This window comes from Marinobacter sp. R17, from assembly GCF_003789045.1.
GTDB lineage: Bacteria > Pseudomonadota > Gammaproteobacteria > Pseudomonadales > Oleiphilaceae > Marinobacter_A > Marinobacter_A mangrovi.
In genome coordinates, this window is sequence record NZ_RHGZ01000016.1 from 1 (window position 1) to 56556 (window position 56556).

A 56556-nucleotide genomic window follows, 5' to 3' on the forward strand; every position below is an offset into this window, starting at 1 on the left:
CCACTTCGACCGGTTAGGCGTGCCGCGTCTCTCGTAAACCTCAACTTCTCGAACCGCCCGGTGCGGACCCGCTTGCCGGGTGGTGTGGGAGGGGCGGAGCCAGAAGGCTCCCCCCTATCCCGATGTGCCCGAGTGTTCGCTTCCCGCAGCTCGTCTTCGGAAAATACCCATCCCGGCCCGGTTGACGGATGCCGCTCCAATCACTGTGATAGGACAGGACGTCAAGGAGGCAGTTATGCACATTGTGGTTATCGGGGCAGGGGTTGTTGGAGTCACGACGGCCTGGGCCCTGCAGCAGCGGGGACATCAGGTTACGGTGATCGAGCGTCTTGAGGGCGCCGGCCAGGAAACCAGTAAGGGCAATGCCGGCCAGCGCTCCTATGGCGTGGTGTATCCCTGGGCGTCGGCGGCCATGGTGCGCAAGGCACTGCCGTGGCTGCTGGATCGCCAGGGCCCGCTGAAAATGAGCATGCCGCCTTCCCTGAAGACCCTCCGCTTCCTGCTGGATACGCTGCGATTTGCCTATGCACCGGGCGTCTTCGGCCTGAACAAGCGGGCCATGCTGCGCCTCGGCATTCACAGCCGAACCTGCTTCCAGACCCTGGAAGAGGCGGTGGACCTGTCGTTCGATGGGGATCATGCCGGCCTGTTGCATCTGGCCAGTTCGCCGGCGGCCATGACCGACTACGCGGATACCGCCGCCCTGCTGGCTGAACTGGGCATTGAGCACGCGTTGCTGACCCCCGACCAGGTCCGTGACGTCGAGCCCGGCATGCGCGGTCCCGGTCCTCTATTCGGCGCGCTGCAATACACCACCGACGGCACCGGCGACTGCCACCTGTTTTCACGGGCACTGGCCGAGGCCTGTGAGAAGCGCGGTGTGACTTTCCGATTCAACACCTCGGTGCGGCGCCTGGTGGCCGACGACCGTCGCGTCAATGCGGTGGAAGTGGCGGATGCCGGCGGCGCTGTGGAGCGTATCGAAGCGGACGCGGTCGTCATGTCGGCGGGCTGTGCCTCGCCGGAATTACTGAGGCCCCTGGGATTGCACCTGCCGGTCTACCCGGTGAAGGGTTACTCCCTGACGGCGCCGCTGATCGATCGCGAGCGGGCCCCGCGATCCACGGTTCATGACGACAACTACAAGGTGGTCTCCACGCGCCTGGGAGACCGGCTGCGCGCGACCGGCTTTGTCGAGCTGGCGGATTTTGACCGGCGAATTCACGAATCGCGGCTCGATACCATCAAGGCGTCGGTGGCGTCCCGCTTTCCGGGGGCGGCCGATATGGACCGGGCCAGCACCTGGACCGGCTTTCGGCCCATGACGCCGGACGGCCCGCCGGCCATCGGCCGCGGCACCCGCGACAACCTCTATCTCAACACCGGTCACGGCACCTTCGGCTGGACCTTGTCCGCCGGCAGCGCCGATCTGATCGCGCAGGTGATTGACGGGGAAACGCCGTCGCTGGATCTGGATGCCTTCCGGCCGGGCCGCTTCGCCGAATAGCGGGCAGCCCGGCGAGAGCTTAAAGTTTCATGCAGTTGGCGTAGTAGGTGACGGTAGCGGGCCAGTCCGAAAAGATAGCCATGACACCGACATCCCGCGCCAGCACGTCCAGCACGGTGTACATATCACCGTCGTTGTTGATGGCGTCATTCACCGACTGGTAATACCAGCCGCCGCCGTCGGCCAGCGGGCCACTGCGCTCCATGCTCCAGGCGATCATGTCCAGACCGGCGGCTTTTGCGTGGCGGGCGTAGTCCGAGGGCACAATCTCACCATACGGGTCCAGATCGATCATCTTCCAGATCGGCGGCGCCACAATGTTAACCCCCTGACTTTTGAGAGACTGCAGGTAGGCGAGGGACGTGACGTCCGGCTCGTTGGGACGCTGGTCGAGGAAGACGGCCTGTTGGCCGAACGCCGGCGTTTCCTGAATCCAGAACAGGATGTCCTCGAGCTGGAACGATTGCGGCCAGACATCGCGTGGATCGACGCCGGCATCGCGGTAATCCTGAATCATCTGCCGGGCGTAATCCTCCTGGGTGTAGTCGCCCTCGAACGGCATGTCCTCCACCGGGGCCTTGAGCTCCGGAGTAAATTTGACCCCCAGTGATTTGAACAGCGCGATACTCTCGCGATGGGTCATCAGCGTGCCTTCCGTGGCATAGAGATCGGTGCGCCAGCCGGGCGTGCCCTCGACGAATGCTTCGGGTGTGGTGGCTTGCGGGTTGTAACCGTCCATCTTGCCCTTGAGCTGTTTGAACTCGGCGAGCGTAATATCGCTGGTGCGGCATTCGGCCGAGGCCGGGGTACCGCTGGCGGGATCGGCCGGCACAAACGGCTGGGTGCATTTCGCATTCAGTTCGGGAAGGGTGACGATGTTGGTGGTGGTCGCCAGATCGTTCTGGGCGTGACGGCACACCAGTTGGCGATCCTTGGTGAAGGCCACATCGCACTCAACAATGCCGGCACCCATGCGGGCCGCGGCGATGTAGGATTCGCGGGTGTGCTCGGGAAACTGCAGCGGGGCGCCGCGGTGGCCGATGGAAAACGCCGTCCGCTTCACCGGCTTGTTTGAGCAGGCCTGAAGCCGACGTTTGAGAGGCCCGTCGTCCATGTCGTTGACCAGGAAATAGGGGCGAGGTCCTAACTGGATGTTGTCGTTGCCGTGGTGTGGATGATGTCCGGGGTGGCCCCGGCCGGAACGGTCGTCGCGATCATGATCCCGCCAGTTGCCCGCCTGCAGGTCGGCACTGCCCAGGACGTTGAAGAGAATGGCCAGTGACAGCAGCCACTGCCAATGTCGTACTGGTTTCATAGTAAGATCCTTTTACCATCAGAAGGGTGGGTTGCTGCTTCAGGCTGCCTGTGATCCGTGACAGGGCCGTGAAGGTAGGATGAAGCATGGCACCGTTTCAGCAGACCAAGGACCGTAGTCGATTCCATGAAAGCCCTGAAATCAGTCTGGATCATATTCTGGGGTATTGCCCTGACGCTGCTCCTGTTCCTGCCCATCGTCGTTGCGGCGTTGTTGGGCCGGCGCGGTGATATGGCGTTCCACGGTACCCAGGTCTACGCCTGGATCCTCCTGAAGATGACGGGCATGCGCCTGAAGGTGACCGGTCGCGAGCACATCGAAGCCGGTCGGCGCTACGTGATTCTCAGCAATCACGCGTCCTATCTGGACCCGCCGGCACTGGTGCTGGCCCTGGGCATCCAGTATCGCTGGGTCATCAAGAAGGAGCTGCGCAAGGTGCCGCTGTTCGGTCTGGCGCTGGAAGCCTCCCGCAACCTGTTTATCGACCGGGCCAAAGGCAGCGATGCCATGCAAAGCATTCGCGAGGCGGTGGCGCAGCTGCCGGACGGCACCGGCGTGCTGCTGTTTCCGGAAGGGACCCGCAGCTGGGATGGCCAGCTGCTGCCATTCAAGAAGGGCGGATTCGTGATTGCCAAGGACGGCCAGCTGCCGATCCTGCCGATCACCATCCGCGGCAGTCACGATCGGTTGCCCAAAGGCACCGGGGCGTTCACGCCGGGTGAGATCGAAGTGGTGATTCATCCGCCCATTCCCACTGAAGATCTTTCTCTGGAAGAGCTGATGGACGAGACCCGGGACCGGATTGAAAGCCGTCTGCCGCTGCCTGAGAAGAAAGCCGAGCAGGTGCGTTACACTTGAACCCTGGCACCCTGCCAACATTCACTGGCCATCATATGGAACGACGTCATGAAATTGATCGGTTCGACCACCTCGCCCTACGTACGCCGCACGCGCCTGTTGCTCGGTGACACCGACTACGAATTCGTCAATCTGAATATTTATGGCGAAGGTCGGGACGAACTGCGACGCAACAACCCGGCGCTGAAAATTCCCGTGCTGATCGACGGTGATCAGGAAGTGTTCGATTCCCGCGTGATTTCCCGCTACATCGCCGGAAAACGGGGGGATACGCCGCTGAGTTGGGAGCAGGAAAACCAGCTGACCCTGATCGACGCGATCAACGATTCGGCGGTCACACTGGTGCTGTCCATGAAGTCCGGCATCGATGTGGAACAGGATCTGATGTTCTACAACCTGCAGCGCGAGCGCATCATGATGTCCATGCGGACCCTGGCGGCCATGATTGACGCTGGCGAGTTCGAAGCCTGGCAATATCCGGCCATGTGTCTGTACAGCCTGGTGGACTGGCTGGAGTTCCGGGATGTGGTGGATTTCACCGGGGTGGAGAGTCTGCTGTCGTTCCGTGACCGCAATCGGGAGCGGCCCATGGTGGCGGATACCGATCCCCGAAGCTGATAGCAATGGGCTCTGGTTAGCCGGAGCCCGCGCCGTTTGGCCGTTTAACCGAACAGCCGACGGTAGAAGGCAAGGGAGCCTTCCCAGGCATCCTGCGCCGCATCGGCGTCGTAGCCCACCGGGAAGCCGAACTTCTGCCCCTTGGCGGTGGCCCCCGGATTGGTGAAGCCGTGTTGGGCGCCTGGGTAATTGATCAGGTCGAAGCGCACGCCCGCTTCCTGCATTTCCTCGACGAACGCCGCCACCTGGGACGGTGGAATCATGGCATCGGCGCCGCCGGTATAGACCTGCAGATGGCCCTTGGTGTCGCCCGGCTTGATGGCGATTTCGGTGCCCAGGTTGCCGTGGAAGCTGACGACGCCTTTCAGGTCCAGTCCCAGGCGGGCCATGTTCAGCGATACCGCACCGCCGAAGCAGTAGCCCTGGGAGGCGATCCGTTCCGGATCCGCGCTGTCGTGGGCTTGCAGCACCTCCAGGGCGGCCCGGTAACGTTTCTCGAGTTCACCCGGGGTGTCCATGACCGCCAGCATCAGGCTCTTCGCCTCGTCCGGCGTTTCGGCCTGTCGGGCTTCTCCATACATATCAACGGCGAAGGCGGTATAGCCTTCCTGCGCGAGTCTTTCCGCCTGTTCGCGGACAAAGTCGTTCAGTCCCCACCATTCATGAACCAGGAGGATGCCCGGGCGCGGGCCGTTCTGACTCTCGTCATAGGCGATGTGGCCGATGTAGCGCTGGCCATCGATCGTGTATTCCAGTGCTTCGCTTTTCATAGGAACTCCTTGGTCGCGTGGCGATGAATGTCCGTCCACGGACACTAGACCGGTCGTCTATCGGCGTCAAAGGCCAGGATGAGGAAGGTCAGCCCGAATGCCCGATTGTATAATCATTAACCGGTTTTCCGGGTTTGATCTATGCTGTGTTCAGGGACACTGAAGACCGTTCCGGCTGCCGTCGAACAAGAACAAGGAGAGGGCTATGCTTCTCAAACATGCTTTCGGTCTGTTCACCCATCCCGACAGCGAATGGGCTGAAATCCGCCGGGAACACGAAACACCCTGGCATGTGCTCTGGGCTTACGTGCTGGTCCTGGCCGCGATCGGGCCGATCTGTGCTTACATCTCCACGGCCATGTTTGGCTGGACCGTGGGCAATGAGCGCCTGATCAAGCTCTCCAATATCAGTGCCGTCCAACTCAGCGTACTGACCTATGTCGCGATGCTGGTGGGGGTGTTTGCGCTGGGCTGGATGATTGACTGGATGGCCACCACTTACGGCGCCAAGAGTGAGGACGACAAGTCCAATGGCATGGCGCTGGCGGCTTACGCGGCGACACCGATGTTCCTGGCCGGGTTTGCGCTGCTCTATCCGGTGCCCTGGTTCAACGCCCTGGTGTTCCTGGCCGCGGCGGCCTATTCCGGTTACCTGTTATTCGACGGGTTACCGATCGTGATGGGGATCCCCAAGGAGCGGGCCATCGTCTACGCCGGCGCGGTGTTGACGGTTGCCCTCGTGATCCTGGTCACCACTCGCATCGGTTCGGTCCTGATCTGGAACTACGGCTTCGCGCCCCAGTTCATCGGTTGATCCAGCGCTGCTGCCCTGACCGGTCTGAGCCAGCCGTTCCCGGGTGGCCCTGGCGATGCGGATTTCCTGTTCGGTGTAGTGTCCGACCATCCGGGCCAGCCCGTCGGCCAGTTCGCCGAAGCTGATCGTCGGGTTGGGATCGGTCAGATGGCGGACCACTGCGAAGATGCCGCCGTGGATCATGATGTAGCTCATGGTCGGGATGTTGCGGATCTGCAGGGTCTCGGGGTGATGCATCAGGTACTGGGTGACCAGGTCCGACAGTGCTTTCTGCAACGGCTCCAGATACATCTCGAAGTCCAGCGTCATGGCGTGCTGTACGCAATTGAGATAGCGCCCGTCGTTGTGCTGCAGGAACTCGCGGAAGGCCTGCAGCAGGGCTTTGACTGCCTCGTCTATCGGCATCCGAACAAGTCGGGGCACCTGGGGCTGGATCATCGCGACCGTGTCGGCCACGAAACGCTGGGACATCTCGCTGAAAATCGCTTCCTTGTTGTCGAAGTATTCGTACAGTGAACCGACGCCAACCCCCGCAATGTCAGCGATCTGTCGCGTCGTGGTGGCCGCCGGGCCACTCTTGGCCATGGCGATGAAGCCGGCCTCGACTATGGCGTTGACGGTCGCCCTGGAACGTTCCTGTTGCGGTTTTCTCGCCATGTTTTTTCCGAATTGAATCCGAACAAGTCTTCGCTTTAATTTCTCGTCAGGCTGGGCCGATCGATGGCCCTCACACTCAACCAGTTTAGGTGGCCCATGTTCGGAAGTCGTTTGCCCCAGAAACCGGATCGCCCGGTTTCTGCAGTCGTAACCGGTGCCGGTAGCGGAATCGGTCGGTCCTTTGCCCTGGAAATTGCCCGTCGTGGCGGAGCCGTCCTGTGTTCGGACATCAACGAAACCAGCGCCCGGGCGACCGCTGAGGAGATTCGCGCTTTCGGGGGCGAGGCTCACGCGGTGGTCTGCGATGTCAGCAAGCTCAGCGCCGTACAGAAGTTGGCGAAGGACGCCGAAACGCTGCTGTCCGAACCCGTCAGCCTGGTGATCAACAACGCCGGGGTCGGCGTTGGCGGGACGCCGGTAGGGGAAACCACCATGGCGGACTGGAAGTGGACGCTGGGGATCAACCTGTGGGGCGTCATCCACGGCTGCCACGTGTTTGCGCCGAAGCTGCGGGAGCAGGGCTATGGCGGCATCATCAACGTCGCCTCTACGGCGAGCTATTCCGCAGCGCCGCTAATGGGGCCCTATAACGTGTCCAAAGCGGGCGCGCTGGCGCTGAGCGAGACGCTGTCGGCCGAGCTGGCCGGTACCGGCGTCAAGGTGACGGCGTTGTGCCCGACACTGGTCAAGACCAATATCGGTGACAATGGACGCATCATCGGCGACACCTCCAGACTGTTCCACCGGCTGATGGACCGTTTCGGCGTGTCACCGGACAAGGTGGTGCGGATGACGCTGGATGCCCACCAGCGCGGTGACCTCTACGTCATGCCTCAGTTTGATGCCCGCCTGATCTGGCGGACCAAGCGCTTCGTGCCGCGCAGCTACGCGATGGGTGTGGGGCTGGTCAATCGCTTTGGACTGAGTCGTATCCACTGACGGAGGTCGCGGCGAGCGGGGCCGGGCGGCCCCAGAAGTAACCCTGCCCACAGAGTCCGGGGTAGCGCTTGAGCCATTGGGCCACCGCCTCGGATTCGACCCCTTCCACCACTATCCGTAATCCCAGGGCTTCGCCCAGTTCCACCGCGGCGTGGAAAATCCGTTGGCGTACGGAATCCGTCGGTATGTCGGTGAGGAAGCTGCGGTCGATCTTGAGCTCGTCCAGGCTGAAGGTGGCCAGGGCGCTCAGTGAGGAGTAGCCGGTGCCGAAGTCGTCCAGGGCGATGCGGAAGCCGGCGTGACTCAGCTTCTCCAGCATCTGCCGGGCCTGGTCCACATCCCGCATGACGGCCGTCTCGGTAATTTCCAGCATCAATCGCTGGGGCGACACGCGATGGCGGGCCAGGATCGCCAGGGCCTCGCTGTGGAAGTCGGTTCGGGCGAGATCCCGGGCGGAAATATTGACCGACACGGTGACTGGCGCCCCGCTTTGCTGTTCCAGGGCGGCCAGGTCCTGTGCCGCGCGCTCGATGGTCCAGAGCGTCACACTGTGAATGGCGCCCACCTGCTCGGCAAAGGGAATCCACTGGCCGGGGCTGATGGCACCGTACTCCGGATGCTGCCAGCGAATCAGCGCTTCGTAGGCGAGCACCCGTTCATCGATGAGGCTGACCTTGGGCTGGTAGTGCAGCTGGATGCCCCCGGTACGCAGGGCGCGGTCCAGGTCGAGGATCAGGAAGTGCTGCAGGTTCTGTTTACGCTCGGTGTAAGGGTCGTAGACGTTGATGGTCACGTCAGTGGACAGGGCGGCAAAGCCGGCCCGGGAGATCAGCTCACTGCCGCTGCCGCCGTGTTCCGGGGCGTAGGCCAGGCCCAGTCGCGCCATCCAGCTGAAGGCGTAGTGATCTTCGCTGAAGGCCTTTTCCAGCCAGGTGCGAATCTCGTTCCAGGGGATGCTGTCCACGTCGGTACGCAGGGCGATGACGTGATTGAAGGTGTCCACGGTGCCCAGCGGGTGGCCGCGGAACAGCACCAACTGGCGGGGGAAAGCGGTCTCCAGGAACCGGCAGAGCCGGGTCAGGTATTTGCGCAGCAGGTTCTCGGCCTCCTGGTAGCCCAGCGCCCGTTCGATTTCACCGTAGCGTTCCAGACGCAGCAGGCCGACCACAAACGGTGCGTGTGACGCGGCGAGCTGGTCCAGGGTCTGCTCCACGACCGGCCGGTCCGGGCGACCGGTGACCCGGTGAGAGGCCATCAGTTGGTCGTAGTCCTGCTCCAGTCGGGCGCGCAGGCGCCGTTCTTCGACCACTTTGAAAGTCGCATCGAAACGCCGGCGTCGTTCTTCCACCAGGCGGTACCCGACGACCAGCGTGAGGAATACCGACGCGGCACCGGTCCCCAGGTAGAAACCGGAGCTGGTCAACGCATTGACCGGCATCCAGCTCACCGTCCGGGCCATGGCCGTCGCGGCGCCGGCCAGCAGCAGGAGCAGGGCGATCGCAAGGTGACGCGCCGATACGCTGGTGGGCCAGCGCAGCAGCGAGAGTCCCAGAACCAATACCAGGGTGGCGCTGCCGGCGATCAATACGGTTCCCTGGCCCAGCAGCGGCAGATGCAGCGGAGCCAGCAGGGCGAGCGTCAGCATGACCCCGGTGCCCGCCAGGCAGAGGCGTGCCGGGCGACCGGTCAGGTGCAGGAAATGTCGGGCAAAGCCCAGCAAGGCGGCGGCGCTGAGGGCCAGCATGGGCGTGAGCAGGTTGTTCAGGGCCGGCCACTCGGGCCAGACCAGCCAGAGACCGAATCCATCCACACACAATTGGCTGTAGAGAATGCTGGCCAACAGGCAGGTGAGCCAGGCGGCGGCCATGCTGCGCAGCGTGAGCAACAGGGCCAGGTCGAACACCAGGGCAAAGAGCAGGACGCCATAGAGGACCGCTTTCCAGGCGATCACGCTGCCGGCATGGCTCAATAGATGTTCGGGATGGGACAAGTGCAGGGGGAACAGGGTGGGGCCGGCGTTGATGACTTCGAAAAGGAGCGTGTTTTGACTGTGCGGGGCCAGGCGTAGGGGCCAGATCAGCGATGGCAGCTCTACCAGGCGCTCGCCGAAGGGGAAACTGTCGCCCAGTGTCGGCAGGGTATGCGGCGGTTCGTGACCGGCGATACGAACGGCTCGCACCTGATCCAGGGACGGCGCCTGCAGATCCAGGAGCAGGGGCATTGTCTCAGCGGTGGGATTGTCGAGTGTCACGCGGAAGGTGGCGGGCCCGGACAGATAACCCAGGCCGTTGTCGTTTGGTGCGAGCGTTTGCCAGCCGGCCTCGTTGTTCCAGGATTGCTCGGACAGGATTCGATCCAGGCTGGCCAGTCGGTAGCTCACGGGTGACTGGCCCGGCTCCAGGGCGGCGGTAGGCAGCAGCGGGGGGAGCAGGCGGCTGTCCGCACCCGAGTCGAAGACCGGCGTCAGGTTGAGCAGATAACCATAAATGCCAAGGGCCAGAAACAGCGCCAGCGGAAACCACATCCAGTATCGGCCACGAGGCGCGTGCGGATCAGCCATGGCGGCCTCGCATGATGTTGGGGTGCTTCCGTTCCGGCATGAGCCCTTCCTGGACAAGGCTGTCCAACCTATCGTCACCGGTTACATTTCACTTACACACGGTAAAGTTATGTAACATGCTGAATTTGCGAATATTTTATTCCATTTGAAGATTTTTTGCATTTCATCTTTTGGTGATTTGAGGTCCGCGCCACAGATCAGAGGGCAGCGCCTTATTTAACGGGGTGTTACCCTGAAGCGATGTCCCTGTGGAGCGACTCCGGATGAAGCCTGTTGCCGAACATTGCCTGCGAAATCAGGCGCCCATTGCAGAGGCCCTGCGGCCTTATCTGGAAGCGGGCGGCCGTTGGCTGGAACTGGGCAGCGGGACGGGACAGCACGGCGTGTTCATCGCCGGGCGGGAACCTCAGGTGACCTGGCAGTTGACCGACCTGGCGGAATCCCTGCCCGGTTTGCGGGCCTGGCAATCGGAAGCCGGTCTGGCCAATCTGCCGCCGCCGGTGGTGCTGGACGTGACCCGGACCGGACCGCCGGCGCATGATTATGCCGGCGTCTTTACCGCCAACACGGTGCACTTTATCGGCTGGACCGTCGTGGACGCGCTGTTACGCTGTGCTTCGGAGGCGCTGGCCGCTGACGGCTGGTTGGCGATTTACGGGCCCTTCAATCGGGAGGGACAGTACACTAGCGCGGGCAACGCCACGCTGGATGCCTGGTTGCGGGAGCGTGATCACGACAGCGGTATCAAGGACGAGGCGGATGTGATCGAGCAGGCCGCCCTCTATCACCTGGCGTTCGTCACGGCACAGGCTATGCCGGCGAACAATCGTCTGCTGATGTTCAAGAAGAACGGATAAGCGCCGCCCGGATCGAGCGGGTGCGGTGCAACGGGAGAGACTATGAGCGAAGACAAGCGACGCCGCTATTCGAGCCCCGTGGTCGACGGCCTCGGGAAATCCGCCAGCCGCGCCATGCTGCGTGCGGTAGGCTTCACCGATGAGGACTTCAAGCGCCCCCAGGTGGGCATTGCGTCCACCTGGAGTAACTTGACGCCCTGCAATATGCACATCGACGGGCTGGCCCGGGAAGCGGCCAGCGGTGCCGACGAGGCCGGTGGCAAGAGCCTGATCTTCAACACCATTACCGTGTCCGACGGGATCGCCAACGGCACCGAAGGCATGAAGTATTCGCTGGTGTCGCGGGAAGTGATCGCTGACTCCATCGAAACCGTGGCGGGCTGCGAAGGCTTTGACGGGCTGGTTGCCATCGGCGGGTGTGACAAGAACATGCCCGGTTGCATGATGGGGCTGGCCCGGCTCAATCGGCCGTCCGTTTTCGTCTACGGCGGTACCATCCAGCCCGGTGACAATCACACCGATATCATCTCGGTGTTCGAGGCCGTCGGTGCCCACGCCAAGGGCGACATGGACCTGATCGAGGTGAAACAGATCGAGGAGACGGCAATTCCCGGACCGGGCTCCTGCGGCGGCATGTACACCGCCAATACCATGGCCTCGGCCATTGAGGCGATGGGTATGAGCCTGCCGGGCAGCTCGGCGCAGAATGCGGTCTCCGAGACCAAGGAAGCGGATTGCCGGGCCGCCGGTGCGGCGGTGCTCAACCTGCTGGACAAGGACATCAAGCCCCGCGACATCATGACCCGCGAGGCGTTCGAGAATGCCATCACCGTCGTCATCGCCCTGGGCGGCTCCACCAACGCCGTGTTGCACCTGCTGGCCATGGCCAGCACCGCCGAAGTGGACCTGGAGATCGACGACTTCGTCCGCATTGGCAAACGGGTGCCCGTGCTGGCGGACCTGCGACCCAGCGGCCACTACATGATGTCGGAACTGGTGGCCATCGGCGGCATCCAGCCTCTGATGAAAATGCTGCTGGAGGCGGGCATGCTGCACGGCGACTGCCTGACCGTCACCGGCAAGACGCTGGCGGAAAACCTGGCGGACGTGGCGCCCTATCCGGACAGCCAGACGATCGTGCATGCCCTGGACAACCCCATCAAGAAAGACAGTCACCTGCGGATCCTGCGGGGAAATCTCGCGCCTACCGGCGCCGTGGCAAAGATCACCGGCAAGGAAGGCACCCACTTTTCCGGTCGGGCCCGGGTATTCCATTCCGAGGAAGAGGCCCAGGCCCGGATCATGGATGGCACCGTGGTGGCCGGCGACGTGCTGGTTATCCGTTACGAAGGCCCCAAAGGCGGGCCCGGCATGCGTGAAATGTTGACGCCAACCTCGGCCATCATGGGCAAGGGCCTGGGAAGCGATGTCGCGCTGATTACCGACGGTCGTTTCTCCGGTGGCAGTCACGGTTTCGTGGTGGGCCACATTACCCCGGAGGCGCAGGACGGCGGCCCGATTGCCCTGGTGGAGGATGGCGATACCATTACCATCGATGCTGAGGCCAACACCATCGAGCTGGCTATTTCCGACGATGACATGGAAGCCCGCCGGGCCCGCTGGCAGGCGCCGGCGCTGCGCTACCCGAGAGGGGTGCTGGCCAAGTACGCACGGACGGTCAACTCGGCCTCCAAGGGCGCTGTGACGGACGCCTCCTGAAGGCGTGAGGGGCCAGGGGAGGCGCTCGATCCTCTGGCCCCATGAGCCATTTGACGCTAACTAGACGACTGGTCTAATATAGGTTGATGATGACAACGCTTTCCAAATCCCAGGCCAGACCCGGCAACGAAACCCGGGCCGAGCTGATTCGTGTCGGCAGCGATATTATTGCCCGCCGCGGGTTCAACAACACCGGTATCAACGTGGTGTTGAAGGAGGCGGGAGTGCCCAAGGGCTCCTTCTACTATTATTTCGGTAGCAAGGAGGATTTCGGGCTGGCGGTGATCGATGATTTTGCCGCCGCGTCCGACGCCCGACTCGACAATACGCTGGGCGATCACACCCAGCCGCCGCTGGTGCGGATACGCCGTTACCTGGACACTTCCATCGCCGATATGGCGGCCTGTGACTTCTGTCGCGGGTGCCTGATTGGCAATCTGGGTCAGGAGCTCGCCGGTCAGAACGAAGCTTTCCGGGCGCGCCTGGACGGGATTTTCAGCGCCTGGCAGAAACGGTTTGCCGGCTGCCTGGATGAGGCCCGCGAGCGCGGTGATATCCAGAGCGAGATGGATCCCGATGCCCTCGCACAACTGCTGCAAATGGGCTGGCAGGGGGCGACATTGAGGGCCAAGGTGGCCAAGTCGGTGGTTCCGATGGAGCGCTTTGCGGCGATGTTTTTCGAGACCGTGCTCGGCGTGCCGATGCCAGGTGCTTGAGGACGCCAAGCTCGCAAATGATTGATCAGAAGTAGAGAGGCGGTCTGCCGTGACCGTCTTTTTTTGATACGGGATACTAGTAGACTGGTCTATAAAATGCCGGTGATGACAGATCATCGGTTCCAAGCAGAGGAGGACAAGCCATGACTCAACCCATTGCAGTAACCGTCGACACGTTCGAAAAAGACGTCCTGCAGGCGGATAAACCTGTACTGGTGGACTTCTGGGCGGCCTGGTGCGGCCCCTGTAAATCCATCGCCCCGCTGCTGGAGGATCTCGCCGACGAACGCGCCGATAGCCTGCGGGTCGCCAAGGTGGACGTGGACGCCCAGGGCGAACTGGCGGTGAAGTTCGGCATTCGTTCGATTCCCACGCTGATGCTGTTCAAGGACGGCGAACCGGTCGGTACCCAGGTGGGTGCGGTTGGCGCTGGCGCTCTCGACGCGTTTATCGCCGAACACGCCTGATTGGCGACGGACAACCCCGGTTACCCCCGGGTTGTCCGAAGCATCCGCCGACGCCCCTCTGGAAGCGGCTATCTGGTAGAGTGCGTTCATTCCGGACTGAGGAGTGATAACCATGGGATACCTGATAGCCCTGCATACCCTGGCGGCCGTGATCTGGGTCGGCGGGATGTTCTTTGCCTACATGGCGCTGCGGCCCGCCGCAGCCAGCGTGCTGGAACCCGCCCAGCGGGCACCGCTGTGGTGCCAGACGCTGACTCGCTTCTTCGCCTGGGTCTGGGCGGCCATTGCGGTCCTGCTGGTGACCGGGCTGACAACCCTGTTCCTTTATTTCAACGGTATGGCCGGAGCCGGCTGGCACATTCACGTCATGATCGCCCTGGGCGTTGTCATGATGCTGCTGTTCCTGCACGTCTGGTTTGCCCCATTCCGCCGCCTGAAACAGGCCGTTGCGGCCAACGATATCCCCGAAGCCGGTCGCCGGATCGGCCAGATCCGCCGCTTCGTCGGGATCAACCTCATCCTGGGGTTGATCGTGATTGTGGTCGCCTCCGGTGGGCGTTACGTGTTCTTTGGCTGAAAGCGGCCCGGACCGGGTGGATTGTTACAAACGTTCGGTCGGGGCTGAATTCTGTGGACCATCCGTGTATAAAACCTGAGAGCTTCTGATGGACGCCGGCGTAGCCTCCGCGCACGCCATGGTCGTGTTTTTCAGCGAATCAGAGGCTCGCCTGTTCAATAAAAACAGCCCGAACCCGGAGGTCAGGTCAGAATGAAATGGGGCGGATGCCGATCGCGATTTCTCTTTCTTATGCTGTGGCTGGGCCTGGCTGCCCGCGCCTGGGCCGCGCCGGATCCGGCCGGTCTGGAACTGGCCTCGGTCAATGCGGCCGTTGCCTACATGGATGACGGCGAACTGATCTACAGCAAGCATCCGGACCGTTCCGTGCCGATCGCCTCGGTCACCAAGCTGATGACCGCCGTGGTGGTGATGGATGCCGGCCAGCCATTGAATGAGTGGATCGAGGTTTACAAACGGCATCGGGCGGCGCCGAACAATGGCTACTCCCGCATCCGCATCGGCTCGACCCTGAAGCGTGGCGACATGCTGCGGATCGCGCTGATGTCTTCGGAGAACCTGGCGGCCTACACCCTGGCACGTCATTATCCGGGAGGTTTTGATGCGTTCGTGCGGGCGATGAACGACAAAGCCCGGGAGCTGGGCATGAGCCACAGTCACTTTGTGGAGCCCACTGGCCTGTCGCCCAAGAATCATTCCTCTGCCGGTGACCTGGTGAAACTGGTGCGGGCCGCCTTCAAGCATCCTGAACTGCGCCGATACACCACCACTGAATATTACACCGCCCATTTTCGCCAGCCGCGTTATTCGCTGGCGTTCGGCAACACCAACATTCTGGTTCACCGTAAAAGCTGGCAGGTGGAACTGAGCAAGACGGGATACCTTACCGAAGCCGGGCGCTGCCTGCTCATGGTGACCCGGATCGACGGTCGCGAAGTCATTTCCGTGCTGCTGGATTCGTTCGGAACGCGTACGCCCATCGGCGATGCCGGGCGCGTCAAGCGTTGGTTGACCACCGGTCATGGCGGGTCGATTGCCAAGGCGGCCCGGAACTATGAGAATCGTCGCAATGCCTACTACGCTGAAAAGAACGCCGGATCGACCGATACGCAGACGGCGAAACTCGATCCGTAGAGCGATGTGAACAGGAGAGTCGGGACGATGAGCGACGATGGACTGCTGGTGCTGACCACAGGCGGTACGATCGACAAGATCTATTTTGATGCCAAGAGTGAATACAGCACCGGAGACAGCGAGTTTCCGGAGATCGCCCAATTGGCGCAGGTACAGATGCCCTACCGGCTGCAGTCCGTGTTTCGCAAGGACAGCCTCGACATGACGGACGAGGACCGGGAGGTCATCCGGGAGGCGGTGGCCGCGGCGTCCGAGAAACGGGTGTTGATCACCCATGGCACCGACACCCTGGTGGAGACCGCCCGCCGGTTACTGGATATTCCCGGCAAAACGATCGTCCTCACCGGTGCCATGCAGCCTTCCCGCATGCGCCTGACCGATGCCCCTTTCAATGTCGGCTTTGCACTCGGTGCGCTGCAGAGCCTGCCCGAAGGGGTCTATGTGGCGATGAGTGGCCAGATCCTGGATCCACGCAAGGCCCGCAAGAACCGCGAAGCCGGTCGTTTCGAGACCGATTGAGCGGCAGTGTGGCCTGTCAGCCCAGGCTGTCGATTTCGTCCGGAGTCAGTGCGCGGAACTCGCCCGGCGCCAACGCGGGATCCAGATGCACCGCTCCAATGGCTTCCCGGTGAAGGTTGTTCACGTGATTGCCCACGGCGGCCAGCATCCGCTTCACCTGATGATAGCGGCCCTCACGGATCACCAATCGTAATTGCCTCTCCCCCAATACCTCGACCTGCGCCGGCGCCGTCGGCTTGTTTTCGCCCTTGAGCAGGACGCCGGCGCGGAGTTGGGCCAGCATGGCATCCGTGCAGGGCTCCGCCAGCTCCATACGGTAGGTCTTGTCGCATTGTGAACGCGGCGACGTGACCCGGTGTGACCACTGGCCGTCGCTGGTGAGCAGGAGCAGGCCAGTGGTATCTCGGTCCAGGCGACCGGCAATATGCAGGTCGCGGCGCAGCTCTCGCGGCACCAGGTCGAGCACCGTCGAGTGCTCGTCATCGCGGGTGGCGCTAACGACATCGAGCGGTTTATTCAGCATCAGATAACGTTCGCCGGGCAAGGACACCGGTTCGCCGTCGAGGCAGACGACTTCTCCACCGGTAAGTTGCGTGGCGGCTTTTTTGCAGGTCTGTCCATCCACGCTGACGCGCTCGGCCAGAATGAACCGGCGAGTCTCTTTACGTGAGAGATTCTTGCCTTTGGAAATCAGGTAATCGAGGCGCAAGGTGACAGGGGGCTCTTCAGAAATTTGAGGCATTGTCGCCGGAACACCTCTCAGTGGCAATGTGCCTGGCGAGATCTCATGATCGGACGCCAAGCCATAAAATAAAAAGCCCCGCAGGAGCGGGGCATTTCTGGCGACCGGGATGTCCGATCAGGCGGCGCGTCGACGTGCGGCGCCCAGAGCCAACAGACCCAGACCCATCAGACCAAGCGTGCCCGGTTCCGGGACATCGCGGACATTGAGGCTTGCGAGCAGGTTGACTGACGTCTGGCTGTACTCGGACGTTGTCAGCATGGACGAATCACCCTCAAAGCCCAGAATGCTCAGGGAGTAGATTTCTGAACCGATCTTGAATTCAGAACTGGTCAGGGCGTCGTCAAAAATGATCTGAACGATGTCGTCGACCGGTCCGTCGTGAGTGGTGTAAGACGTATCAATGCCGAAAATGGCCAGGAACTGACAGAGGCTTCCGCAATGTTCAACCGGCGCATTATTCGGTGTTTCATTATGCAGGAAGGTGAAGGCAAAGGGGCCTTGCGACGTGCTGCCGTCCGCCGTTGAGAAATCGGCGTAGATGTTGAGGTCAACACTGTCGATGGCGCTTTCATTCGAGATCGGGTAGTTGTAATGCGTGAACGTCCCGAGTGAGAACGGCGAGGAATCGTTAATGGTTACGGAAGGCGGAGCGCTTCCCACGAAACCATAGCCGCTTTGCGGATAGCCGTAACCCCAGCGAATCTGGTTGCCGGCAGCGTTGTAATGCACGTTTTGTCCGCCCGAATGATTCGACCACTGTCCTGAAACAGAATCCAGGTCAATCGGGAAGGCCCAGGCACCTGACGAAGCCAGGGCGAGAGACAGCGCTGTAGCACCCAGGCATGTTTTTATGAATTTCATAGCGTTATTCCTGTTGTCCATTCCGAAGGAGGTTCGTTCTTTCGAACGTACGGCAGGAAAAGCTATATTTGTGCCAGGTTTAAAAAGTCTTTAAATACAAAGGGGTATATTTAGTGATTTGTCAGGTCTGTATAAAAAACTGACATTTGGCTCGTGGGTATTACAGCCGATGCAAGCTCTCGCGCACCATATACAACGCCGCAATGACCCGCGCTTCGGTCATGTCCTCGCGCTGCACCAGCGATTCCAGGTTCGACAGTTTCCAGGTCAGCACCTCCAGCGGCTCGGGTTCGTCTCCTTCGAGCCACTCTTCATAGAGATCCCGTGCAATCACGACGCGAATCTTGTGGCCCATGTAGCCGGGTGACAGGCTCATGTCCTTGAGGTGGGTCAGTGAGCGGGCGCCATAGCCGATCTCTTCGCGCAACTCCCGGTTGGCCGCCTGCCGCCAGTCTTCGCCGTGCTCGTAGGCGCCTTTGGGCAGGGTGAGCTGGTAGTTTTCCAGGCCGGCGCCATATTCGCGAATCAGTACGACCGTATCCTCATCCAACAGCGGGACGCACATCACGCCCGCCAGAGGTGGCGTGCGCAGTCTCTCGAATTCCCGCTCCTCGCCGTTGCTGAAGCGCAAGTGGACGGACTCGATACCGAACAGGCGGCTGCGGGCGACCAGGCGGGTGTCGAGAATTTCGGGTTTGTCGTCCATAGACTCAACCCGCATCCGGATCGGCGAGTTTGACGTCCAGCGCGTCGAACAGGGTCTTGTCCGGGAAGCCGTCGGCGATCAGGTTCTGGTCTTTCTGGAAGTCCCGGATCGCGCTGCGGGTGGCCGGACCCAGGATGCCGTCCGGCTTGCCGCTGTCGTAGCCGCGGGCACTGAGGGCTTTCTGCAGGGCTTCCACTTCGGCCCTCGACAGGCGCGGCGCATCCTCCGGTGGCGGATTCTGCAGGCCACCGGCACCGGCGATCCGGTCTGCCAGGTGGCCCACCGCCAACGCGTAGTATTCCGACCGGTTCCAGCCCATGATGACGTGGAAGTTGTGGTAGACCAGGAAGGCCGGGCCCTCGTGGCCGGCCGGTACCAGCAGGGCGGCATTGATGTCGGCTTGGGGCAGGGTATTACCGAAGGCATCGGTCACGCCCAGCTTGCGCCACTCGGACAGGGGCTTGCCTCGCTGAAGGCCCGCGAGGCTGTAGTCAAAGTTCTTGGGCAGTCGGACCTCACGGCCCCAGCGGTAGTCGCCGTCCCAGCCCAGGTTTTGCAGGAAATTACCCGCCGACATCATGGCGTCGGGTATGCTGTGCCAGAGGTCCCGCTTGCCGTCCCCGTCAGCGTCCACGGCATAGCGCAGGAAAACCGACGGCATGAACTGCACGTGGCCCATGGCACCGGCCCAGGAGCCTTCCATCTGGTCCGGATCGATGGCGCCTTCGTCGATGATGCGCAGGGCTGAGATCAGTTCACCGGAAAAGTAACGGCTGCGGCGGTGATCGCAGGCCAGGGTCGCCAGGGCGCTGGGGACCGACATCTTTCCGAAATAGGTGCCGAAGTTGGTTTCCAGCCCCCAGAACGCCAGCAGATAAGGGCCGGGCACGCCCGTCTTGGCGGTCACCCGGTGCAGCAGCTCCGACTGGCTGCGCAGCAGTTCCCGGCCCTTGCTGATACGATCCTCGTTAACCCGGCGGTTGAGGTAGTCGGCGAAGGTGGTGGTGAATTCCGGCTGACGGCGATCCAGCTCGATCACCCGGTCCAACAGGCTGACCTGGTCGAGGACGTTGGCGGTGGTGTCCGGAGAAATACCTGCCTGCAGGGCCCGGTCCTTGAGGCTGGCGACGCAGTCGCTGAAGGGGGTGGTGCCTTCCTCTGTCTGGGCCAGGGCCGGGGACAGGCATCCGGCCAGTAAAAGGCCGCCCAGGGTGCGCATGGCAGGTGTTCGTCTTGTCACAAAAGCGTCCTCTCGCTGCGAGTCCGGGGAAACCGCATGGTAGCCTGTTTTGGGCCGCGGAAAATACCGCCTCCGGCGACCCGGCGTGACAATTTTTTAAGGATCGGGGCCGACCGGGCTCCGGTTGTAGGGGCACTCTGGTCTATAGTTGTCATCAGTTACTGTTGAAGGGGCCGTAGTATGGCGACACTCAAGGCGCTGGTGGTCGATGACGCCAGCTTTGTGCGGGATCTGGTCAAGCGCACCGTCCGCACGCGTTTTCCGGTCATCGAGATCACCGAGGCCGCCAATGGCAAGAAGGCGCAGTTCCTGATGACCCGGACGCGGTTCGATCTGGTCCTGTGCGACTGGGAGATGCCGGAAATGTCGGGTCTGGAGCTGCTGCGCTGGGTGCGCCAGCAGGACAATTACCAGCGCTGTCCGTTCATCATGATCACCAGCCGCGGCGACAAGTCCCATGTCATCGAAGCGGTGCAGGAAGGCGTGTCCGAATACCTCGGCAAGCCATTCAGCCCCGATGGCCTCAGCAAGAAGATCATCAAGGTGATGGGGCGCCGGTTGAAGGACGCCATGACGTCCTCCGGCAAGTCACTGGAAGGCCCCGCTGACGCGTTCAAGGAATCCGCGGCGCTGCTGACCGGTAAGCCCAAGGAAGCGCCCGCCGCTCCTGAACGCACCGTTGCCAGCAAGTCCCGGAGTGTGGCGGCGATCCGCTTTGCGGATTCGGTGCTGCGCTGCGTGGTGAAGGACATCACCCTCACCGAAATCCGGGTCATCGCCAAGCGCGACCAGTCGTTCCCGGGCATCCTCGACCAGGCGGTGGTCGATATGGAAATCAACGAGGGCGAGGTGGCGCGGCTGAACGGCTACGTGCACCAGCTTCAGGCGGTGGAGAAGCGCCAGGACACGGACTTCGTCAGCCTGGTGATCCGCTTCGTCGATGAAGATCCCAAGAAAATGGAAGACCTCTCGCGCTTCATTGCCCGCTTCCGCGCCGGCGGCTGATCGCCGTCAGGCCGTCTCGATCGGCGCCTCGGTGATGCGCTGGCGCGGGAAATGGCAGACGAACTCGCTGCCTTCTCCGGGCTGGCTGTTGATCTCCAGCGATCCATCGTGGTTCAGCAACACGTGCTTGACGATGGCCAGGCCCAGGCCGGTGCCGCCGGTCTGCTGGTGACGGCTGGGATCGGCCCGGTAGAAGCGCTCGGTCAGGCGCGGAATATGGACCGGATCGATGCCGATGCCGCTGTCTTTGACCGACAGGTGCGCCCCTTCCCGATCGGTGTACCAGCGCACCTTGATCGTGTCGCCGGCCGGCGTGTACTTCACCGCATTGAAAATGATATTGGAGAAGGCGCTGCGCAGCTGGTTCTCGTCACCGAACAGGTGATGCCGCTCGCCGATGTCCATTTCGATGATGTGGCCGGCGTCGCCGCTGACGGCTTTGGCGTCGCTGCAGGTCTGGCGGATCAATGCGGCCACGTCGGTCACGCGGTCGTCGATGTGCTGTTCGCCGGTTTCCAGTTTGGCCAGCAGGATCAGGTCGGTGATCAGCGCTTCCATCCGCTCCGCCTGCTGGGACATGGTGGTCAAAGCCCGGCGCCATTTGGCAGGCACTTCGTCGGCGTGGTCCGACAGGGTTTCCAGGTAGCCGCTGATCACCGTCAGCGGGGTGCGCATCTCATGGGAGACGTTGGAGACGAAATCCCGCCGCATCTGTTCCAGCTGGAACAGGCGGGTGACGTCCTTGGCCACGATCAGGCGGTCGTCGTCGCCGAACAGGCTGATCTGGATCTGCAGGTGAATGTGCGGCTTGGCCGGCGAACGCAGCTCCAGCGGGTCGCGGTAGTCCCGCGCATCGAAGTAGGCCTTGAAGGCCGGGTTGCGGATCAGGTTGTGGATGGGCTGGCCGCGGTCGGTTTCCCGACGAAAGCCCAGCAGGTATTCGGCGGACCAGTTCCACCATTCCATGGCACCGTCGGCATCGGTCATGATAACGCCGTCGCGCATGGCGTTGGTGGATTCCTGCACGCGGTTGATGCGGGTCTGCAGTTGATCCTGACGGCGTTGGTTGGCCCGGTGCATGCGGTGCAGGCCGTCGAAGATCTCGCCCCAGATGCCGATGCTGCCCGGCGCTTCGTCATCCTCGTCCGGGTGGCTGAGCCAGTGGTGGAGGCGGCGCATCTGCACCAGCGTCCAGATCAGGTAGCCGAACAGACCGACCGCCAGGCCGATCAGGGGGTGTCCGAACCAGAGCCCCACCAGCATAATGCCCAGCAGGACACCGATAATCAGGCGCAGATGATGCGACCAGTTGTGCTGCATTGAACGATCCCGTCAGGGCGCCCCAATAAATGGCGGCGCCTGTTTGCGATTCAGTGACGGCAAGCCGTCAGGCGGCGCGGGTGGAAAACCGGTAGCCGGTGCCGCGAACCGTCTGGATCAGGTGATCGTACTTGTCGCCCAGTGCTTTGCGCAATCGGCGGATATGGACGTCAACGGTCCGCTCTTCCACATAGACGTTGCCCCCCCAGACCTGATCCAGCAACTGTGCCCGGGTATAGACCCGTTCCTGATGGGTCATGAAGAACTGCAGCAGCTTGTATTCGGTCGGGCCCATGTCCAGCGCACCGATCGGGGTGGTGACGCGATGGCTGGCCGGGTCCAGGTGCAGGCCGTCCACTTCCACCGGGGTTTCCACGCCGGCCGGCGTCGTGCGTCGCAGCACCGCCTTGAGACGGGCCACCAGCTCCCGCGGGGAGAAGGGTTTGGTAATGTAGTCATCGGCCCCGGATTCCAGGCCCTGGACCTTGTTGTCTTCCTCCACCTTGGCGGTAAGCATGATAATCGGAATTTCCGCCGTGGTTTCATCTTTCTTCAGTCGCCGCGCCAGTTCGATGCCGCTGGTGCCGGGCAGCATCCAGTCGAGCAGGATCAGGTCCGGCTTCTTGTCCACGATTATGGCGTGCGCATCCAGCGCGTCAGCAGCTTCGAGGTAATCGTAATCGGCCATCTCCAGGGCCACGGCGATCATCTCGCGAATCGATGCTTCGTCATCGACGATAAGAACTGTTTTTCCCGTCATGACATCCTACCTTGTCATCACCAGCGGTTATGGAATCGCTGAAACAGGCTGTGCCGGGCTCCTGGACCGCTTGCTGCAGGAGCTGCATGAAGGCGTGCTTGAATTCAGTCTGTTTCCGGAACGGCGGAGCGTCCGTCGCCCCGGTTCCTTTGTTGCTGGCTCATTACAACCTGCCTTTGTTACAAGTATATGACAGACGGGTCAGCGCATCAGGCTGTCGAGGAACAGGCCGGCAAACACGATCGCACCAGCCCAGTTGTTGTTGAGGAAAGCGTGAAAGCAGGGCTCGCGTTCGCGGAAGCGGATCAGGTGCTGCTGGTACAGGAAAAAGACCGCCATGCCCACCAGCCCGAGATAATACAACACGCCCAATTCCGCCTGGGTCCCGACCATGGCCAGGATCAGGATCACCAGGGCCTGCAGGATCCCCACGATCAGGCGGTCCGCGTCGCCGAACAGGATGGCCGTGGATTTGACGCCAATCTTGAGATCGTCATCCCGATCCACCATGGCGTAGAGCGTGTCGTAGGCGACGGTCCAGAGCACGTTGGCGGTAAACAGCAGCCACGCCAGCCGGGTCACTTCATTGGCTTCCGCCGCCCAGGCCATGGGAATGGCCCAGGAAAACGCCGCCCCCAGGAACAGTTGTGGCAGGTGGGTGTAGCGTTTCATGAACGGATAGATGAAGGCCAGCACCAGACCGCCGAACGACAGGTACAGCGTCAGCGTGTTGGTAAAGAACACCACCATCAGGAACGACGCCAGGCACAGCCCCAGGAACAGCAGGACCGCCTCGGCGGGGGCGATCCGGCCGGTGGCCAGCGGCCGCGCCTGGGTCCGCTTCACATGGCCATCCACCTTGCGATCGGCGAAGTCGTTAATGGCGCAGCCGGCTGCCCGCATCATGAACACACCCAGGCCGAAGACCAGGATATTGCCGATGCCCGGCATACCGCCGTCGGCTGCCAGCCACAGGGCCCAGTACGTCGGCCAGAGCAGCAGCAGGGTGCCGATGGGGCGATCGATCCGCAGCAGTTGCATGTAGGCGATGAGCTTGGATTGCAGGTGGTCGGGCAGGAAATCGAGGGTCATGGCGGCTCGGCTTTTCGGCGTAAAAATGGGCGTCCGCCTGATTATAGCGAGGGGATGCATCGGGTTTGAAGCGCGTCGCTCAACCTGTGTTCTGGCTGGAAACGTCCTGAAGCAAGCGGGGCAGGAAATATTCGCCGACCAGCAGGGCGTCGTGGTCGCGGTGGAAGCGGGAGCGGCGTCCCACCGTCGGCTGGCCGGGTCCCTGGTTCTGGGTCAGGCCGATCTGGAACGGGCCCCGATGCCAGCGCCGCTGGCTGAACAGGAATGCGCCCAGTGGGCGGCCGCCCAGGTGGCGCAGGCGTCGACCGCGACCCCGGAGGGTTGCCAGCGGAATGACCGTGCGGGCCATGACCCAGGGCTGACCGTCGCCGCACAGCTGGACTTCGCGAATCCAGGCCAGCTGGCGAGATGGAATGTGGAGGGTTTGGGCTTCTTTCAGGGTCGGCCGCGCGAAGCCCTCGCGCAGGACGTCAACGTGAAAGCGCTCACGGCAGCGCAGCTGCAGGGCGCGAGTCAACGATCCCTCCAGCTCCAGCCAGTACAGCGCGTCAGCCACCGGCTGGGGCCGGACCAGCTGGGCGGCCGCCACGCCAGGGTACCAGCGGGCGGCCGGGACGCGGGGCAGTATCATGTCGTAAGACGGCCGGGTCGAGATATCAAAGCCCCTTGACGGCATAGATGCCGGGAGCGTTGCGCCAGTAACCCTTGTAGTCCATGCCGTAGCCGAACAGGAAACGGTCTTCGACGTCCAGGCCGGTGAAATCGGCCTTCAGGCCCGGTTTGGCTTTGCGGTCGTGCTGTTTGTCCACCAGCACTGCGGTCAGCACGTCGGCGGCGCCCTGGGCCTTGCAGTAGTCGGCAATGGCGTTGAGCGTGGTGCCTTCATCCAGGATGTCGTCGACGATCAACACCGTGCGCCCGTGCATGTCCACGTCCGGGCGCAGCTTCCATTCCAGGATGCCGCCGGTGGTCTCCTGACGGTAGCGGGTGGCGTGCAGGTACTCGGCCTGCAGCGGGAAGCACAGACGGGTCAGCAACTGGCCGGTCAGGATCAGCCCGCCGTTCATGACGCAGAACAGCAGCGGGTCGCGGTCTTTGAGGGTGTCGGTGATGGCGGCGGCCATCCGGTCGATCGCGGCCTGGACCTCCGGCTCGGTGCGGAGGCAGTCGGCCTCGTCAAAGACCTGTTGCAGCTCGTCGTGGGAATCAGTCATACCGTGCAAATCCTGTATCGGGGGGAGGCGCCGCCGGCGTCTCCCCAAAAGCACGCCATTATACCGGAGCGAGCCGCGTCGGGGGAGGCCTGTCTCGTGTCCGGTGCTGGCCGCTGTGGAGAATCCCTTGTCCCCCTTGGCATTGGTCATCGCGTGGACAACGGGTATCATGTCGGGCCCAATGATTGACCGCTGATCCGGCATGCAGGGCATGTGGGATTGTAGACCAAATAGAAGTCCCGACCGTCCGGGAACTGGAGGAAAGACGATGAAAAAGTGGCAGTGCGTTGTCTGTGGCTGGATTTACGATGAAGCCGAGGGCTGGCCGGAAGACGGCATTGAGCCGGGAACCGCCTGGGAAGATGTTCCCGAGGACTGGGTCTGCCCCGACTGCGGCGTGGGCAAAGAAGACTTCGAGATGATTGAAATCGGCTGAGATCGGCCAGCCCGATCCCGCTGACCGGCGCGAGCCGTCAACACTTACAAGAGGAGAGCTGTGGCATGAGTCAGAATGCCCCCATCGTCATTATCGGTACCGGCCTGTCCGGTTATTCGCTGGCGCGGGAAATCCGCAAGCAGGACAAGGAAGTGCCCGTCCTGATGATCACCGCCGACGATGGTCATAGCTATTCCAAGCCGATGCTCTCCACGGGGTTTACCAAGGGTAAGACCGCCGACGAACTGGCCCAGTCCGATGCCGCCGGCATGACCGAACAGCTCAATATCGAGCTGCGTACCCACACCACGGTGACCGGCATCGACGCGGCGAACCAGTGCGTCCTTATCGGCGACGAGCGCCTGCCCTACAGCAAGCTGGTGCTGGCCTGGGGTGCGGACGTCATCCGCATTCCGCTGGACGGCGACGGTCAGGAGTTCGTCTATTCCATTAATGACCTGATGGATTACCGGGCCTTCCGCAACACGCTGGAAGGTCAGTCCCGGGTCGCCATCATGGGCGCCGGCCTGATTGGTTGTGAGTTCGCCAACGACCTGCGCAATGGCGGCTACGACGTGGACGTGATTGCGCCATCCGATACCGCCATGCCGGGCCTGGTGCCGCCGGTGGCCGGTAATGCCGTGGTCAGGGCGTTGACGGAAGAGGGCGTGCGCTTCCATCTGGAAACGGTGGTGGAGCACATCGCCCATCAGGGCGACGGCGTTCGCCTGACCCTGGCCAACGGTGAGACCGTGGACGCTGACCGGGTGATTTCCGCGGTCGGCCTGCGTCCTCGAGTGGAACTGGCCGAAGCCGCCGGGCTGGCCGTGGGTCGGGGGATTCAGGTCAACCGCCAGCTGCAGACCAGTGCCGACAACATCTACGCGCTGGGCGATTGCGCCGAGGTGGATGGCCACGTCCTGCTGTACGTGCTGCCGCTGATGGCCTGCTCCCGCGCCCTGGCCAAGACCCTGACCGGTACGCCCACGGATGTGGCCTACGGCGTGATGCCGGTGATGGTGAAAACCCCCTGTTGCCCCACGGCGGTCTGCCCGCCCGCGCCGGAAGCCCAGGGGGAGTGGGAAATCGAGCAGGACGGCAACAACGTGCGAGCCCTGTTCAAGGATGCCGACGGTAACGTACTGGGCTTCGCCGTGACCGGCGATTACGCGCTGGAAAAGCAGGCGTTGTCCAAACAGGTTCCGCCGATTCACGGCTGAGCGGCAACCCCGCCCTGCGGCGCCCTCGGGCGCCTTGCAGGCCCTCCGCGCTTAAAAACGGTAGCGCAGCCCCATCTCCAGCCGATAATCCAGTCCCCGCAACGACTCGGGGAGGCTGTCCAGCAGCGCCGAGTCGTGAGCGCCGTTCAGTCGTGACTGATCCTGCGACTGCTGGTTGATCCGCACGGCTTCCCGCCGATCGACAAACGCGTCCGGCCGCCCGGTCGTCACCTGGGGGTTGATCAGCGACCAGCCCCGGTCGTCGTCCTGTTGCTGTGGCGAGGCCAGCAGAGGCGGCGGCTTGCCTATCGTGCCGGCGTCGTCAGAATCCGGCGGAATCGGCTCGATGACGTGCCCGGGGGTATCATCACGGTAATGCCAGTCGAGGGGATCGGCGAATCCGGAAAGGCAGAAACCCAAAAGCGCGATCCCGAACCCAAACTGCTTTAAACTGGGCGCAGGGCACCGGCTGGATGCGGCTGACTGTCCGCGCCGGCCATTGCTTTGGTCGGTCCGCTGAGGTAGAAAAAGCGCCTTTCGAGATAAAGAATCAACAGGAGCAGGCATGCTTGACGTCACACGCAAACTGGTCGAATTGCTGGATCTGGCCCCGATTGGTGATGATCACTTCCAGGGCGAGAGCGAGGATCTCGGATTCCCCGCGGTCTTTGGTGGCCAGGTGCTGGGCCAGGCCCTGATGGCGGCCAGCCGTACGATTGAGGATCGGGCGGCGCATTCGCTGCATGCCTATTTCCTGCGTCCGGGGCATCCGGAGTTGCCGATAGATTACGAAGTCCAGCGGGTGCGCGATGGCGGTACCTTCTCGGTACGCCGGGTGATCGCCCGCCAGGCCGGCAAGGAGATCCTCACCGGGTCCATGTCCTTCCAGGTGGAGGAATCCGGCTTTGATCACCAGGATACCATGCCCTACGCACCCGGCTTCGATACGCTCAAATCAGAGCACACCCTGTCCCTGATGATGAAGCAGTATATTCCCGAACACCTGCGGGACAAGCTGACCCGGGAACGCCCCATCGAAATCCGCCCGGTGGCACCGGTCAACCCACTCAAACCGGAGCCGCGGCCGCCCCACAAGCAGGCCTGGTTCCGCGCCCAGGGCGATCTTCCGGACGATCCGGTGCTGCATCGCTGCCTGCTGGCCTACTCTTCGGATTTTGGTTTGCTGGGCACGTCTCTCAACCCCCACGGCGTGAATTTCATGAATCGCGGGATGCAGGTGGCCAGCCTGGACCACGCCCTCTGGTTCCACCGGGATTTCCGCATCGACGACTGGCTGCTGTACGACACCGACAGCCCCAGCGCCTCCGGCGGCCGCGGCTTCAACCGGGGCAATATCTTCAACCGGGACGGCGTGCTGGTGGCCTCCACGGCGCAGGAAGCGCTGATCCGTCAACGTCGGGACAAGAAGTAGCGCTCGCCCCATACCTCGGGTCTGGCACCTGTCAGGCCCGCCGCTGCTCCCGGCCGTTCTGGCCGGCCAGCCACAGCAGTATCTCCTCCATCGGCTGGGGCGGTGTCAGGTGAAAGCCCTGGATCATGTCGCAGTCCATGCCGGCCAGCAGTTCGGCGGTTTCCAGATCCTCCACGCCTTCCGCCACCACCTTGTAGCCCAGGTCATGACACATGTTGATGGTGGTCTGCACGATCACCCGGTCTTCCGCCTGGAACGTCAGGTCGGTGATCAGTGAGCGGTCAATCTTGATCTCGCTGGCGGGCAGACGCTTGATGTAGGACAGGGACGAGTAGCCCGATCCGAAATCGTCGATCGACAGCGGGATGCCGGTGTAGTCGAGCGAGCGCAAGGCGCGCAGGGAGTTGGCCGGATCCAGCATCATCGAGGTTTCGGTGACCTCCAGGATGATCTTGCCGGCGTGCTGCGGGTAACTGGTCATCAGGCGCTGGACGAACAGTGGAAATTCCTGCTCCCGCAGGTTGTTGGGAGAAATGTTGACCGACACGCTCAGGTGTGGATGGCCGGCCGCCACCAGTTCGTCCCGGGCCACCATGGCTTTTTCCAGCACCCAGCGGGTGAGCGGCTTGATCAGGCCGGTCTGCTCCGCCACGGCAATAATCTGGTCCGCCGGCGTCGGAATCTTGCGACCGGGCCAGCGGATCAGCGCTTCCACCCCGACGATGCTTTGGTCTGTCAGGGATTGCTTGGGCTGGAAGAACAGCGCCAGCTCATCCTTGCGAAGGGCGTCCCGCAGGCTGGATGCCAACGTCAGGCGGTCCGCGCTGTAGGAGTCCTGGTTGGGATGGTAATAGGCCAGGCCCCGGTCCCGGGCGTCATCGCTTTCCTGGGCGACGTAGGCCTTGCGGATGAGCGTGTTGGTGTCCGTGCCGTGTTCGGGATAGACGGCCACACCGGTGCGCGGTTCCAGCGGCAGCTGCATCCCCAGGTAGTCGATGGGCGCACGGATGGCCTCCAGGCACTCGATGATCCGGCGCGGCTGGCGTCGGGCCTCGTCGGCGTCGACGATAAAGCCGAAGGCGGTGGATTCCAGTGATGCAGCGTGGAAGCAGCGGTTTTCGTCCCGCTCAATTGGGTGGACGCCAGGCAGGTCGCGGAAAATGCCGTTGAAACGCCGCGCCGCGAGTTCCAGCACCCGGTCCGCATTCTGATGGCCGAGGGTGCGGGTGATGGTGTCGAGATTGTTCAGCTGCACGATGCCCACTGCGTGGCGCTGGCCGCTTTCCCGCGTCAGCAGGTCCTGCAGCTGCAGTTCAAACGAGCTGCGGTTGGGCAGGCCGGTCAACGGGTTGTGCAGGGCCTGCTCCATCATGCGCAGTTCCGCCTTGCGCCGGGCCGCGAGGGCCCGCAGCTGTGATTCGCGGGCGTCCACCTTGTCTTCCCGCTCCTGGTAGAGCCGGGCGGCCAGGGCAATGGTCAGCAGCAGGGCTTCCAGCGCCGAGCCGATCTCCATGCCGAATTCCGTGATGAAGTTGGTGGGCACCCAGCCGTACTTGTTGGCGGCGGTCATGGCGCTGCCCAGCGTGAGCATGCCCCAGGCGATGGTGTAGAGCTTGGCCTGGCGGTTGCCGCGGAACCACTCCCACGGGCCGATGAACGTCAGCAGCAGGCAGCTGGGGATGGCCAGGGCCACCGACAGGCGCATGGACGTGTTGTACGTCAGCAGGAAGCTGCCCAGGATCGCCAGCAGGTTGATGATGATCCCGGCGCGTACCACCCGGTCCAGCTTCGGGCTGCGGCTGTGCAGCTCCAGGAACGAGCGCGCAAACAGCAGTGAGAACAACACGGCGATGGGCACCGACATCATCATCGACTGGTTCTGCAGCCAGGGATTGTCGGGCCACAGTACGGGGTAGGTGGCGCCGCGCAGGGACGACAACAGGAACAGGTAACCGAAGGTGGACAGCGCGTAGTAGAGGTAAGTGGCCTCGCGCATGGCCAGGAAAACGAACAGGTTGAAGAAGATGACGGTAATCAGGATGCCGTAGTAGATGGCGTGGGCCTGGTCGACTTCCGAAATGTAGTTGAAGAAGGCGTCCCGCTTCCAGATGGAAATGGGCACCTGCAGCGCGCCGCTGGTCTGGACCCGGACCAGGAACTGGTAGTCGTGCCCGGGCTCGACGGTGTAGTGATACAGGAAGTGCGGGTGCTGCAACTGGCGGCTCGCCATGGGTAGCCAGTCACCGGTTTCCAGTTCGCCGACCGGCTTGCCGTCGCGCATCAGGTAGATGTGAACCGAATCGAGCTGCGGGTAGCCGATCTCCAGGATCTGGTGACGGGTGTCGCCCGTCGTGGGCACCGGGAACCGGAACCAGGCGATGTCCTGGATATAACCAAAGTTGGGCGTCTCCCCGGCCGGCAGCGATTGCCACGGGGCAAGGGCGTTGATCTGCACCGGATCCCGGATGCTCGGCTGGTCGTCCGCAAACAGGAGGTAGTCGATGGCAGGCTCGACATGGCCATCGTGGGCAAAGTCGGCGCGTGCATCGGGCACAACGATAATCGCAACGCCCAACAGGGCGTAAAGCAGAACGGTTCGAAGCACGGGTATGGATCTTTGTTGTGTTTGTTGTGCTGGGGTTGATCGCCGTAAGGCGTTCCCCGGGCCCCTTATAGGCCTCAGATTAACGCGTCCGTCCTGACGCTTTGTCAGCAGGGTGTCTGGTGCCACTGCTTTCCACCTTGACCAGTATGGTCAGGTTTACAGATCGTCTCAAGTGAAATGACGTGGTGTTCAGTGACCGGGTCTGTCCGCCGGCCCGGAATGGGAAGCCGGTCTCAGATCGCATCGACCTGACGAGCCCATTCCTGTGCCCAGGGCAGGGCTTCGACGTCCGGCTCGACCGTTTCCAGGGCGTCGATACGCAGGGTGTCCCCCACCTTGCGGCAGGCAATTTCGTAGAGGGCCTCCTCCATCAGCTCGCCGGCGCCGCAGAAGGTGTCGCCGTAGGAGCTGTCGCCCAGCACGATCACGCCGAACGGCCGGCCCGGCTGCATGGGAAGGGTGTCGCGCAGATGCGCGTAGAACGGCAGCAGCGAGGCGGGGAGCTCCCCCTGGCCGGTGGTGGAGGTGCACACCAGCAGGGCGTCATCGCTGCCGGTCAGGTCATCCAGGGTGGGCTGTTCCAGTACGGTGACCTGGTGTCCGGCGGCGTTGAGATTCGTGCGGATGGCGCGGGCCGTCATCAGGGCGCCGCCGAAAACACTGCCGACCAGGATGCGAATCTGGGCCATGGATGAGGTGCCTCGCGTTGCTGTGTTGGGGGCGCCATGGTAGCGGCTGCCCCGGGTGGGCTCAAGACGAGGTCGGCGAGCGGGTCGACGGCGTACGCACCCGGGGGGAGATACGGTTGCGGCCGGATTCCTTGGCGTCGTAGAGGTTCTTGTCGGCCTGGCGCAGCAGGTGGTCGATGGAATCGCTCTGGCTGATCGAGCAGACGCCGGCGCTGATGGTGACCGGCAGGCGCTTGGATTTATAGACAAACCCGTATTGCTCCACTTCATGGCGCAGACGCTCGCTCAGGGTCAACGCCTGTAACAGGGCAGTGTCCGGCAGCAGGATCAGGAATTCCTCTCCGCCCCAGCGTGACGGACGGTCGCTTTGCCGGCAGAGATTCTGCATCAGATCGGCGAAGGCCTGCAGGACGTAGTCGCCGGCCTCATGGCCGTAGGTGTCGTTGATGCGTTTGAAATGGTCGAGATCAATCAGCACCACGGAAAAATGATGTCCCGACCGCTGGTAGCGTGAAAACTCGTTGGCCAGCTGCATCTGCATGTCCCGCCGGTTGGGCAGTCCGGTCAGGGCGTCGGTCCGGGCCGCCTGCTCGTGGCTGGCGGCCAGGCGCATCAGTTCGTTGCGGGCGTTGAGGCGGCTGGTTTCCAGCACGAAGCAGAAGACGGATTCGAACAGCATGGTGGTAAAGAAACGCAGCTGGAAATCCGTCTCGTACTGCGTCAACACGAACGGCAACTGGGGGAACTGGAACACCAGCAGGGTGAAGACCAGGCAGGCCGCCAGGAGGATCGTGCCGATTCGCAGGCTGGTCAGGTAGAACACCAGTGGCGGGAACACATACAGCCACAGTGGTCCTGTATTGCTTTCGCCGCCGGACGCGACCAGGTAAACGAACAGGCCTCCGACGATGAACAGCATGCCGGTCTTGTTTTGGGCCCGGTTGCGGGTCACCCAGTAACTGACCAGGTTGATGACCACCAGTCCGAAAAACAACGCCAACACGATGGCATGGCGGTGATGGCCGGATTCCCAGGACTTCAAGCTGATGCCCGACAGACACACCAATGCGGCCAGCGACAGGCCGGTCAGGACCCGGGAAACCCGGACTTCTTCCTGACCATTGAAGTTCAAGCGCTTGCGTCGATTCATGGCGTCTCTGTTTTATTGTTGTGGCTCTGGAAGTCTGCGTTCGTTGCTGCGGCCTGCGGCGTAGACTCTTGGCACCGGCGATGCGCATTTCGGCGACACGATAAAAAAGTGACACCTAATTCAATCATTGTGCGTCAAAAAAGTTGCCAATAAACAGCTATTTCACGATCTATCCCGTCATGAATTGTAAAATCTGACCTGCCGGTCGAGAGCGTCGGCCATCGATGATCCGAGCGATTACTATATCGGTAATGCGTCGGTCGAAAAGTGAACAGCGTTGCAGTGGCTGATTTTGGTATTGCCCGGTCCGGCCGGTGAGGCCTGACGTACTTCCGGGAGCCGGGGTGAGTGATTGTCGCCCGGGTAACATCGGGATATTTCAATTCCGTGACGAACTGCCTATAGTGGCGCCACCTGACATTGTCTTAATGGTGATTCCGCATGCCCCAGAATGTGTCTTTCATGGACAGCGCCCTGACCAGTAAGCAGACCGAGCGCTTCCGTCTCGGCATCAGCTTGTTCTTCCTGATGATTGTATGGCTCTTCGTGGGCCAGATCGGCGATGGAATGCCGGGTAACACCTTGTTGATGGCCGCCGCGGTGATTGGCGGTTATATGGCGCTGAATATCGGTGCCAACGATGTCGCCAACAACGTTGGCCCGGCTGTCGGTTCGGGGGCGTTGTCGCTGGGCGGCGCGATCCTGTTGGCTGCCATCTTCGAAGCCAGCGGGTCCCTGATTGCCGGGGGTGATGTGGTCTCCACCATCAAGAAGGGCATCATCAATCCCGCCAGTTTCACCGACGTGCAGACGTTCGTATGGCTGATGACGGCCGCCCTGCTGGCCGGTGCCCTGTGGCTGAACCTGGCGACCTGGATGGGCGCACCGGTGTCCACCACCCACTCCATTGTCGGTGGGGTTCTGGGGGCCGGGATCGCCGCCGGTGGCTGGGGCGTGGCCAACTGGGGCGTGATGGGCGCCATTGTCGCCAGCTGGGTGATTTCCCCGGTTCTGGGCGGTCTGATAGCGGCGTTCTTCCTGTATGTGATCAAGCAGACGGTGTTGTACCAGCCGAACATGGTGGCCGCGGCCCGCAAGATCGTTCCCTGGGTGGTCTCGGTCATGGCCTGGGCCTTCGGCACCTACCTGATGCTCAAGGGCGTCAAGCACATCATCAAAGTCGATTTCATGGGTGCGGCTCTGGTGGGGCTGGGTTTTGCGGTGGTGGTTTTCTTTGGCATGCGAGTCCTGATTCGCCGTCGTGCCGCCACCATGACCAATGGCGAGGAAGGGGTGAACGGTCTGTTCACCTGGCCGTTGATCTTCGCCGCCGCATTGTTGAGCTTCGCCCATGGCGCTAACGACGTGGCCAACGCCATTGGGCCGCTGGCGGCGATCAACGAAGCGCTGACTCACGGGGCGGTAGCCACGGCAGCCAGCATTCCGCTGTGGGTGATGATGGTCGGCGCCATCGGGCTGGCACTGGGTCTGACGTTATTCGGGCCGCGGCTGATCAAGACGGTCGGCAGCGAGATCACCGAGCTGGACAAGACCAGGGCCTTCTGTATCGCCCTGTCTGCAGCCATCACGGTGATCATTGCCTCCCAGTTGGGTCTGCCGGTCAGTTCTACGCACATCGCTCTGGGCGGTGTGTTCGGTGTCGGTTTCCTGCGGGAATACCTCAAACGCAGCTACGCCAGTCAGCTGCACAAGATGGTAGAGAATCATGAGCCTGAGGATCGCGACCGGCTGGAAGACTTCCTGGCGCGCTTCCGTGAGGCGACGGTGGAAGAGATGGCGGTGATGCTCAAGACGGCCAAGAAGAGCAAATCCGAAGTGCCGCTGTCCAAGAAGGAGCGCAAGCGGTTGAAAAAGATTTACCAGGAAGAGCTGGTCAAGCGCTCTCAACTGGTTCGTATTGCCGCAGCCTGGATCATTACGGTGCCCGCTTCGGCGCTGATGGCGGCGATTCTGTTCTTCACCATCCGGGGTATGATGGTGGGCTGAGTCCGCCGGTTCACCGAGTCGATAGCGCTTGCCGCACTGGCGGCGGTTGGTTAGTTTAGAACGATAGACAGGATCTGGAGTTGTTTATGAGCACTGCATCCGAAAGCCGTCAGGCGCGCATGATCGATGAGTTGCGGGTCTTCATCAAGAAGGTCCTGAGTGATCCGACCGTGGCGGTCAAGTGTGTGGAGATCGCCCGTCGCTACAAGGACGATCCGGACGCCAATCGCAAGATTGCCGAGGAAATCAGTGCCAACACCACGGTGCGTATTCCGGAGAACTGGAGCGAAGCGGACCGGATGTTCCTGGATATCCTGCGGGATGTGCTGGATGACGAGGCAGCTCTTTACTGAAAATCGGGTCTTTTTGAAACAAAGCGGCGCCTATTCGGCGCCGTTTTTGTTTGGGCAGTGTTCTGGAGACGGGTGGCGTGGTGCCAGAAGCGGACGGATGCCCTCGCTTCCGTCACACGAGAGGGCCGTCCACGGCCGCCAGGGCGTAGGTTGGGCTGACGCAGGAAGCCCAATATGGGCGGGCACCGGAGGTTCCCATTATCGCAGCATGCCTGGAGCGTCGATTTTAAAAAAGCGGCTTGGCGATCATAGGATGACATTCGCCGGCACCCCGGTTCGTTGGGCTTCCTGCGTCAGCCCAACCTACTTGGTGATCGTGGCCAGCATCGCTTTTGCAACACCCTCTCAATACCGGACGCCCAGACTCCTGTAGATAAACCCCATCAACCAGGCTGGCCCGATCAGCAGGAACTGGATGTCCTTGAAAAACGAAGGTTTCTTGCCTTCGATGTGATGGCCGATGAACTGGAAGACCCAGCTGACCACAAACAGGATGATTGAGGCGGCCCACACCGGCATCAGCCCGGTGTGCTCAAAGCCGGCAATCACCAGCGCCATCAGCACGCTGAACAGCGCCATGCCGACGCCCAGGGCGGGCGACAGACGAACGTACCAGAGCGTCGTGACGACCAGGGCCAGGGTGCCCCAGTTCAGGTAAGGCACGCGGTCGAAGGCGGCTGGTGTCGGGATCGACCAGAGCAGGCCGATGATGGTGGTAAAGATCACCGGCACGGCGATCCAGTGAATGGCCTTGTTGGTGGGGTTGCGGTGGCTCTCGCCGTACTCGTCAAACCACTGGTCTGCTGTCTTGCGCATGGGATCTCCTTGGCTGTTGTTATCAAGCCAATACGGCTTTTTCTTATCCCACGAGTATAACGCTGCGGCCGGCGAGGGCCATAGCCGCAGCGACAGGGTGGTTTGGCGGGCCGGTGAGGGGCGGTTTACGCCCGATTGGCCTGGGGCGTGTCGAGGACCGCCCGGGTCAGGTTGTGCAGGACGTCCATTTCATCCTGCACATCCGCATGACCGGCCAGTTCGACCTGCTCGTCGAGGATGTCGCGGAGGATCTCCTGGGTGGTCAGCGGGTTGGCCAGTACCACCCGGAACACCACGCAGGGATAGCGGTGATAACGGGCCGGCTCCAGGCGGGTCCGGGATACGAACGCCTTGCCGTGTTCGCGCTGGGTCTTCTGCAGGAACTTGGTGATGCGGTTGAGCGAGGCGTTAATGCGTTCGGATTGCAGGGTGTCCGCCTGGGTCAGGGCATCCTGGGTCTCCGCCGGGCAGTACCGGTAGGTGAGGATGTTCAGCTCCGGCTGGGTCACCAGCTCGAAATCCGGCCGCTCCTCGATCATTTCGGCAAACCGTTTGGCCTTCTCGATGCCCTGGTCGATCAGCAGTTCATAGCCCTCCCGCGCGAGGATCTTGAGGCCGGACTGGATCAGCATCGCCATGCCCGGACGGGAGCCTTCCAGCGTGGTGCTGCCCAGATCCCGGGAGCCCTTACGGATGATGTATTGGGCATGGTGCTCGATGGCACCGACCAGGGCGGGATCGCGGAAGACCACCAGGCCCGCGCCCATGGGCACGTAGAGCTGTTTGTGGGCGTCGAAGGTCACCGAGTCGGCCTTTTCAATGCCTTTCAGCAGCGGGCCGTAGGTGCGGGAGAACAGCGTCGGGCCGCCCCAGGCGGCGTCTACGTGGAAATGGGCGCCGAATTCGGTGGCGATGTCGGCCATTTCCTCGAGCGGGTCCACGTTGCCGGTTTCGGTGGTGCCGGCAATGCCGCAGATGGCCAGGATCTTGACCTTCTGGGCCTGGAGTTCCAGGCACTTCTCGCGCAGGGCGTCGGTCTGGATGCGGTTGTCGTCGTCCGTCGGCACAGCAATGAGCGAACTGCGGCCCAGGCCGAGCACATCGGCGGCCTTGCTCAGGGAATAGTGGCCTCGTTTGGACACCAGCACGGCGGCGCCTTCATGGCCGTAGTACCGCAATGCGCGGAACAGGCCTTCCTCGTGGATGCCACGGAAACTGCCTTCGGCCGGGAAGGCGTTGTTGCGGGCGACCCACAGGGCGGTCAGGTTGGCGATGGTGCCGCCGGAGCACATGGCGCCCAGGGCAAAGCGCGGATCGTGCATCCACTTGCGGTAGTAGGCGCTGTCCTCGTTGTAGACCAGCCGGTGGATCATGCCCAGGACCTGGCGTTCCATCGGCGTGAAGGCCTTGGAGGTCTCGGTCTTCACCAGGTTCTGATTGAGGGCGATCATGATTTTCGACAGCGGCAGCATGAAATACGGCAGGGCCGAGGTCATGTGGCCGATGAAGCTGGGCGAGGCGGTGTGCACCGAATGGGCGACCAGTTTGTCGAGCAGGAACTGGGTCTGTTCGGACACGAAAACCGGCTTTTCGGGCACGGCGGACTCGCTGAAGTCCTTCACCACGTCACCCAGGTCGCGCTCGATGGCGACGATGTGTTCCTGCAGGAAGCCCGCCAGGTTGCGGGAAATGTCCTGGTCAATCCGGCTCAGGGTGGAGTCAGGCGCCTCGGGCACCGTGAACACCCTGTACATGGCTTCCAGTGAAGCCTGAGCCGTTTTCTTCTTACCGGTCATACGCGCCACACATCTTGCAGTGGTTGATGCGGTTCCGGCCGGATTCCTGCCGGCGGAGACATCGCGATTCGGGGGTTGCCCGTTTCATTGTTGCAGCGCCGGGTCCGCCGGACGGCTGCTTTCGCGTCCCTGGATAAGGATGTGTCGCGGCAAGCGCCGGACACCCACGGGTCGCGTAGTATAAGACGTCGACAGATACGACACCAGACTGGGGGATAGCCCGGCGCAACGCAAGCAAACGGACTCGGCGAAAGGGGCCGTCAGAGCATCTCGCGTTGCACATCGAGCACCGGCGCGTCGATGCGCTGCTCGATGGCTTTCTCCACCTGGTCGAGGCGTTGCTGGATCAGTTGGGTGGACGTGCCGAGCGCGGCGATGGACCAGGTGGCCCGGTCCAGGGCGTCGAGATCGCCGGTCTCGACGACCGCCAGGTCCGGCTCCTTGCCCCAGATGGCCCGCATGGGGGTGAAGGTCCGGCGTTTGGCTTTGATGTCGTCACAGCCATAGAGCTGGAAGTGCAGGGTCAGGACGCCCAGGTGAGGCGTGATGACCGGGTGCTCCGTGGTTTCGGCGAGCAACCGGCGCAGGGCTTCGGACATAGTAACTCCGCTACAGCATCAGATACGGGCAGGCCGGGCGATTCACGGTTGTCGACTGAATCACCCGGATGGGATACCGAACCCTCAGTCTACAACAGGCGTGGCCCGCTCGATAATAGCGGCGGCATCCACGCCGGACGGCAGGTTGCCGATATTCAGGCCGCCATGGCTTTCCAGCCGGCCGGCGCAGAAGGCATCGGCCACGGCCGGGGTGCTGTGGCGCAGCAGCAGCGAGCCCTGCAGCGCCAGGGCGAGCCGGTCCACCAGGTTGCGGGCGCGGAACTGGATGTCGTCGGTGCGGCCGAAATCCGTCTGCAACCGGGCCAGGAAGCGATCGAAGCGGTTGTCCGATCCCCGGGCCTGAGCCACCTCGGCGAAGAAGGCATCCAGGCTGTCCGGGGATTTCTGCAGGGCGCGCAGGGTGTCCAGGCACTGGACGTTGCCGCTGCCTTCCCAGATCGCGTTGACCGGCGATTCCCGCAGCAGGCGCGGCATGATGCAGTCTTCCATCACCCCGCTGCCGCCGATGCACTCCATGGCCTCGTAGGCGTGGTTGGGCGTTCGTTTGCAGATCCAGTACTTGCCCACGGGCGTGGCCAGACGGGTGAACAGGCGCTCCTGATCGTCGTCCTGGTTGTCCAGGGCGCGGGCGACCCGCATCGTCATGGCCAGGGCGGCTTCGCTCTCCAGCGCCAGATCGGCCAGCACGTTCTGCATCAGCGGCTGTTGATCGAGTCGCGCGCCAAAGGCCTCGCGGTGGCGGCAGTGGTGCAGGGCCTGGGCGGCGGCCTGGCGCATACCGGCGGAGCTGCCGATCATGCAGTCGAACCGGGTCATGGCCACCATCTCGATGATGGTCGGTACGCCACGGCCTTCCTCGCCCACCATCCAGGCCAGGGCACCGCGCAATTCCGCCTCGCTGGAGGCGTTGGCGACGTTGCCCATCTTGTTCTTCAGGCGCTGGATCTGCCAGGGGTTCTTGCTGCCGTCCGGGCGCCAGCGTGGCATCAGGAAGCAGGACAGCCCGCCCGGCGCCTGCGCCAACACCAGGAAGGCATCGCACATGGGGGCCGACACGAACCATTTGTGACCCACCAGTTCGTAGGCTTCACCGGGGCCGCCGCTGCCCAGGGGGAAAGCGCGGGTGCTGTTGGCGCGCACGTCCGAGCCGCCCTGTTTCTCGGTCATGGCCATGCCGATGGTGACGGCGGTCTTCTGCTCTGCCGGGACGTTGCGTGGATCGTAGCTGCGGGCGGTGATCTTCGGCGCCCAGATTTTAGCCAGCTCCGGCTGCTTGTTGATCGACGGCATGGCGGCGAAGGTCATGGTCACCGGGCAGCAGTGGGCGGCTTCCACCTGGGAATGCATGTAGTAACGGGCCGCCCTTGCCACGTGGGCGCCGGCGCCAGGATCGGTCCAGGGGCTGCTGTGCAGGCCGTTCGTCAGCGCCATATCCATCAACTGGTGATAGGCCGGGTGGAACGTCACCAGATCCTGGCGATGGCCGAACCGGTCGTGGGTGTGGAAGACCGGCTTGTTCTCGTTGGCCAGGAATCCCAGCTCGATGATGTCGGAGCGGCCGGTGACGGCGCCGTAGGCGGCCAGATCGTCGCGGGCCCAATCCGCCCCCTCGCGGGACACGCTCTCCTGCAACGCCTGGTCCTGATCGAACAGGTTGTAGTTCTCCAGGGCCGGCGGCTGGTTGCGGACCTCGTGTGTGCTCGCCAGGAATCGGTCGTAGCCGTCCTGTGCGTCGGCGTGGTTTCTGGCGGACGTATCGGGTGCGTTCATGGGGCTATCTCCGTTGGCCGGTCACCCCCTGCAGGCAGAAGGTGAGGATCGGCTCGATCAGGGTCTGGATCTGTCCGTCGCTCAGAGCGGCGGGCTGTTCCGGCAAGGTCGGTGCCTGTTGCGTGGGCGACAGGGGACCAACCAGACTTTCGGCAATCGCGCCGACCAGGCAGGTGGCGCTCAAGCGCGCGTCCTGGGACGGCAGCGAACCGTCTTCAACGCCCTCGCCGATGGTGCGTTCAAAATGCTCGGCGTAGGCACGGCGATACTCGAGACGCTCGCCTTCAACCCGCGGGTCCACCGGCTCGGCAATCAGCGACCAGGCCATGACCGGGCCATGCAGGGCCCGCTCGGCAAACTGGCGCAGGGCTCGTTCCAGCCGGTCCGCCGCATGACCTGGCTCCGCCAGGGCCTCCGCGACCTTGTTGACCTCGCGCTCGGTGGCCAGTCGGAAGACTTCCGCGAACAGTTCCGCCTTGGACTCGAAATGGCGATAGACCGTCCCGGTCGCGACGCCGGCTCTGTCCGCCACCTGATTGATCTGGGCATTGCGGAAACCGCCTTCGGATACGCACCGGAAAGCGCAGCGGAGAATGCGCTCACGAACCTCGGCTTTCCTTTGACGCATTTTTTCGGTTTCACGGTAGGCCATGGCGTCTCCCTATAAGAAGTGAATCATTATTCATTTGTTGTGTCAATCGTGCTCCGGGTTACCGAAAGAGCGTTTGATTGCGCCGGTGCAGCGTGGTCTTCCTGGTTTTCGATTCGCTTTTTACAAAACGTTACAAAAAAGTGCTTGGTACTGAATGGTGTTTGCAATGAATCGGGATTATATAGTCGGCAAGGCACGGCAGTCGTCAAACGGGGCGCTGTTTTCCGCGGCCGAGACGGGTCCGATTTCTGAGCTGAAATGCTGGACCCCAGGTTTGTTTTCGCTGGTGGAGGTAAAGCCATGAGTGAATTCGACGAAAGCAATCTGGAAAGCTCAAGCAGTAGCAGTACCTGGGACTCTGATGCCGAGGATACACACACGGTGGCCGGTCGCGCCCGCATTCGGGCAAAACTGCAGGCCGATATCGATGAATTCCTTGGCAGGGGTGGCCAGATCACCGAACTGGATACCACGTTGCGCTCGGACGCGCCACGGCGAGCCGAACCCGGTTTCAACAACCGGACGGTCTGACCGATTCCATTACCCCGCAGGGCGGCCGTCCTGCGGGGTTTTTCGTGTCTGGATCCGCCAAACTGTGCGCTGTCCGACGCTGTGGTGCCCTGCCGGTTGTTATGCTGACATTTCTCTGGTGAACGCCTGACAACCCAAATGGCACTATGACTTTCCATCGTCGTTATCTTCCCGTTTTTGTTGGCATTATAGCGGTTGTCGGCGCCGCTGCCGTGATTCTGCGCCCGGCCGATCAGACCCGGGCTCCGGAACCGGCGGCGTCGCGCGCCTTGCCGCCGAAGGCTGTGGATAAGGCGACGATTCCCTCGACGCTGGTCGAAAGCGCCCCGGCGGCGTCTGTGCCGGAGGCCTTGCCGGGCTCCCTGGAGGGTACACGACCGCCGGGCGGCTGGGACCGCGTGGATGAGGCGGGTCATTTGTTGCCCACACCCGCCTTGCGCGGCCTGTTCGAGTACTACCTGGCCACTCTGGGCGAGGAATTCCTGCCGCAGTTGGTGGCGCGCATCCGTCAGCGTCTGGAAACGTTGCCCGAGCCGGCCCGCGGCGAGGCCCGCCAATTGTTGGGGGATTACCTGGACTACAAGCTGGCGGTGGGACAACTGGAAACGCAAGTGGGGAGCGGAGCCGGGATTGTGGGCGCCGAGAACGCTCTGGCGACCATGCGCGACCTGCGTCGCCAGTACCTGGGTGAGGTGGCCGCCGACGCCTTCTTTGCCCGGGAAGAAGCGATCGACCGTTACCAGACGGCCCGCCGTGAGATTCAGGCTCGGGACGACCTGACCGACGCCCAGCGCCAGGCCCGCCTGCAGGCGGCCGAAGCGGAACTGCCGGAATCCGTGCGCGAGGCACGGGCCGAAAGCCGAAAGTTTGTGGATTACGAAGCGCAGTTGCAGGCGTTACAGGCCAATCCAGGCACGTCCCAGGCTGAGATCAGTCAGTTGCGCGAATCCACGTTCGGCGCGGAGGTGGCGGAGCGCCTGGCCCGGGTCGAGGCGGAGCAGGCGGATTGGGACCGGCGTTGGACCGACTACCGGGCTGATAAGGCCCGCCTGGACGACGCCGGCCTGGCGGCGCCGGAGCAGCAGGAGGCGGTCCAGCACCTGCGGGATCAGTATTTCAGTGACCAGGAGCAGGTCCGGGTGCAGGCCCTGGATTCCATTCGTTAACGCTCACAACGGCCTGAACTAACCTCGCCGCCAGCGATGAAAGCGGTCCAGCCACTGCAGGGCGCTTTCCGGCGCGTGGGCTTTTTTCCAGTTACCGGCGGCAAACTTGTTGGCCTCGGACAGGGTGGGGTAGACGTGGATCGTCCCCAGGATCTTGTTGAGGCCAATGCCCTGCTTCATCGCGGTGACGAACTCGGTAATCAGCTCGCCCGCTTGTGGGCCGACAATGGTAGCCCCCAGAATCCGGTCCTTGCCCGGCGGCGTCAGCACCTTCACGAAACCTTCCGCCTCGCCCTCGGTGATGGCCCGATCCAGGTCATCCAGGCCGTAGCGAGTGACCTCCACGGCAATACCCTGTTGCTGAGCCTCCTGTTCGTTCAGGCCCACCCGCGCCACTTCCGGATCGGTAAAGGTGGTCCAGGGCAGCACCCGGTAATCCACCTTGAAGGTCTTGAAGCGGCCAAACAGGCTGTTCACCGAGGCGTACCAGGCCTGGTGCGCCGCCGCGTGGGTGAACTGGTAGGGGCCCGCCACATCGCCACAGGCGTAGACGCCCGGCAGGCGGGTTTGCAGCGTCTCGTCCACGGTAACGGTGCCATTGGGGTTGCGGTCGATGCCCAATGCGTCCAGGCCCAGGTGGTCGGTGTTGGCCTGGCGGCCGACGGCCAGCAACACGGCGTCAAAGTCGAGGTGCAGGGTGTTGCCCTCCCGCTCGCAAACCAGCGTTGAGGTGTCCCCGTCCCGCTGGAAGCGGATCGCCCGGGTGTTGGTGTGCAGCTCCACGCCGTCCCGCTGCAGGCTGTCGGTAACGATCTGCGCGGCATCGTCATCCTCCTTCGGCAGGATGCGCGGCGCCATATCCACCTGGGTCACGGGCACCCCCAGGCGCACGAAAGCCTGGGCCAGTTCGCAGCCGATCGGCCCGCCGCCGAGCACCAGCAGTTTTTTCGGCGCCTCGCGCAGCTGCCAGACGGTGTCCGAGGTGTAGTAGTTCACCGTCTCGATGCCCTCGATGGGTGGGACAAACGGCCTTGCACCGGTGGCGATGACGATGTTGCGGGTGGTCAGCGTGCGGCCGTCCACCTCGACCCGCCAGGGATCGACAATACGGGCTTCGCCCTGAATGCAGTCCACGCCCAGATCGGTGTAGCGTTCGACGGAGTCGTGGGGCTCGGTGGTCCGGATGACCGACTGGATGCGCTCCATCACCGCCGCGAAATCGACGTTGACGGTTCCGGTCTCGATCCCGAAGCGTCCGGCCTGCCTCGCCTCATGGGCGGCCCGGGCGCTACGGATCAGTGTCTTGCTGGGCACGCAGCCGGTATTGAGGCAATCCCCGCCCATGCGGTGCTTTTCGATCAGACTGACGCTGGCGCGGGTCGCCGCGGCGATGTAAGCGGTCACCAACCCCGCAGAACCGGCGCCGATGACCACCAGGTTGCGGTCGAATTGCGTAGGCTTGTCGTAAGGCTTCAGCGTCCGACGCCGTTTGATTTCATTCAAAACGTGACGGGCAATCAGTGGAAAGACGGCGAGAAGTGCGAAAGAGCCAAGCAGTCCCGGTGAGACTATGCCGCTAAGGCTATGTACCTGCCCAAGCTGAGTTCCGGCCATTACGTAAACGACTGTTCCAGGCAGCATGCCCAACTGGCTAACCCAATAAAAACGACGGGCAGGCATTGGTGTAAGGCCCATGACCAGATTGATCACGAATAACGGGAATACAGGCACCAGGCGCAATCCGAACAGGTAGAAACTGCCGTCGCGCTCGATGCCGCGGTTCACCGCCCGGAGAGAGTCGCCAAAGCGGCGTTGCACGGTCTCACGGAGTAGAACCCGGGAGGCCAGAAAGGCCAGAGTAGCCCCGATAGAACTTGCAAAGGAGACAATTACCACACCGAGGCCGAGGCCAAACAGTGCGCCACCAAGCAGTGTCATCACCGTTGCGACCGGAATCGATAGGCCGGTCGCAACAATATATATACCGAAGTAAATTAGCCCACTAAGCCATGGATGAGCATCCACCTGAGCTTGCAGCAGGTCGCGCTGGAGAGTGATGTATTCCAGACTAAAGAAACGGCCAAGGTCGAAAGCATAATAGATGATAATCAGAACGGCGATGGCGATCAGCAGCAGGATCTTGCGGGATGAGGGCATGGCTTGGGGTTCCTTGTCATGGGCGCGGATGCGTGGACACCACCTACAGACCGGCAGTTGCTGTCAGGATAAGGTCAGACGTTCACAATTCTATCCGCAAACCTGAACGTTCCTGTGGCCGGTTGCGACAGATTGTCCCCGGACTGTCACATTTGGCCGGTACCCTCGCTATAATGCGTTGAAATAGTGTGGGATACGACGCCGCGGCCGGCCAGGATCAGGTCCGGAGAAGTTCCCCACTGCTGTCGCATGTATTCAGGAGGTCTCGCTGTGTTTTCATCGAACCAACGTCTTTATCCCGCCACCCGCCTGCGCCGTAACCGGAAAGACGATTTCACCCGCCGCATGGTCCGCGAGCACCGACTGAGCGTCGACAACCTGATCTACCCGGTGTTCGTGCTGGACGGCGAGAACCAGCGTGAAGCGATTCCCTCCATGCCGGGCATTGAGCGGTTGAGCATCGACCTGCTGGTGGAAGAGGCGAAGGAGCTGGTTGAACTGGGTGTACCCGCCATTGCCCTGTTCCCGGTGACGCCGCCGGAACTGAAGAATCTCGACGGGTCCGGTGCCTGGGATCGCCACGGCATCGCGCAGCGCGCCACCCGGGCCCTAAAGAAGGCCTGCCCGGAACTGGGCGTGATCACCGACGTGGCGCTGGATCCGTTCACCTCCCACGGGCAGGACGGCATCCTTGATGACGACGGCTACGTGCTCAACGACGTCACGGTGGAAGCCCTGGTGCGCCAGGCCCTGTCCCACGCGGATGCCGGCGCCGACATCGTGGCCCCGTCCGATATGATGGATGGCCGCGTGGCCGCCATTCGCGAGGCCCTGGAAGAGGCCGGCCACATCAACACTCGCGTGCTGGCCTATTCCGCCAAGTACGCCTCTGGCTACTACGGGCCGTTCCGGGACGCGGTGGGTTCCGCCGCCAACCTGGGCAAGGGCAACAAGGCGACCTACCAGATGGATCCGGGCAACAGCGACGAGGCCCTGCACGAGACCGCCGTCGACCTGGCCGAAGGCGCCGACATGGTGATGGTCAAGCCGGGCATGCCCTACATGGACATCGTCTACCGGGTGAAGCACGAACTGAAAGTGCCCACTTTTGTCTATCAGGTCAGTGGGGAATACGCGATGCACATGGCCGCCGCCGAGAACGGCTGGCTGGACGCCGATACCGTGATGATGGAAAGCTTGTTGTGCCTGCGCCGGGCCGGGGCTGACGCCATCCTGACCTATTTCGCCAAACGCGCCGCGCAGCTGCTCAAAGGGAGCGGTTGAGCCGACACATCCGATCCAACGGGATACCGAACACCATGACCACCGAAACGGAAGCCACTGCGGAAGCCGCCCTGCCGGTCGAACAGCTGCCGGACCTGAACGCCAGCGAGAACTACTTCAACCGGGAACTGAGCCACCTGCAGTTCAACTACCGCGTGCTGCAGCAGGCAATGGACGAGACCCATCCGCTGATCAACCGGCTCATCTTCTGCTGCATTTTCAGCAGCAACATGGACGAGTTCTTCGAGATCCGGGTGGCAGGTCTGCGCCAGCAGATGAAGTACGGTCGTGAAAGTGTCGGTCCCGATGGCCTGCTGCCGGAACAGCTGCTCAACGAGATTTCCCGGGTCGCCCACGACTACATCCACGAACAGTACGACATCCTCAACAACGTGCTGATCCCCGCGATGGAGCAAGAGAACATCCACTTCGTGCGTCGTCGCGACTGGACGCCGGCGCAGGCCGAGTGGGTGGCGCGTTACTTCGAGGATGAGATCCTGCCGGTGGTCAATCCCATCGGGCTGGATCCGTCGCACCCGTTCCCGCGGCTGGTCAACAAGAGCCTGAACTTCATCGTCGAACTGGATGGCAAGGACGCGTTTGGCCGGGAAACCGGCATGGCGATCGTGCCGGCTCCGCGCTCCCTGCCGCGTCTGGTGCGGCTGCCGGATGATATCTGCAACGGCGGCGACAACCTGGTGTTCCTGTCGTCGATGATTCACGCCCACGCGGATGAACTGTTCCCGGGGATGGAAGTGAAGGGCTGCTATCAGTTCCGCCTGACCCGGAATGCCGACCTGGAGCTGGAAGACGACCTGGAAGACCTGGCTTCCGCCCTGCGCGGCGAGCTGCTGAGCCGCCGCTTCGGCGACGGGGTGCGGCTGGAAGTGGCCGACAACTGCCCGGAAGAGCTGACCGGTTTCCTGCTCAAGGAATTCGGCCTGACGGAGCGCGAACTCTATCGGGTCCATGGCCCGGTGAACCTGACTCGCCTGATGGCAGTGGGCAGTTTGGTGGATCGCCCGGACCTGACCTACAGCGGTTTCTCACCGGCGGTGCCCCGCCAGATCCGCAACAAGGAAATCATTTTCGACGCCATTCGTCAGCAACCCATTCTGCTGCTGCATCCCTATGAGAGCTTTACGCCGGTGGTGGATTTCCTGCGCCAGGCGGCCAAGGATCCGCAGGTACTGGCCATCCGCCAGACCCTGTACCGTACGGGCGCCGATTCGGAAATCGTCGAGGCCCTGATGGACGCCGCCCGGCGCGGCAAGGAAGTCACCGCCGTCATCGAGCTGCGGGCCCGTTTCGACGAGGCGGAAAACCTGGAGTTGGCCAGTCGCCTGCAGGAGGCCGGGGTTATCGTGGTCTACGGTGTGGTCGGGTATAAGACCCACGCCAAGATGATCCTGATCGTGCGTCGCGAGGAGGGCAAGCTCAAACGCTACGTGCACCTGGGCACTGGCAACTACCATGCCGGCAATGCCCGCCTGTACACGGATTACAGCCTGCTGTCGGCGGACGACGCCCTGGGCGACGACGTCAACAAACTGTTCCAGCAGCTTACCGGAATGGGTAAGGCGCTCAAGATCAAGAAGCTGTTCCATGCGCCGTTCACCCTGCACAAGCGCCTGATCGAACTGATCGACCGCGAAGCCCTGCTGGGCAGTCACGGCCACATCATCATGAAGATCAACGCGTTGACCGAGCCGGAAGTGATTCGCGCCCTGTATCGGGCCTCCCGGGCCGGCGTGCGGGTGGAACTGATCATCCGTGGTATCTGCTGCCTGCGACCGGGTGTGCCGGGCCTGTCGGACAACATCCACGTGCGGTCGATCATCGGCCGCTTCCTGGAACACACCCGGGTCTACTACTTCGGTCATGGCGGCAAGCAGGAAGTCTACTGCTCCAGCGCCGACGCCATGGTCCGTAACCTGATGAACCGGGTGGAAGTGGCGTTCCCGGTGGACGACAAGGAACTGGCCGAACGGGTCCGCTCGGATCTGGAGACCTACCTGGCCGACAACTGCCAGAGCTGGGAATTGCAGGCGGACGGGGCGTACCTCCAGAACAGCCCGGGCGAGGGCGAAGACCGGCTGGCGTCCCAGTTGTTGCTGCTTGAACGCCTGACGGCCAAGTAAGCGCCGTGCCGGCCATGATCCGACCGGCGTGGTGGGGACTGTTGTTGTGGGGCTGGGCGAGCGCTTGCCTGGCTCTGTCGGCGGTCGATGATGGGGGCCAGACGGTCACCCTCGAGGCACCGCCCCAGCGTATCGTCAGCCTCGCGCCACACACCACCGAACTGCTGTTTTCGCTGGGCCTGGGCGACCGCATCGTCGGCGCCAGCGAGTACAGCGATTTCCCGCCCGAAGCGCGTGCTATTCCCCACATCGGCAGCCATGACCGTTTTGACCTGGAGCGCATCCTGTCGCTGCAGCCGGATCTGGTCGTGGCCTGGCAGAGCGGCAACGGGCCGGATGTTATTGGGCGCCTGCGTCAGTTCGGTCTGGCGGTGTTCGCCCTGGAGCCGGACTCCCTGACCGCCGTGCCTGACGATCTGGAGCGTCTGGGCCAGCTGACCGGCCGTGACGCCGTCGCCCGGGAGAAGGCATCGACCTATCGTCAGGCACTCACCCGGCTGACAAAGACCTACGGCGACCGCGCGCCCGTGCGGGTGTTTTACCAGGTTTGGGACAGTCCCCTCATGACGCTGGCCGGCGACCAGTACGTGACGGATGCGATCCGACGCTGCGGCGGGCGCAACCTGTTCGCAGACCTGCCGGGCAAGACCGCGACGGTCAGCGTAGAGGCTGTGCTGGAACGCCGGCCGCAGCTGATCCTGGCCGCCGGCGATCCCGGCACCGACGTCTTCCAGCGCTGGCGTGCGCTTGGCGCGCTCCCTGCGGTAGAGTACGATCAGCTCGTCCTGTTACCCCCGGATACCCTGGCGCGGCCGACGCTGCGTTTGGTGGACGGCCTGGCGAACCTGTGCCGGGCGATCGACGGGGCCAGGCAGACGATTCATGAATCAGGAGAGAGCAGTACATGAAAAAATGGATTTTGGCCGGCGTGCTGGTGCTGGTTGTGATTGTGGCCGCCCCTTACGGGGTGGGCGTGTTGACCCAGCAGCAGTGGGGCGAGGCGGTCAGCCGTATGAACCACGACCAGCCCCTCGTACATGTGGCTACGGATCGCTATGACCGGCACTTCTTCGGCGCCGAACTCAGCGGTGAAATGACCGTGATGGATCCGGAGACCGGGGAGGCCCACCGCATTCCCTATACCGGCGACGTCTCCCACGGCGTGCTGAGCAGTTCCGTCGAGCTCAAGCCGGTTCCGGACAGCGAGCCGATGCTCAAGACCCTGTTCCCCAAGGCGCTGCCCAAACTCACGCTGACCACCTGGCTGTGGGGCACGCTGGAAGCGGACCTGAACGTACCGGCCATTGACCTGACCGACGACGACACCGGGGAAACCCTCAACTCGGCGGAAGCCTACGGCTGGGCCAAGGTGACCGACGCCGGTGATCACGTGGAGCTCAACCTGAACTGGCCGGGCATGGTGGTGCGCAGCGATGCCATTCGCGCCAGCTTCGACAACCTGCAATTGAGCCAGGAAGGTGACCGGGTGGCCGGCAGCCTGTGGTCCGGCGACGCGGCGCTGACCGTGGAGAAGCTGGCCTATGTGGAAGGGGATCAGGTGGATGTCAGCCTGGAAAACCTGCAGCTGACCGGCAATACCCAGCCGGAGAAGGACGACACGCGCGTGTCGTCGCATTCCGCGTTGACCCTGGATGCCGTCAATGTAGGTGATGAGAGCTACGGGCCACACCGGGTCGAATTCAACCTGGATAATCTGGATGTGGACGCCTGGCTGAACTTCCAGTCGGTGGCCACGGAAATCCAGATGATGCAGGCCCAGCCGGATCCGACCCTGTCGCAGCAGGCTCTGTTCCAGAAGCAGATGATGCTGATGCAACGTTTCAGCAACGCCGCCAAGGCGGTGGCCGCCGGTGGCCTGACCGTCGGCATGCCCACCATCGACCTGAAGTCCGCCGATGGCGATATTCAGGGGCACTGGTCCCTGACTCACCCGGAAGTCCCCAAGGCCAAACAGGCGGACATGCCGCTGATCGTCCAGCAACTGACCGGCGAGCTGGAGCTGTCGGCGCCGGTGGCGCTGCTGGAGGAAGACCCGGATGTCTCACGCAACCTGCAGGGTCTGGTGCAGCAGGGTATTCTCAAGCGCGATGGCGACGTCTATCGCATCAAGGCCAAACTGGACAATATGATGCTGGACATCAACGGCCAGTCCTACCCGCTGCCGCCGCTCATCTGACCGGCTTCACCACCGCCTGGCCGATCCCGCGTGGATCGGCCGCCGCGGTGGTTTCCCCGCTCTCCCGGTCCCGCAGGATCAGCTGCATATTGCCGTAATGCCGGCCCACATCCTTCAGCGTGTAGCCCATCGCTTCCAGTGCCGCCTGCTGTTCCGGCGTAAAGGTGTCCGGTTCATGCTGGATCACGTCCGGCAGGTACTGATGGTGGAAGCGCGGATCCGACACAGTGGCTTCGGCCGATTTCCCGTCCAGCACATCCAGTAACCCCAGATAGACCATGGTGATGATCCGGCTGCCGCCGGGCGTGCCGATGATCGCCGTGCGGTCGTCGCTGGTCATGATGGTGGGCGTCATGCTCGACAGCGGCCGTTTGCCCGGTTCGATGCTGTTGGCCTCGCCGCCGACCAGGCCGTAGGCATTGGGAACGCCGGGCTTGATGGCAAAGTCGTCCATCTCGTCGTTGAGCAGCACGCCCGTGCCGGCGGACAGGAACGCCGAGCCGAATGGCAGGTTGATGCTCAGGGTGGCGCTGACCTTGCGCCCGTCGGCGTCCATGACCGACAGGTGGGTGGTGTGGTGGCCGCTGTCCAGATCGCCTTCCAGGGACTGGCTGGGCGTGGCGCGCCGAGGCTGGACGTTGGCCATGCGCCGGTTCAGGTAGGCGGGATCCAGCAGGTGATCGACCGGAATGTCGGTGTAGTCAGGGTCACCCAGATAGATGGCCCGATCGCGGTAGGCCCGCCGCATGACTTCCACCAAGTAGTGGGTGCGAGCCACCGGATCGTCGGCGGGCGTGTCGGGAAACAGGTCGCTGAATGGGCGCTGCTGCATCATGCCGAACATCTGGGCCAGGGCAATGCCGCCGGAGGAGGGCGGGGGTGTGGTCCAGAGGGTGGCGCCGTCATAGTGGATCACCACCGGTTCGCGCTCGACCACGGTGTAGTCCTTGAGGTCCTGAAGCTGCCAGATGCCGCCGGCGTCCTGCACATCAGCCACCAGGCGTTGCGCCACCGGCCCGTCGTAGAAACCGTCCCAGCCGCGATCGGCCATGGCTTCCAGCGTGTCGGCCAGAGCCGGTTGGCGAATCAGCGTGCCGACCGGTGGCACCTTGCCGTCCACCAGGAACGTCTGCCGGGTCGCCGGGTAACGCTGCATGATCTCGTGACGCCACTCGGCCAGGTCGTGGTAGCGCTGATCCACATGGAAACCCTGACGGGCGATGCGGATGGCGTCCTGCAGGTTGGCCCGCAGCGGCCGCTCGGCATAGTGCTCGTTGATGTAGGCGAACGCGCCGGGCTGGCCGGGAATGCCGGCGGCCAACGGGCCGTTGATGGAAAGCTTGTCGGGGTGCACGTCGCCGTTGGCGTCCAGGTACATATCCCGTGTGCTGGCGGCCGGGGCTTTTTCGCGGGCGTCGACCAGGGTGGTTTGCTGATCGGGCTGTTGCAACAGCCAGAAACCACCGCCGCCCAGGCCGGCGCTGTAGGGTTCGACAACGGACAGGACCGCCGCGGTAGCAATGGCGGCGTCAAAGGCGTTGCCGCCTTCCTCAAGCGCCCGCAACCCCGCCTGGGTGGCGAGTGGGTGCGCGCTGGCGACCGCGAGACTGCCGGGCTCGTGCGGGTTAAAGACAGCACAGCCGCCCAGAAGCAGCAGTACCGTGAGGAGAATGCTTAACCGGGGCGTCCGTGCCATCGTCATCGTCAGGCTCCTGTCAGTCGATGATACTTGTCCATCAGCTGGGCTTCGGATTCCTTGTGCTCGGGATCCAGTGGGATGCAGTCGACCGGGCACACCTGCTGGCATTGTGGCTCATCGTAGTGGCCCACGCACTCGGTGCACTTGTTGGGATCGATGATGTAGATCTCGTCGCCCGGCGAGATCGCCTCGTTCGGGCATTCCGGCTCACAGACGTCGCAGTTGATGCACTCGTCCGTAATCATCAGGGCCATGGGTTTCCCTCGAAAATACGGAAAATAAGGATGGGATGGCGTGACGACCGCGTCGGGTCACTACACCCTCTGGAATGATGGTGACATTTTACCGGATTTCGACGGCAACTGTGAGTGGCGATGACGGCTGCCCGCGGGCAGCCGTAAAACCATCATGATTTGGCGAATTTCTTTTCCAGCGCCTCGGCCACCACCGGCGGCACGAACTCCGTCACATCGCCGCCGAGAGAGGCAATTTCTCGGATCAGGCTGGAAGAGATATAGGACAGATGGTTGGCGGGCGTCAGGAAGATGCTCTCCACACCCGGCGCCAGCCGGCGGTTCATGTCGGCCAGCTGGAACTCGTATTCGAAGTCGGAGACCGCACGCAGGCCGCGGATCAGGATGTTGGCGCCCTGTTCCTGCACAAAGTCGGCCAGCAGCTTGCTGAAACCCACCACCCGGATGTTGGGCATGTCGCTGGTGGATGCCTCGATCAGACGGATCCGTTCCTCCAGGGACAGCAGGGGATTCTTCTTGGTGCTGGCGGCGACCGCGACGATCACGGTATCGAACAGCCGCGAGGCCCGGGCGATCAGGTCGACGTGGCCGTTGGTGACCGGGTCAAAGGTCCCGGGATAGACAACAGTGTTCATGGCATGCCCTCGCTGACGGTAATGCTGCGCGATAGTAGCCCGACTCTACAGGCATGTTCAAATCCGGCGCAGGCAGCACCTTGATGGCCCAGGATGGGGCGATCCATCGCCCGGGGTGTCAATCAGCGCCCCGGGCGTTATCGGGCGAGTCCTAGCGGATAAACATCCGGTACACCATCTTGTGGAACGGCGTGTTGTAGGGCGGGTAGACAAAGCGGCCGCTGTTCAGCTTCTGGCGCCCGTAGACGGACTTGCCATGGGAGAAGGTCAGGAAGCCTTCCTTGCCGTGGTAGTGCCCCATGCCGGATTCGCCGATGCCGCCGAATGGCAGGTCGTCCTGGGCCACATGCATGAGCGTGTCGTTGATGCACATGCCGCCGGCGTGGGTGTTGGCGACCACATGGTCCTGGGCGTCCCGGTCGTAGCCGAAGTAGTACAGCGCCAACGGACGCGGCCGGTCGTTGATGAAGTCCAGCGCCTCGTCGATGCTGCCGTAGGTCACCACCGGCAGGATCGGGCCAAAGATCTCCTCCTGCATCACCAGCATGTCGTCGGTCGGGTTCAGGACCAGGTGCATCGGCAGCTTGCGGGTGCCGTCGCCCAGGCTTTCCGCCGCCGGGTTGACCTCAATGACCTTGGCGCCCTTGCTGCGGGCGTCGTCGATGTAGCGCACCAGGCGCTCGTACTGGCGTTCGTTGATGATGGCGGTGTAGTCGTTGTTGTCCCGCAGGGTGGGGTACATGTCGGCAAACCGGGTGCGGAATTCGTCGACGAAGGCCTGCAGGCGATCCGCCGGGCACAGCACGTAATCCGGCGCGACGCAGGTCTGGCCGGCGTTGACGGCCTTGCCGAAGGCCAGTCGCTCGGTGGCGTCGCGCATGGGCACGTCGTTGGAAATGATGGCCGGCGACTTGCCACCCAGCTCCAGGGTGACCGGGGTCAGGTTCTCAGCAGCGGCGCGCATCACATGGCGACCGACGGCCGTGGAGCCGGTGAACAGCAGGTGATCGAACGGGCGGGCGGTGAAGTCCGCGGCCACGTCGGCCTCGCCGTTGATGATGCTGATCAGGTCCTGTGGAAACTTGTCTTCAATCAGCTGCTTGATCAGGGCCGAGAAGTGCGGGGTGAATTCCGACATTTTCACCATCACCCGGTTGCCGGCGGCCAATGCTGCGGTCATGGGACCGATCGACAGCAGCAGCGGATAGTTCCAGGGCACGACGATGCCCACGACGCCGACCGGCTGGTAGACCACCTTGTTGCTGGCGGGCTGGAACAGGACCGACACATGGCGCTTGGACGGCTTCATCCAGTCGCCGAGGTTCTTGAGGGCGTAATTGATACCCTGGACGGCGGGCATCAGCTCGGCAATCTTGGTCTCGTCGGCGGACCGGCAGCTGAAGTCTTCGTCGATGGCCGCAATCAGTCGATCCTCGTTGGCCAGCAGCAGGCGCTTGAGTCGATTCAGGTTTTCCTTGCGCTCGGTCAACGACGGGTAGGCATTACGGCGGAATGCCCGGCGCTGCTCCTCGAACAACCGTGTGGTTTGCTGGATCTGCTTTTTGCTTTCGGTCAGATGAACGACGCTTGCGGTCATGGTGACTCTCCTCGCCTCAGGGGCCCGATGCCTGTCCGGTCGGAGCCGGATGTCCGCGGTCTGAACGCGGTTCTGCGTAAAAAGTACGTTGAGGCTGTTCGGGGTGATCAATAATTGTTCGATTTGTGTTTGAGGGTATTATTAGAGTATATACTCTAGTGAGTCAAGGATCTCATCTGGCCGCTTGGGCCAATGTGTTATCCGGCGCCTCCGGCATAGGATGAATGTCGAAAACCGGTGCGGTTCATACACAACAACAAGCCTGCTTCATGAAAACACGCGACAAGATTCTCTTAACCAGTCTGGACCTGTTCAACGAGCGGGGTGAGCGCAACACCACCACCAATCACATTGCCGCCCACCTGGGCATATCGCCGGGCAACCTCTATTACCACTTCCGCAACAAGTCGGACATCATCTACGAGATTTTCCAGGAATACGAAAAGCTGGTGGACTACTACCTGGAGATTCCCGACGACCGGCCATTGGGCCTGGACGACATGATGTTCTACCTGGAGTCCGTGTTCGACGGCCTCTGGAGCTACCGCTTCCTGCACCGGGACCTGGAGTTCCTGCTGGACAACGACGCCCGTCTGCGGGAGGACTACCGTCTATTCACCGGCCGTTGCCTGGCGGCCATCAAGCAGATCTTCTCCGGTCTGACCGACGGTGGTCTGTTCGAGGCCCAGGCCGACGAGCTGAAAGACGCCATGTCCCTGAATGTCTGGCTGGTGATCACCAACTGGATGGCGTTCCTGAAAACCGCCCACGCCGGCGACAGCACCGACAGCATCACCCGGGAACAGCTCAAACAGGGCATTTTCCAGGTGCTGACCCTGGAAATGCCGTACCTGCGGGATGCCTACCGGGAGGATGTGATGGCCATCCGGGAGCGCTATCGGCCCGAACTGATCGGTGCGGGGGAAGAAAGCGGAGTGTTATGCGGGTTTTCACGGATGAAATAGGTGCAAAAGGCAAGGAACTAACGGGAGAACATCCGGTCTCAGTTATCGGACGTGGACCAGAACGGATTACTGGTTGCGTCTTTCTGAGCGCCAAGCTCAGGTTTTAGCTGAAAGCAAAACCCTGACGTTCTCCCGGCTCCTGCAAGCCGGGAGCTTTTTTTGTGGCCTCAGGGCGCGACAGTGATGGGTTGCTCTTCCGCTTCCAGCCAGTCCGTCAGGGCATTGCGGGCCTGGTCCAGCCCCTGCTTTTTCATGGCCGAAAACTGAACCAGATGCTCCAGGCAGTTCACCCCTTCCAGCGCCTTTCGAATCTTCAGCATCGCCTGTTTGGCCTGTCCCGATTTCAGCTTGTCCGCCTTGGTGGCCAGGATCATCAGTGGCAGCTGGCTCTGCTCGCACCACTCGATCATCATCCGGTCAAAATCCTGCAGGGGGTGGCGAATGTCCATCACCAACACCAGGCCCCTCAGGCTTTCGCGACGGGACAGGTAGTCGTCCAGGTGCTTTTGCCAGTCCTCCTGCATCTCTTTCGCCACCTTGGCGTAGCCATAACCCGGCAGGTCCACCAGCCGGCAGCCCGGGCGGTTGAGCGAGAAGAAGTTGATCAGCCGCGTGCGGCCCGGCGTCTTACTGGTGCGAGCCAGCTTGCTGTTGACCGTAATGGCGTTGATGGCGCTGGACTTGCCGGCGTTGGAGCGGCCGGCAAACGCCACCTCGCTGCCGTCATCGGGCGGGCATTCCGCCACCCGGGAGGCGCTGGTCAGGAAGCGGGCGCTGTTATAGGCAATGGGCTTGAGCTCGGCGGTGCCGGGAGAAGCGGAGTCAGACACGATCAGAGAGTTTCCGGTCAACAGTGAATGGACAGGTTGGAGCGCGATTCCCGGTTCGAATTCGTTAGCTTCACTAAGGAATTGAACGGTGCGGTTCCAGCAACTAATGTATAGTATCACACCAGTTCAGTGGGAACGGCGGGGCTGGCGCTCCGGCGGAAGCACTGCTATGACAAGAAATAAAGGAGCATCTGGGTGCGTTCGGGCGGAAAGCATCCGGGAGACTTTCTGAAGCTCCACGGGATTTCTGATTGAGAGAGCGGGGCGAGCATGAAAAAACGGATCACAGGGATCGTTCTGGGCCTGGGCATGGCTCTGACAACGGCGGCGTACGGTGCCGGTGACCCTCAGGCCGGTCAGTCCAAAGCGGCGGTCTGTGCCGGCTGCCACGGCCAGAATGGCGCACAGCCCGTGCAGCCGGTTTACCCCAAGCTGGCCGGGCTCGGCGAAACCTACCTCTACAAGCAACTTCAGCACATCAAGGCGGGCGAACGGCAGATCCCGGAAATGACCGGTCTGCTCGCCAATCTGTCGGACAAGGACCTGCAGGATCTGGCGGCCTATTTCGACCAGCAGCAGACGCC

53 protein-coding genes and 1 pseudogene (1 of these 54 only partly in view) are annotated in these 56556 nt (G+C 62.6%); 26 read left to right on the top strand and 28 right to left on the bottom strand.

All coding sequences use genetic code 11. The features are described 5' to 3' along the window. The first annotated feature begins 235 nt into the window (after window positions 1-235). Entirely contained in the window at window positions 236-1507 is a 1272-nt protein-coding gene (locus EB809_RS12355) for a D-amino acid dehydrogenase (RefSeq protein ID WP_123635131.1), read from the top strand. Between the two features lie 19 nt (window positions 1508-1526). On the opposite strand, the gene EB809_RS12360 is transcribed toward EB809_RS12355, so the two are convergent. Next, entirely contained in the window at window positions 1527-2822 is a 1296-nt protein-coding gene (locus EB809_RS12360) for a glycerophosphodiester phosphodiesterase family protein (RefSeq protein WP_123635132.1), read from the bottom strand. Window positions 2823-2948: 126 nt separating this feature from the next. Between EB809_RS12360 and EB809_RS12365 the strand changes: the two genes are divergently transcribed. Both EB809_RS12365 and EB809_RS12370 read left to right on the top strand, forming a co-directional pair. Beyond that, on the top strand, window positions 2949-3680 hold the full coding sequence (locus tag EB809_RS12365) for a lysophospholipid acyltransferase family protein (RefSeq protein WP_123635133.1): 732 nt from the start codon (window positions 2949-2951) through the stop codon (window positions 3678-3680). 48 nt (window positions 3681-3728) lie between these two features. Further along, complete coding sequence (locus tag EB809_RS12370; protein ID WP_123635134.1) at window positions 3729-4298, top strand: glutathione S-transferase family protein; 570 nt, start codon at window positions 3729-3731, stop codon at window positions 4296-4298. A gap of 44 nt (window positions 4299-4342) precedes the next feature. On the opposite strand, the gene EB809_RS12375 is transcribed toward EB809_RS12370, so the two are convergent. After that, window positions 4343-5068, bottom strand: a complete 726-nt coding sequence (locus tag EB809_RS12375; RefSeq protein ID WP_123635135.1) for a dienelactone hydrolase family protein — start codon at window positions 5066-5068, stop codon at window positions 4343-4345. A 205-nt stretch (window positions 5069-5273) separates the two neighbouring features. On the opposite strand from EB809_RS12375, the gene EB809_RS12380 reads away from it, so the two are divergent. Continuing rightward, window positions 5274-5882, top strand: a complete 609-nt coding sequence (locus EB809_RS12380; protein WP_123635136.1) for a Yip1 family protein — start codon at window positions 5274-5276, stop codon at window positions 5880-5882. A 480-nt stretch (window positions 5883-6362) separates the two neighbouring features. Here the strand turns inward: EB809_RS12380 and EB809_RS21075 are convergent. Then, window positions 6363-6539, bottom strand: a pseudogene (locus tag EB809_RS21075) (TetR/AcrR family transcriptional regulator); the annotation flags it as partial. A gap of 96 nt (window positions 6540-6635) precedes the next feature. On the opposite strand from EB809_RS21075, the gene EB809_RS12390 reads away from it, so the two are divergent. Beyond that, entirely contained in the window at window positions 6636-7478 is an 843-nt protein-coding gene (locus EB809_RS12390) for an SDR family NAD(P)-dependent oxidoreductase (protein ID WP_123635137.1), read from the top strand. On the opposite strand, the gene EB809_RS12395 is transcribed toward EB809_RS12390, so the two are convergent. Then, window positions 7447-10038, bottom strand: coding sequence for an EAL domain-containing protein (locus EB809_RS12395; protein ID WP_123635138.1), 2592 nt, complete (start codon window positions 10036-10038; stop codon window positions 7447-7449). The two genes, EB809_RS12390 and EB809_RS12395, sit on opposite strands and share 32 nt — an antisense overlap. Before the next feature lie 263 nt (window positions 10039-10301). Between EB809_RS12395 and EB809_RS12400 the strand changes: the two genes are divergently transcribed. The 7 genes from EB809_RS12400 (at window position 10302) to EB809_RS12430 (ending at window position 16027) form a co-directional block, all read left to right on the top strand. Next, window positions 10302-10895, top strand: coding sequence for a DUF938 domain-containing protein (locus EB809_RS12400; RefSeq protein ID WP_123635139.1), 594 nt, complete (start codon window positions 10302-10304; stop codon window positions 10893-10895). A 42-nt stretch (window positions 10896-10937) separates the two neighbouring features. Continuing rightward, window positions 10938-12614, top strand: a complete 1677-nt coding sequence (gene ilvD / locus EB809_RS12405) for a dihydroxy-acid dehydratase (RefSeq protein WP_123635140.1) — start codon at window positions 10938-10940, stop codon at window positions 12612-12614. 86 nt (window positions 12615-12700) lie between these two features. Then, the gene (locus tag EB809_RS12410) at window positions 12701-13330 is read left to right on the top strand and encodes a TetR/AcrR family transcriptional regulator (RefSeq protein ID WP_123635141.1); all 630 of its coding nucleotides are present in this window, start codon (window positions 12701-12703) and stop codon (window positions 13328-13330) included. 143 nt (window positions 13331-13473) lie between these two features. Further along, a complete protein-coding gene (gene trxA, locus EB809_RS12415) occupies window positions 13474-13797 on the top strand; it encodes a thioredoxin (protein WP_123635142.1) in 324 nt (107 codons plus the stop codon). Between the two features lie 112 nt (window positions 13798-13909). Beyond that, a complete protein-coding gene (locus EB809_RS12420; protein ID WP_123635143.1) occupies window positions 13910-14374 on the top strand; it encodes a CopD family protein in 465 nt (154 codons plus the stop codon). 231 nt (window positions 14375-14605) lie between these two features. Beyond that, window positions 14606-15508: a D-alanyl-D-alanine endopeptidase gene (gene pbpG / locus EB809_RS12425; RefSeq protein WP_223807949.1), complete on the top strand. Its 903-nt coding sequence runs from the start codon at window positions 14606-14608 to the stop codon at window positions 15506-15508. A gap of 27 nt (window positions 15509-15535) precedes the next feature. Next, window positions 15536-16027, top strand: coding sequence for an asparaginase domain-containing protein (locus EB809_RS12430; protein WP_123635145.1), 492 nt, complete (start codon window positions 15536-15538; stop codon window positions 16025-16027). A 16-nt stretch (window positions 16028-16043) separates the two neighbouring features. On the opposite strand, the gene EB809_RS12435 is transcribed toward EB809_RS12430, so the two are convergent. The 4 genes from EB809_RS12435 to EB809_RS12450 all read right to left on the bottom strand — a co-directional run bounded on the left by EB809_RS12435 (window position 16044) and on the right by EB809_RS12450 (window position 19558). Next, window positions 16044-16769, bottom strand: a complete 726-nt coding sequence (locus EB809_RS12435) for a pseudouridine synthase (protein ID WP_411711069.1) — start codon at window positions 16767-16769, stop codon at window positions 16044-16046. 117 nt (window positions 16770-16886) lie between these two features. After that, window positions 16887-17633, bottom strand: coding sequence for a THxN family PEP-CTERM protein (locus tag EB809_RS12440; protein ID WP_123635217.1), 747 nt, complete (start codon window positions 17631-17633; stop codon window positions 16887-16889). A gap of 160 nt (window positions 17634-17793) precedes the next feature. Then, window positions 17794-18339: an ADP compounds hydrolase NudE gene (gene nudE / locus EB809_RS12445; protein ID WP_123635146.1), complete on the bottom strand. Its 546-nt coding sequence runs from the start codon at window positions 18337-18339 to the stop codon at window positions 17794-17796. Between the two features lie 4 nt (window positions 18340-18343). Continuing rightward, entirely contained in the window at window positions 18344-19558 is a 1215-nt protein-coding gene (locus tag EB809_RS12450) for a lytic murein transglycosylase (protein ID WP_123635218.1), read from the bottom strand. A 201-nt stretch (window positions 19559-19759) separates the two neighbouring features. Here EB809_RS12450 and EB809_RS12455 point away from each other — a divergent pair, with 201 nt between their 5' ends. Next, window positions 19760-20584, top strand: coding sequence for a response regulator (locus tag EB809_RS12455; protein WP_123635147.1), 825 nt, complete (start codon window positions 19760-19762; stop codon window positions 20582-20584). Window positions 20585-20590: 6 nt separating this feature from the next. On the opposite strand, the gene phoR is transcribed toward EB809_RS12455, so the two are convergent. The 5 genes from phoR to EB809_RS12480 all read right to left on the bottom strand — a co-directional run bounded on the left by phoR (window position 20591) and on the right by EB809_RS12480 (window position 24970). Beyond that, on the bottom strand, window positions 20591-21904 hold the full coding sequence (gene phoR, locus EB809_RS12460) for a phosphate regulon sensor histidine kinase PhoR (RefSeq protein WP_123635148.1): 1314 nt from the start codon (window positions 21902-21904) through the stop codon (window positions 20591-20593). 67 nt (window positions 21905-21971) lie between these two features. Next, window positions 21972-22664, bottom strand: a complete 693-nt coding sequence (phoB, locus tag EB809_RS12465) for a phosphate regulon transcriptional regulator PhoB (RefSeq protein ID WP_123635149.1) — start codon at window positions 22662-22664, stop codon at window positions 21972-21974. A 201-nt stretch (window positions 22665-22865) separates the two neighbouring features. Further along, window positions 22866-23756 carry a 4-hydroxybenzoate octaprenyltransferase gene (gene ubiA / locus EB809_RS12470; protein WP_123635150.1) on the bottom strand — a complete coding sequence of 297 codons (891 nt, stop codon included), beginning with the start codon at window positions 23754-23756 and terminating at the stop codon, window positions 22866-22868. A gap of 79 nt (window positions 23757-23835) precedes the next feature. Further along, window positions 23836-24387 carry a chorismate--pyruvate lyase family protein gene (locus tag EB809_RS12475; protein ID WP_190294890.1) on the bottom strand — a complete coding sequence of 184 codons (552 nt, stop codon included), beginning with the start codon at window positions 24385-24387 and terminating at the stop codon, window positions 23836-23838. 25 nt (window positions 24388-24412) lie between these two features. Next, complete coding sequence (locus EB809_RS12480; protein WP_123635152.1) at window positions 24413-24970, bottom strand: hypoxanthine-guanine phosphoribosyltransferase; 558 nt, start codon at window positions 24968-24970, stop codon at window positions 24413-24415. A gap of 268 nt (window positions 24971-25238) precedes the next feature. Here EB809_RS12480 and rd point away from each other — a divergent pair, with 268 nt between their 5' ends. Both rd and EB809_RS12490 read left to right on the top strand, forming a co-directional pair. Further along, window positions 25239-25406 carry a rubredoxin gene (rd, locus tag EB809_RS12485; RefSeq protein ID WP_123635153.1) on the top strand — a complete coding sequence of 56 codons (168 nt, stop codon included), beginning with the start codon at window positions 25239-25241 and terminating at the stop codon, window positions 25404-25406. Between the two features lie 65 nt (window positions 25407-25471). Beyond that, complete coding sequence (locus tag EB809_RS12490; RefSeq protein ID WP_123635154.1) at window positions 25472-26626, top strand: FAD-dependent oxidoreductase; 1155 nt, start codon at window positions 25472-25474, stop codon at window positions 26624-26626. 51 nt (window positions 26627-26677) lie between these two features. Here EB809_RS12490 and EB809_RS12495 read toward each other — a convergent pair whose 3' ends face one another. Continuing rightward, window positions 26678-27046: a hypothetical protein gene (locus EB809_RS12495; RefSeq protein WP_123635155.1), complete on the bottom strand. Its 369-nt coding sequence runs from the start codon at window positions 27044-27046 to the stop codon at window positions 26678-26680. 145 nt (window positions 27047-27191) lie between these two features. Between EB809_RS12495 and tesB the strand changes: the two genes are divergently transcribed. Next, window positions 27192-28058 (top strand): acyl-CoA thioesterase II, encoded by an 867-nt coding sequence (gene tesB, locus EB809_RS12500; RefSeq protein ID WP_123635156.1) that lies wholly within the window; start codon window positions 27192-27194, stop codon window positions 28056-28058. A 31-nt stretch (window positions 28059-28089) separates the two neighbouring features. On the opposite strand, the gene EB809_RS12505 is transcribed toward tesB, so the two are convergent. From EB809_RS12505 to EB809_RS12515, 3 genes are all read right to left on the bottom strand, one after another. Then, entirely contained in the window at window positions 28090-30663 is a 2574-nt protein-coding gene (locus tag EB809_RS12505) for an EAL domain-containing protein (protein ID WP_123635157.1), read from the bottom strand. Between the two features lie 233 nt (window positions 30664-30896). After that, complete coding sequence (locus EB809_RS12510; protein ID WP_123635158.1) at window positions 30897-31352, bottom strand: flavodoxin; 456 nt, start codon at window positions 31350-31352, stop codon at window positions 30897-30899. A gap of 61 nt (window positions 31353-31413) precedes the next feature. Then, on the bottom strand, window positions 31414-32502 hold the full coding sequence (locus EB809_RS12515) for a GGDEF domain-containing protein (protein WP_123635159.1): 1089 nt from the start codon (window positions 32500-32502) through the stop codon (window positions 31414-31416). Between the two features lie 441 nt (window positions 32503-32943). On the opposite strand from EB809_RS12515, the gene EB809_RS12520 reads away from it, so the two are divergent. Both EB809_RS12520 and EB809_RS12525 read left to right on the top strand, forming a co-directional pair. Further along, window positions 32944-34509 (top strand): inorganic phosphate transporter, encoded by a 1566-nt coding sequence (locus tag EB809_RS12520; protein ID WP_123635160.1) that lies wholly within the window; start codon window positions 32944-32946, stop codon window positions 34507-34509. Between the two features lie 86 nt (window positions 34510-34595). Next, complete coding sequence (locus EB809_RS12525; RefSeq protein WP_123635161.1) at window positions 34596-34862, top strand: hypothetical protein; 267 nt, start codon at window positions 34596-34598, stop codon at window positions 34860-34862. 345 nt (window positions 34863-35207) lie between these two features. Here EB809_RS12525 and EB809_RS12530 read toward each other — a convergent pair whose 3' ends face one another. The 5 genes from EB809_RS12530 to EB809_RS12550 form a co-directional block, all read right to left on the bottom strand. Continuing rightward, window positions 35208-35678, bottom strand: coding sequence for a DUF962 domain-containing protein (locus EB809_RS12530; protein WP_123635162.1), 471 nt, complete (start codon window positions 35676-35678; stop codon window positions 35208-35210). A 125-nt stretch (window positions 35679-35803) separates the two neighbouring features. Beyond that, on the bottom strand, window positions 35804-37474 hold the full coding sequence (gene panP, locus EB809_RS12535) for a pyridoxal-dependent aspartate 1-decarboxylase PanP (protein WP_123635163.1): 1671 nt from the start codon (window positions 37472-37474) through the stop codon (window positions 35804-35806). 260 nt (window positions 37475-37734) lie between these two features. Beyond that, window positions 37735-38073, bottom strand: a complete 339-nt coding sequence (locus tag EB809_RS12540) for a DUF503 domain-containing protein (RefSeq protein ID WP_123635164.1) — start codon at window positions 38071-38073, stop codon at window positions 37735-37737. 84 nt (window positions 38074-38157) lie between these two features. Continuing rightward, window positions 38158-39864: an isovaleryl-CoA dehydrogenase gene (locus EB809_RS12545; RefSeq protein WP_123635165.1), complete on the bottom strand. Its 1707-nt coding sequence runs from the start codon at window positions 39862-39864 to the stop codon at window positions 38158-38160. A gap of 4 nt (window positions 39865-39868) precedes the next feature. After that, the gene (locus tag EB809_RS12550) at window positions 39869-40516 is read right to left on the bottom strand and encodes a TetR/AcrR family transcriptional regulator (RefSeq protein WP_123635166.1); all 648 of its coding nucleotides are present in this window, start codon (window positions 40514-40516) and stop codon (window positions 39869-39871) included. Between the two features lie 300 nt (window positions 40517-40816). Here EB809_RS12550 and EB809_RS12555 point away from each other — a divergent pair, with 300 nt between their 5' ends. Both EB809_RS12555 and EB809_RS12560 read left to right on the top strand, forming a co-directional pair. Next, on the top strand, window positions 40817-41047 hold the full coding sequence (locus EB809_RS12555; protein WP_123635167.1) for a hypothetical protein: 231 nt from the start codon (window positions 40817-40819) through the stop codon (window positions 41045-41047). Window positions 41048-41259: 212 nt separating this feature from the next. Further along, on the top strand, window positions 41260-42213 hold the full coding sequence (locus EB809_RS12560) for a lipase secretion chaperone (protein ID WP_190294891.1): 954 nt from the start codon (window positions 41260-41262) through the stop codon (window positions 42211-42213). Between the two features lie 18 nt (window positions 42214-42231). Here EB809_RS12560 and lpdA read toward each other — a convergent pair whose 3' ends face one another. Continuing rightward, complete coding sequence (lpdA, locus tag EB809_RS12565) at window positions 42232-44370, bottom strand: dihydrolipoyl dehydrogenase (protein ID WP_123635169.1); 2139 nt, start codon at window positions 44368-44370, stop codon at window positions 42232-42234. 270 nt (window positions 44371-44640) lie between these two features. Here lpdA and hemB point away from each other — a divergent pair, with 270 nt between their 5' ends. From hemB to EB809_RS12585, 4 genes are read left to right on the top strand one after another with little or no spacing between them, the layout of a single operon-like run. Then, on the top strand, window positions 44641-45654 hold the full coding sequence (gene hemB / locus EB809_RS12570) for a porphobilinogen synthase (RefSeq protein ID WP_223807951.1): 1014 nt from the start codon (window positions 44641-44643) through the stop codon (window positions 45652-45654). Window positions 45655-45689: 35 nt separating this feature from the next. Next, on the top strand, window positions 45690-47795 hold the full coding sequence (ppk1, locus tag EB809_RS12575) for a polyphosphate kinase 1 (protein ID WP_123635171.1): 2106 nt from the start codon (window positions 45690-45692) through the stop codon (window positions 47793-47795). A gap of 14 nt (window positions 47796-47809) precedes the next feature. Next, a complete protein-coding gene (locus EB809_RS12580) occupies window positions 47810-48703 on the top strand; it encodes a cobalamin-binding protein (protein WP_223807953.1) in 894 nt (297 codons plus the stop codon). Further along, window positions 48700-49992: a DUF945 family protein gene (locus tag EB809_RS12585; RefSeq protein ID WP_123635173.1), complete on the top strand. Its 1293-nt coding sequence runs from the start codon at window positions 48700-48702 to the stop codon at window positions 49990-49992. Before EB809_RS12580 ends, EB809_RS12585 begins: the two co-directional genes overlap by 4 nt. Here EB809_RS12585 and ggt read toward each other — a convergent pair. The 4 genes from ggt to EB809_RS12605 form a co-directional block, all read right to left on the bottom strand. Further along, the gene (ggt, locus tag EB809_RS12590) at window positions 49985-51694 is read right to left on the bottom strand and encodes a gamma-glutamyltransferase (protein WP_223807952.1); all 1710 of its coding nucleotides are present in this window, start codon (window positions 51692-51694) and stop codon (window positions 49985-49987) included. The genes EB809_RS12585 and ggt overlap by 8 nt on opposite strands. Window positions 51695-51696: 2 nt before the next feature. After that, entirely contained in the window at window positions 51697-51945 is a 249-nt protein-coding gene (locus EB809_RS12595; protein ID WP_123635174.1) for a YfhL family 4Fe-4S dicluster ferredoxin, read from the bottom strand. Window positions 51946-52097: 152 nt separating this feature from the next. Then, window positions 52098-52580, bottom strand: coding sequence for a pantetheine-phosphate adenylyltransferase (coaD, locus tag EB809_RS12600; protein ID WP_123635175.1), 483 nt, complete (start codon window positions 52578-52580; stop codon window positions 52098-52100). 151 nt (window positions 52581-52731) lie between these two features. Continuing rightward, a complete protein-coding gene (locus EB809_RS12605; protein WP_123635176.1) occupies window positions 52732-54177 on the bottom strand; it encodes a coniferyl aldehyde dehydrogenase in 1446 nt (481 codons plus the stop codon). Between the two features lie 269 nt (window positions 54178-54446). On the opposite strand from EB809_RS12605, the gene EB809_RS12610 reads away from it, so the two are divergent. Continuing rightward, window positions 54447-55142, top strand: coding sequence for a TetR/AcrR family transcriptional regulator (locus EB809_RS12610; RefSeq protein ID WP_123635177.1), 696 nt, complete (start codon window positions 54447-54449; stop codon window positions 55140-55142). 167 nt (window positions 55143-55309) lie between these two features. Here EB809_RS12610 and yihA read toward each other — a convergent pair whose 3' ends face one another. Then, the gene (gene yihA, locus EB809_RS12615; protein ID WP_190294892.1) at window positions 55310-55972 is read right to left on the bottom strand and encodes a ribosome biogenesis GTP-binding protein YihA/YsxC; all 663 of its coding nucleotides are present in this window, start codon (window positions 55970-55972) and stop codon (window positions 55310-55312) included. A 270-nt stretch (window positions 55973-56242) separates the two neighbouring features. Here yihA and EB809_RS12620 point away from each other — a divergent pair, with 270 nt between their 5' ends. Further along, on the top strand, window positions 56243-56556 hold the 5' portion of the coding sequence (locus tag EB809_RS12620; protein ID WP_123635178.1) for a c-type cytochrome. The gene runs 301 nt beyond the window's last position; 314 of the gene's 615 nt are visible here — the first part of the coding sequence; its start codon is at window positions 56243-56245; its stop codon lies off the right edge, out of view.

Excerpts from the sequence above, each read along its gene's own strand:
- EB809_RS12430 (WP_123635145.1), top strand. The coding sequence starts at position 15,536 with ATGAGCGACGATGGACTGCTGGTGCTGACCACAGGCGGTACGATCGAC.
- EB809_RS12355 (WP_123635131.1), top strand. The coding sequence starts at position 236 with ATGCACATTGTGGTTATCGGGGCAGGGGTTGTTGGAGTCACGACGGCC.
- EB809_RS12610 (WP_123635177.1), top strand. The coding sequence starts at position 54,447 with ATGAAAACACGCGACAAGATTCTCTTAACCAGTCTGGACCTGTTCAAC.
- EB809_RS12440 (WP_123635217.1), bottom strand. The coding sequence starts at position 17,633 with ATGAAATTCATAAAAACATGCCTGGGTGCTACAGCGCTGTCTCTCGCC.
- EB809_RS12370 (WP_123635134.1), top strand. The coding sequence starts at position 3,729 with ATGAAATTGATCGGTTCGACCACCTCGCCCTACGTACGCCGCACGCGC.
- pbpG (WP_223807949.1), top strand. The coding sequence starts at position 14,606 with ATGCTGTGGCTGGGCCTGGCTGCCCGCGCCTGGGCCGCGCCGGATCCG.
- EB809_RS12410 (WP_123635141.1), top strand. The coding sequence starts at position 12,701 with ATGATGACAACGCTTTCCAAATCCCAGGCCAGACCCGGCAACGAAACC.
- EB809_RS12585 (WP_123635173.1), top strand. The coding sequence starts at position 48,700 with ATGAAAAAATGGATTTTGGCCGGCGTGCTGGTGCTGGTTGTGATTGTG.
- ppk1 (WP_123635171.1), top strand. The coding sequence starts at position 45,690 with ATGACCACCGAAACGGAAGCCACTGCGGAAGCCGCCCTGCCGGTCGAA.
- EB809_RS12595 (WP_123635174.1), bottom strand. The coding sequence starts at position 51,945 with ATGGCCCTGATGATTACGGACGAGTGCATCAACTGCGACGTCTGTGAG.
- EB809_RS12435 (WP_411711069.1), bottom strand. The coding sequence starts at position 16,769 with ATGCCTCAAATTTCTGAAGAGCCCCCTGTCACCTTGCGCCTCGATTAC.
- EB809_RS12540 (WP_123635164.1), bottom strand. The coding sequence starts at position 38,073 with ATGTCCGAAGCCCTGCGCCGGTTGCTCGCCGAAACCACGGAGCACCCG.
- EB809_RS12450 (WP_123635218.1), bottom strand. The coding sequence starts at position 19,558 with ATGCGCACCCTGGGCGGCCTTTTACTGGCCGGATGCCTGTCCCCGGCC.
- ggt (WP_223807952.1), bottom strand. The coding sequence starts at position 51,694 with ATGACGATGGCACGGACGCCCCGGTTAAGCATTCTCCTCACGGTACTG.
- ilvD (WP_123635140.1), top strand. The coding sequence starts at position 10,938 with ATGAGCGAAGACAAGCGACGCCGCTATTCGAGCCCCGTGGTCGACGGC.
- panP (WP_123635163.1), bottom strand. The coding sequence starts at position 37,474 with ATGACCGGTAAGAAGAAAACGGCTCAGGCTTCACTGGAAGCCATGTAC.
- phoR (WP_123635148.1), bottom strand. The coding sequence starts at position 21,904 with ATGCAGCACAACTGGTCGCATCATCTGCGCCTGATTATCGGTGTCCTG.
- nudE (WP_123635146.1), bottom strand. The coding sequence starts at position 18,339 with ATGGACGACAAACCCGAAATTCTCGACACCCGCCTGGTCGCCCGCAGC.
- EB809_RS12480 (WP_123635152.1), bottom strand. The coding sequence starts at position 24,970 with ATGACTGATTCCCACGACGAGCTGCAACAGGTCTTTGACGAGGCCGAC.
- EB809_RS12530 (WP_123635162.1), bottom strand. The coding sequence starts at position 35,678 with ATGCGCAAGACAGCAGACCAGTGGTTTGACGAGTACGGCGAGAGCCAC.
- EB809_RS12375 (WP_123635135.1), bottom strand. The coding sequence starts at position 5,068 with ATGAAAAGCGAAGCACTGGAATACACGATCGATGGCCAGCGCTACATC.
- EB809_RS12490 (WP_123635154.1), top strand. The coding sequence starts at position 25,472 with ATGAGTCAGAATGCCCCCATCGTCATTATCGGTACCGGCCTGTCCGGT.
- EB809_RS12515 (WP_123635159.1), bottom strand. The coding sequence starts at position 32,502 with ATGAATCGACGCAAGCGCTTGAACTTCAATGGTCAGGAAGAAGTCCGG.
- trxA (WP_123635142.1), top strand. The coding sequence starts at position 13,474 with ATGACTCAACCCATTGCAGTAACCGTCGACACGTTCGAAAAAGACGTC.
- EB809_RS12520 (WP_123635160.1), top strand. The coding sequence starts at position 32,944 with ATGCCCCAGAATGTGTCTTTCATGGACAGCGCCCTGACCAGTAAGCAG.
- EB809_RS12360 (WP_123635132.1), bottom strand. The coding sequence starts at position 2,822 with ATGAAACCAGTACGACATTGGCAGTGGCTGCTGTCACTGGCCATTCTC.
- EB809_RS12605 (WP_123635176.1), bottom strand. The coding sequence starts at position 54,177 with ATGACCGCAAGCGTCGTTCATCTGACCGAAAGCAAAAAGCAGATCCAG.
- EB809_RS12455 (WP_123635147.1), top strand. The coding sequence starts at position 19,760 with ATGGCGACACTCAAGGCGCTGGTGGTCGATGACGCCAGCTTTGTGCGG.
- EB809_RS12380 (WP_123635136.1), top strand. The coding sequence starts at position 5,274 with ATGCTTCTCAAACATGCTTTCGGTCTGTTCACCCATCCCGACAGCGAA.
- phoB (WP_123635149.1), bottom strand. The coding sequence starts at position 22,664 with ATGACGGGAAAAACAGTTCTTATCGTCGATGACGAAGCATCGATTCGC.
- EB809_RS12550 (WP_123635166.1), bottom strand. The coding sequence starts at position 40,516 with ATGGCCTACCGTGAAACCGAAAAAATGCGTCAAAGGAAAGCCGAGGTT.
- EB809_RS12545 (WP_123635165.1), bottom strand. The coding sequence starts at position 39,864 with ATGAACGCACCCGATACGTCCGCCAGAAACCACGCCGACGCACAGGAC.
- EB809_RS12580 (WP_223807953.1), top strand. The coding sequence starts at position 47,810 with ATGATCCGACCGGCGTGGTGGGGACTGTTGTTGTGGGGCTGGGCGAGC.
- EB809_RS12365 (WP_123635133.1), top strand. The coding sequence starts at position 2,949 with ATGAAAGCCCTGAAATCAGTCTGGATCATATTCTGGGGTATTGCCCTG.
- tesB (WP_123635156.1), top strand. The coding sequence starts at position 27,192 with ATGCTTGACGTCACACGCAAACTGGTCGAATTGCTGGATCTGGCCCCG.
- coaD (WP_123635175.1), bottom strand. The coding sequence starts at position 52,580 with ATGAACACTGTTGTCTATCCCGGGACCTTTGACCCGGTCACCAACGGC.
- ubiA (WP_123635150.1), bottom strand. The coding sequence starts at position 23,756 with ATGACCCTCGATTTCCTGCCCGACCACCTGCAATCCAAGCTCATCGCC.
- EB809_RS12390 (WP_123635137.1), top strand. The coding sequence starts at position 6,636 with ATGTTCGGAAGTCGTTTGCCCCAGAAACCGGATCGCCCGGTTTCTGCA.
- EB809_RS12420 (WP_123635143.1), top strand. The coding sequence starts at position 13,910 with ATGGGATACCTGATAGCCCTGCATACCCTGGCGGCCGTGATCTGGGTC.
- EB809_RS12395 (WP_123635138.1), bottom strand. The coding sequence starts at position 10,038 with ATGGCTGATCCGCACGCGCCTCGTGGCCGATACTGGATGTGGTTTCCG.
- EB809_RS12475 (WP_190294890.1), bottom strand. The coding sequence starts at position 24,387 with ATGATACTGCCCCGCGTCCCGGCCGCCCGCTGGTACCCTGGCGTGGCG.
- rd (WP_123635153.1), top strand. The coding sequence starts at position 25,239 with ATGAAAAAGTGGCAGTGCGTTGTCTGTGGCTGGATTTACGATGAAGCC.
- lpdA (WP_123635169.1), bottom strand. The coding sequence starts at position 44,370 with ATGCCCTCATCCCGCAAGATCCTGCTGCTGATCGCCATCGCCGTTCTG.
- EB809_RS12555 (WP_123635167.1), top strand. The coding sequence starts at position 40,817 with ATGAGTGAATTCGACGAAAGCAATCTGGAAAGCTCAAGCAGTAGCAGT.
- EB809_RS12525 (WP_123635161.1), top strand. The coding sequence starts at position 34,596 with ATGAGCACTGCATCCGAAAGCCGTCAGGCGCGCATGATCGATGAGTTG.
- EB809_RS12400 (WP_123635139.1), top strand. The coding sequence starts at position 10,302 with ATGAAGCCTGTTGCCGAACATTGCCTGCGAAATCAGGCGCCCATTGCA.
- EB809_RS12510 (WP_123635158.1), bottom strand. The coding sequence starts at position 31,352 with ATGGCCCAGATTCGCATCCTGGTCGGCAGTGTTTTCGGCGGCGCCCTG.